We start from the raw sequence: 56622 nt of genomic DNA on the forward strand, positions 1-56622 counted from the left end.
CTGGTCGGCGACGCGCACCTGGTCTTCGCGATGGCGCGTGAGCACCGTCGCGCGGTCGTCGAGTTCGAGCCGAGAGCAGCGCGCCGCACATTCACCATCCGTGAATTCGCCCGGATCGCCGCCGAGATCACCGATGAGGATCTGGCTGATGTGGCTGCTCTGCCCGCGTCGGACGTTGCAGGGCGATTGTCCGCGGCGGTAGCGGTCGTCGCCTCGATGCGCGGGATGGTCGACCGCCCGGCTATGCCGGACGACGATGACGTCGTTGACCCGTATAGACGGCCCACCGAGGTGTACGAACGCTCGGCAGCTGAGCTGGTCCCCGCTGTCGATGGCGTGGTGAGGTTCTTCCGCCGAGTGACGTGATAGTAGATAGTGATCACCCGGCGGCCCGTCCAAACATGGTCTTCAGGGCGAGGCTATGTGTGTTGGATAGTGGCGTTCTTGGCACCGGTATGCTGGCCCGCATGGGGATTCGTATGGCACTGCTCAATTCACTCGGAGCGTCACATTTGACGCACTTTCGCGTCCGCACACTACTGCTCAAGGCGGCTGGGGTGAAAGCCGACCTGCGAGGCAAAGTCAGCCCCGGCGTAATAATCCGAACGAACAAGCTCACAATTGGGCGACGCTCCACGATCAATTACAAGACCGTCGTAGACAACCGCGCTCACGTCACCATCGGTGCGAACGTTGGTGTCGCCATTGGTGTGCGCCTAATTACCAGTTCCCACGATATGAGCGACCCAGCCGTTCGCGCCGGTGCATCGGTGCTTGAACCCATCACGATCGGTGACGGCGCATGGATCGGCTCTGGTGCGACTATCCTCCCCGGCGTGACCATCGGCCCCGGAGCGGTAGTAGCAGCCGGGGCGGTAGTCAATCGGGATGTTCCAGCAAACGAGCTGCACGGCGGCATACCCGCCCGCCTGATACGCTCCCTGGTCCCTCCGGTGTGAAGTTCGTACCCGCATAACGGTCTTTCCAGACGCCTGCCCCGAGTGGAAGCAGATTTGTTGGATAGTGGCGCATACAAGTAGGGTCGCGTGATGCCTTCGACTTTGGTCACAGCGCCCGCGGCTAACGCTGCCTCTGGTGGCGGCGGTTGCGCGGACTGCGGCCACGGGGAGAGTGGCATCGAGTTTGCGCGATGGGTGAACAAGAAGCGCGCGATGGTGGGCCAGCCGCCGATGTACGCAATCTGCGCGGTGCTGCTACACGATTAGGGGTTCGGGGACGCCGAGGAATGTTCCTGCGGCAACCCGACCCACTATCGCACCAGCCAAAGAACTAGGAGCCCCGCGCGGGCTTGCGCCAGCTGGTAGTAGCCCGCACCCGTTCGGGTGAACCCTGTCACTAGCGACGAACGTGACGGCCGAAGCGGTAGCCAGCCCTCCGAGCGTGCCTCATGTCCAGTACCGGCACCTCCTACTGCTCGGATAGTGGCGTTGTCATCCACGCCGAACAGGGCGTGTCCCCATATGGCGGGAACGCGCCTGTATGGGCCGCAGCCACTAGCATGGGGGCATGGGCGAGCGAACAGGGCGCAAGAGCCGTCGGTATTGCACTATCGGTTGCCTCGCAGGAATTGGCCTCTACGTCTGGGGAGGCCAAGCGTTCGACGAGGGTGGCGGGCTTACGATAGACAACTCGCTAGGTATTTTCACCAGCCTGCTGTACTTGGCTGGGGTCGTCCTACTGGCTTGGAACCTACTCCCACTTCTCCGGAATCCTAACTGATGCCGGACAACTTGCTCATCGTCGCAGTCGGCATCGTTTTCGTCTTTCTTGCAATTATCGTGTGCGTTCAGATGACCCCCCTGCAACGACTCTCGGTTGCTTCGTTCCTTGCGGTGCCGCAGTTTTTCTTCCCTGGTATCCCGATTTCCCTGGCCGATGCCTGGATCGTTCTCATGTTTGGAACGGCGTGCGCTGACAGCAGGGTTCGGCTGCGTCAGAAGAAATTCTTGTATCCGGTGTTTGTGCTGGCGGGGATCTACGTAATCGCGCAGCTCTGGTCAGAAGAGCCGTTCTCGCAGACAAGTACGTTGGTGGTCTTCCGCCTACTGTGCTTCGCTCTCCTGGCCGTCTACGCGCTTTCTGTCGCCGAAGAAGGCACCAGCGCTCTGCTGAAATGCTTTCGGTGGGCGGTGCCGTGGGTTCTCCTGCAGGCTGCTCTCGTGATCGCTTTCAAGCTCAGCCCCGCGCTGGAAATGCGATTCTTGACGTCAGGGTTCGCGGATGTTCTCGTCGGGCCTTCCGCCGCCGGGCTCTTCACCGGCTTCGCCAATAACGTTCTTGACCCGGCGAAGGCCGGAGGGCTTTTCGTCAATGGGAACGTTGCCTCGATGTTCTTGGGTGTCACGTTCTTCCTGCTGTTGGCGGCCATTCGGGCGAGCGCGTCGCGTTGGTACTACCTGTTTGCCCTTATTGTTTGGGCCGCAGTATGGGCCACAGGCTCCAAGACGGGCGTTGCACTTGCGATGGTACTTCCCGTGGCGGCTTTCCTGATTCCGCGCCTCGCTCGGGGAAAGTCCCGACTTCTTCTCTTATCCGTCGCGCTCGTGATGGGCCCTGTTGCGGTGGCCCTCCCCGCCCTCATCGAGACAGTCGCGCCGCAATACGCAGATAATTCCGCGGTGTCGCTCGGTTCCCGCGGTGTTCTTTGGGAGGCCGCCGCGTTTTTGTTCTCACGGGACCCTTGGCTTGGTCTGGGCTTCGACGGATGGAGCGCAAACATCGGCGCCGTGGTGGGATACAGCAACCTCCCCCCGCACAACATGGTCATTGCTGCGTGGGCAAACGCAGGGATACTCGCCGCTGGCGCCATTATCGCTTTCATTATGGTCGTGGGAATGTCGTTCCTGACACGAATATTCAACGAGGGAACCCTGCGAACTCGTCAGACCCTCACATGCGCTCTGCTTGCACTCGCGTGGGTATTCATTCACGGGATGGGCGATAACACGACCTTCTACGGAGAGTTCCGGTCGGCGTCGTTCGTTGCGCTGGCGTTAGGGTTCTATCTGGCTGCAGCCGCCGGAACTCAAGAAGAGATTCCGACCCCGGTACCGGCTAAAGAACCGTTGCGACAACTTCATCCACCCACGCCGAGCCATCTAGATCCACGTTCACGAACGTGAGGCGCAGAAAGCTGCCCCTACCGGCACCATGTACTGCGCCTGATAAGGGGTCCACTCTTGTATTGCATTGCAACGCCTGACGCGCACCCCGATGGTGTCGTTTTGTGGTGAGTCCCGGCGGCCCGGTAGCCTTCACCGCATGAAGGTTCTTGTAGCGACTCGCGCCATCCCTATGCATCCCACGTCGGGCGGGATGGAGCGAGCCGCGTGGGATCTCGCCGTCTCCATGGCTCGAACAGACGATGTCACGGTCCTCACTACAACTGTGCCAGGGGAAGACTCATCATTCAGCCACGAGGGCGTGCGCGTGCGAACCGTCGCCGGGACTCGGCCCGGACGCTACTCCCTGCGATGGTGGCGCTCCACAGCGCGAATGCCCGTAACCGAGTTCGACGCCGTTCTATCGGTGAGCGCCGGGGCCACCGCAATGATTTGGCTGCGCCGAGGTCCGATGTACGTGTTCCAGGCGCACGGAACGGCAAGCAAAGAGTTCGTGACCGTGCTGAAATCGCGGCCGCGCCTGTGGCCGCTCAAGGCGCTGCGATTCGCGTACTGGACCGTCCTCGACAAGGGTACATATCGACGCGCAGACGCAGTGGTTCCCATCGGCCCGGCCGTCACAGAGACGCTGCGCGGTCGGCTCTATGAAGGCTCATTCAGGCGCAATCAGCTGCACCAGATCGCTAACGGCATCAACGTGAAACGGCTCGCACCGATGGGCGACCAGCAGTCCGCCGCACGCTCGCGTTTCGGATACACCGGGGCCGGAATTCTCGCCGTCGCCGTTGCTCGCCTCGCCGCCCAGAAGGGCATTGACATCGCTATCGACGCGGTGGCACTTACCGACGCGAGCCTGTTGGTCGTAGGGGTGGGTGATGCCGAATCTGCTCTGCGACGCCATGCGGAGAAAGCCGGAGTCGCGGATCGCGTTCAGTTCGTGGGCGAACTAGACCGGGACGGAGTGCGTGATGCGCTGCACGCCGCAGACGTGTTCCTGTTTACGCCTCGAAACTTGGGACGCGAGGGCCTGCCTCTCTCGGTCCTCGAATCTCTCGCCGCGAGGCTCCCGGTAATTGCCCCAGACGGCCCTCTATGGCCAGAGAACATCCGCTCTCAGCTCACCATCGTTGATTCTAGAAATGCGAGAGAGATAGCCGACGCAATTGCTCGCGCTCACCAACTACCCCTCCCACATCTCGCTGACGAATACTCCATCGATGCTGTTGCTCAGCAATACCGTGACTTGATGGGGGATATCAGCAAGGCCCGACTCTGACCAACGCCGGGACCGGTAACCGAAGCGTTGTAGAGACTCTTCCACTCGCTCCCGTTCGAGAAGACAGGTCCGGCGCCCACGACAGCCCTGCGTTCGTGGTGAACGCCCGCGTCGGCGGGTGAAGGTTTCAGCCGCGACACACCGGCCTCGGTCGTCAGAGTCGGGCTGCGAACCACCTCATTGCCGCGACCGCAAGCCTGTTCACACAGTACCCGCGGATCGCGTCGGGGTCATTCGCCCGATCAAGCGGGCGCTCAGGCTGAGTCTGCAGGCGACAACCGACACATGCCTCCAACCCGAGAGTTCCCCACCACCCGCAGCGTGCCGAAATTCGTCAATGGAGAGCGTCGGGGTGGAACAGAACATCGAAACCATACAGAGGTTCGCCGGAAACGTTACCGACACACGGGGGCAATAGGTTTCGGGAGTGCCCACCTCCGGAGACACATTCCTTCGCAGAAACAGGACGCATGTCAGTCGACCCTCGTTCCACTCAGCCCCCTCGTGCCCACAGCGCGCGACCATCTCGCTCAGGCCCCGCTCTTCGTCGAGCCGCCGCCGCCGTTGCCGCTGGCGCGCTCGTCGCCGGCGTTCTCCTCCCAGTGTCGAGCGCCACCGCTGTCACCAGCACGACGGCCGCCAACGGAGCGGTCTGGCAGATCCACGACGCCGCACCTCCCGGCCTCGACACCGGAAGCATCCGCACGGTCAGCCAGTCGCGCGCCGACGGCTTCGGCAATATCTTCGTGCAGGTCACCGGCGCCGAAGACCCGCGCTTCAACGGAGAGATGATGCGAGGCTTCGGTCTCACCGCGACGCCCGACGCGACGGAGTACGCCACTACGCAGGCGGTCGAACTCGGCGGCATCGAGATCACGCGCGACATCGCGATCGGCAGCACCGACGGCACCGCCCGCTTCTTCGACACGTTCACCAACACAACGGATGCCGCCGTCACGGTCGACGTCTCGTTCGGTGGTTCGCTCGGATACGGAACCACCACCAACCAGGGTCTCGTCCGCGCCACTTCCGATGGTGACACCGCAATCACCCCGGCGGATGCGTGGGCCCTCGTCGCCACCACCCAGGCCACCCAGCGGCCGGTCGGTGTCGTGCTCGGCAGCCCGGCTCCCTTCGCCGGCGCGATGTCGAAGACCGGAAACCAGCAGCGCAGCCCGTTCGTCAACCCGATGGCGACGACCGGAAACGAGGCGAACTTCTACGGTTTCATCAACACCGTCACCGTGAAGCCCGGTGAGACCCGGTCGTTGGCCCGCTTCGCCCACGTTGGTGCTGCCGGACCCGATGCCGCGGCATCCCAGGCTCAGGCCGCAACCCTGCTCAACACGCTCGCCGTCACGCCCAACTTCGCCGGACTCACGATCGACGAGCTGTGCACCGTGAGCAACTGGGACCTCAGCACACTCTCGGGCTTCGACGCCACCGCGTGCGCGCCAACGACCCGGCTGACCATTCCGGCCTCTCCGGACGCCGTTGACCCGGTCACCACCTCCCGCTATGACGTCGTCAACAAGACGATCGTCGAGATGCAGGCTGACATGACCGCCGGGCGGACGACCTCGGCCGCCATTGTTCAGGCGTACCTCGACCGGATCAACGTCTACGACGGCGGACAGTTCGGATTCAATGCCTACCTTCACGTGGCATCCGACGCCCTCGACCAGGCGAAGGCAGCTGACGCCGCTCGCGCCGCCGGGGCGACGGGCGACCTGCTGGGCGTGCCGATCGCACTGAAAGACCTCTTCGACACCAAAGACCAACCGACTACCGGCGGAACTCGTGCGCTCGAGGGCTGGCAGCCCGACAGCGACGCCTTCCAGGTAGAGAAGTTGCGCGCCGCCGGGGCTGTGCTCATCGGCAAGACTAATCTGTCGGAGTTCGCTAACTCGGGCAGCAACAGCGAGTCTGGTTGGGGCCAGGTCTGGAACGGGCTCCATGGCTCGAAGACCTCGTATGGCTCGAGTGGTGGATCAGCCGTCGCGGTCGCCACGAGCATGGCAGCCGGTGCGATGGGCACGCAGACCGGAGTGTCGCTGTATGCACCGACCACCGGTGCGAGCCTCACGACGTTCCGCGGAACCGACGGAATGGCATCCACCCGGGGTGTCATGCCGCTGACCTGGGGCCAGGACTACGCAGGCCCCATCGCTCGCACGGTCAGTGACCTCGCGGTGCTCCTCAACGCGACGACCGGCACCGACCCGCTCGACATGCTCACGGCCGAGGCCGATGCCCACAAGCCGGCCGACTGGAAGACCTCGCTGGACGCGTCGTCACTGCAGGGCAAGCGGATCGGGTACCTGCCGTCATCGTTCGTCTCCACATTCGCCGACGACGGCACCGGCGAAGCCGCTCTCGCGCACCTCGCCGATCTTCGTGCGGCTGGCGCGACCGTGGTCGAGATGACCGCTGCACCCAGCGGTGGTCGTAACCCGGCGCAGAATGTATCGCAGGAAGGGTGGGCCCGTTACATCGACGAGCAGACCGGATTCCCGTACGCCGACGGAAACGCGCTGCTCGCCTCACCCAAGGTGCTGCCGTACAACCAGCGCGCCACCCCGTCGACGGCCCCGCGAATGACGCAGCAGAACATTGACGAGTACATCGCCTACCGCACCAACTACAAGGTGACGATTGATGCGTGGATGGCGGCGGCTGGCGTCGACGCGGTGGTTTACCCCGGATTCATCAGCGACATGTTCAACAACGACGCGTCGAGCTCTCAGCTGAGCTCGGACCGTGCAACGGGAGTGCTGACCTCAACGGTCGGCCTGCCCACGGTCGTCGTTCCGGTCGGCGTGAACCCGCACGGGTACTCGATGTCGATGCAGTTGGTCGGCCCGTCGTGGAGCGATGCGTCAGTGCTCGGCATGGGCTTTGCGCTCGAGCAGCAGACGAAGGCTCAGGTGCTTTCGACCCTCGCTCCGGCGCTGGCCGTCGACCCGAGTGCGCCGGCCCTGCCGGGTGAACCGACCCTCCCCGGCGCCCCCGTTGAGCCCGGCACCCCGGTCGACCCGGGTACTCCGGTTGAGCCCGGAACCCCGGCCGACCCGGGTACTCCTGCTGTTCCCGCGCCGGTAGAGTCCGCGGCGCCAGTTGCGGACAGCCCGTCAGGGAACGTCAGCGCGAAACCGCGGGGTTCCCTCTCGGAGACCGGTGGTGAGTTGAGTCCCTGGCTCGCGCTCGCCGGTGCGCTGATGCTCGGGGGAGCGTCACTGACGTTCGTCCGGCGGCGACGTCGGACTGCTACCGAATAGGTCGCAGCTCGCAGAAGACGGCGAGACGGGACGGGTTCGTTGCGACCCGCCCCGTCTTCCGTTTGTTTGGCCTGCGTTGGCGGATTAGCCGCTGGCGCTTGATGCGCCCGAGATCGTCACGTCAGCTCTGGACCGGGACGGCTCGATCAACGCAGCGTTCGACCCGTCGACCGTCCTCGCCCAGGCTTCTGCAGCCTCGGGGGAGCGACCATGGCGTTCGTGCCGGTCGATCAGCCGCCGCAGTCGTTCCTGTTCGGGTGTCTCGCAGAACCACGCTTCGGCAAGAAGGCCGCGAATGTCTGCCCAGGGCGCCTGATCGATCAACAGGTAGTTGCCCTCGGCGACCACGATGCGAGCCGACGGAGGAATCGCGATCTCACCGGCGATGCCCTCGTCGACATTCCTGTCGAAGCTCGGCGCGTACACGGTGTGGTCGGTCTCGTCGAGAAGCCTGCGCAGCAGGGCGACGAACCCCCAGCCGTCGAACGTGTCGATGGCGCCCTTCCTGTCGCGGAGGCCAAGACGATCGAGCGTCGAGTTCGCCAGGTGGTACCCGTCCATCGGCAGGTATACGGCAACAGGCTCGTGCTCGCCGCCCGGGTCGAGCAGCCCATTGATCCGGGCCACGAGCTCGCGTGCGATGGTGGTCTTGCCCGCGCCCGGGCTGCCCGTGATCCCGAGGATCACACGCTGGTCCTGCTGCATCAGCGCGATCGCGCGTCGGGCAAGCTCATCGCCTGCTGTCATCACGGGGCCCACGGCATCCACTCTATGTGTCGATGTGGTTCGCGTCGCTGGGGTGCTGCGGAGTCGAGCGAGGATCTAATGAACGGATGCTCCGGCATCCGTTGGCCGCGACTCACGGGGGAGCGGGATGCCGGTTCCGGCGGTGCGCTGCCGTCTCGCGGTGACCCGGTGGATGCCGAGCAGCAGCAGCGCCCCGAGGGCGGCGCCCACAACCGTGCCCGCTGTGTTGGCGAGCACGTCGTTCAGCATGGCGAACCGCGCGCTCAGGAACAGGTGCTGGCCGAGTTCGATCACACAGGAAAGAGCGGCCCCGATCACGAGCGTGAGCCACCAGCGCTTCGCCCCGAGAACCAGGACCAGCAGAAAACCGACGGGCACGAACAATGCGACGTTCCCCATCGACTCGATGAAGGGGTAGGTCACCACCTCGGCACCGTGCGACTGCGACCAGTCGACCGCCCGATGAATCGGCTTCTCGACCGGCCGGTCGACGGGCGTCGGCCAGAACGCAATGAGCGCCAACGCTGTGGCGTAGAGAGCGGATGCCGCGAGAGCGAGGCTGCGAAGTCGGGGTGGGGTGCGCATTTGATCTCCTGTCGAGTCGGGGAGATCGGCAATGACCGTGCTCGAAAGTGTAACCCCGCCACCTGAGCGCGTATAGAGGGCGGGGCGCCCGCGGGCAGTGACCGACCGTTTGCCAAAATTGGCTCGCTACTCGGGTATCTGACTCCGAGTGGGCCCCCTTTTTGGTAAATCGAGCCGCCCGCTCATCGAGAATGGCTGTCGGAGAGAACTCGCCGGGGGAATGTTGGCGCACCGGCTGGCCGCGGCGCAACCCCTGCTTCGACGACGAGGCCGACGCGTATGGTGGGCAGACCAGCGACGACGCTGCCCGACTCGAAAGGACACACCATGTCGAACACCGAACCAATGAGCTTCGAGCCGAACCCCGAGCCGACCGTGATGAACCCGACCGACGTCGACTATGTCGGCGAGGAAGAGCCCGAGGTCGACGAGCGCGAGGTCGACTCACGCGACGCCGACGTCATCGAGTAGGACTCGTCGTAGCCGTTGCGGCCCCCAGCGCTCAGGCGCCGGGGGCCGCTCCTTTTGTGGAGGATCGACAGCCCTTGCCGTGAACCGTGCGGGAACTGTCTAGTCTGGCTGGGTGAATCTTCTCTGGCGCACCATCCTGCACTTCTGGCTGTCGAAGCGCGCGCACCGGCGCGACACCGACGGCCTCCACCCCTACGACGTGTTCTCCACCTCGTATCGGGTGCTCCCGACGGACATCGACATCCTCGGCCACCTCAACAATGGGCGCTACCTCTCGATCGCCGACCTCGGCCGGTTCGACATGCTCGTCCGCAGCGGCCTGTGGGCTGAAATGCAACGGCTGGGCTGGTACCCGGTGGTGCAGAGCCTCACCATCAGCTACCGGAAGTCACTCCTGCCGTGGAAGAAGTTCGACGTCGAGACACGGTTCATCGGCTTCGACGAGCGCGCGGTCTACGTGGAACAGCGCTTCGTCTATGAGGGCGAGATCTACGCCCGCCTCCACATGAAGGGTCGCTTCCTCAAGCGTGCCGGCGGCCATGTCTCGGTGGAGGAGATCCGCCAGCTCGCCGGTGACCCCCAGAACGACTCCGAAATCGAGGGCTGGATTCACTCCTGGGCCTCCGATGTGGCATTGCCATCCGTGAAAAGCCCCGCACCCAGCATCTGGGACAACAGCGACCGTCCCGTGCACCGGCGCTGATCCCCAACGCACCCGGCGCGACCAGCGCTGTGTCGTGCGTCGCGGCATCCGGTGGATGAGGTGAGGGCCGCCGTACTTGCCCGGGCAGTGGGCAAGCGCGGCGACCCTGTGTGCTGGCACCCCCGCACCAGCACTGGCGGCTCGGACGCCGACTCCCTGTGAGCAGGGCCCCCGTCGGTATCCGAGCGCGCCGCTTAGGCGAACGTATGAACGTCCGAGTACAGTGGCGATTCGCCGACGGCGCGAACCTCCCAGGTTGTCACCGGGGGCCGTGAAACGACCGCCGAGTGTGAAGCGAGCAGGGCGACGCGGCGGCGAAGATCGCCGACCACAGAGTCGCTCACGACATCGCGAACGAGGGTCGGTTCGCTCTCAAAGAGCATCCCGGCGCTGGGCACCAACAGGAGTTCGACCCGCCCGGCTGAGCCGTCGCGGCGGGAGATGGGTACCTCGACCACGTCGGACATGTTCGTCTCGACGAGGGCATGAGCGTAAGCGATGAGCGCGCGAGCGATGGCATCACCGGTGACGAACGTTGCGCCCGCGTAGTGAATTCTTTTCATGGTCGATGTCCTCCCAGATCAGCCCATCGGTGTGGGCATCATCCCGGGGTCCGGGGGACAATCAACGCATCGGGTGCGCTCTCGCTCACCGTACGCTGCAAACCGGCATAACGGAAGAGCCAGCCGGAAATAGGAACTCTGCGGGAGGTCAGATGACGAGAGTGCGGTCCACAACCTGCTGAGCGACCGACGAAAGAAGCATGCCCTTGCTTCTCGCATAGGACCTCAGCTTCAGGAAGGCCTCGTCGGTTGACGAGTCGTTAAGGAAAGCCAGCACGCCCTTCGCCTGCTCGATCAGCACACGAGAATTCAACGCGGCCTGCAACTGTGACCTCACCGCGTCGCTCTCGCTCAGCATCCGTTCGTGAAGGATGCCGATGGTCGCGACATCCGCCAGCGCCTGCGCGGCGCGAACTTCTCGTTCGTCGAGGGCGCCCTCGTCGCTACGCAGCAGGTTGAGCGCGCCGATACGGTTCTCCCGGAGGCGCATCGGCAGGGCGACGACGCCCTTGAAGCCCTGTTCGGCGGCGCTGTCGATGAACCGCCGCCACTTCTCCGGTCCCTCGCTGATCTTGGTGAGCGACATCACTTCGCCCGTCCTGAACGCGTCAATGCACGGGCCTGCGTTGGCCGAGAGCTGCATCAGTTCAACGATGCTCGTCGCTTCACTCGTTGATGCAACGAGTTCAAGGTTCTCGGCGGTATCCCCGAGCAGGATGCCTGCGGCCGTGACGTCGAAGGAGGTCTGGCAGCTCTCCACGAGCGTTTGCATCAGCCCGATGGCGTCGTAGTCGCTGACGAGTGTGTCTGCGAGGCTCGCGAAAGCTTCAACGAACTCGTCCCCGCGTAGTGTCTTAGTCATGAGGTCTCCCCGGGCTGTGTTGATGTGGAAAGGTCCAGCGTGCGGGCGAGGATGTCTTCGGCAACCTCCTGGACCGGGCGTCCCGCGGCGAAGGCGTGAGCCTGGATAACCAGTCGGGCGTCATCGGGAGAGAGGTTGAGTTGGGCGAGCACCATTCCAGTGGCCTGGTGGAGAGTGCGCCGAAAGAAGGGGTTGTGCGGCTCCTGCGTGTCTGGCTGGTCGAACTTGTCCAGGGCCTGGCGGAGGACGAGGCGGCTCACCACGGCGGCAAGGGCCACCGATCGACGCGCATCGGCGGCGCTGAGTGCTCCCGGTGAGGCGCGGTAAAGGTCGATCGCTCCGAGGCGCAGCGATCCGACGAGCATCGGAAAGGCGAAAATCGCCCCGACATCTTCCCGGCGGAGTGCCTCTGAAAACGCCGGCCAGGACCTCACAGGGTTATTGCGCACGTCGGGCTCCAGCACCGGGCGTGCCGATGAGAGTGCATCCCAGCACGGACCTTCGCCGAGATCGAACTGCAGTTCGTCGAGCCTCGCGGCGTGGTGGCTGGTCGCCGAGACGGTCTCGGTGCCGAGCAACGAGCCGAGCGTGGAGACCGCAGCGCTCTCGACGGGCAGGCTGTCGACAAACGGCTGCGCCAGGTCGGCGTTGTGGCCGTTGTCGCGGGTGAGCGATTCCATCGCAAGGGCGAAGACGTCACGCATGACAAACACCGCCGCTGGGGTACTCACGCCATGTGGCGGGGGCGTCCGATCGAATTCTCATAGTCGAACCACGTTACCCGTCTTCCGGTCGGTTGAGTAGTGCGCACTCCGAGGGCAGCGGCATCCGTCAGCGTCTTTCAGCGGCGACGATCCTGCCGCGCCGTCAAGCCCTTTCGAGAGACCGCGCCGCACCGTAGGGTTGGGAAACCAACCGAGAGGAGACAACCATGTCTGACAACACTGGTGACCTGGGGCCTGACTCGACAATCCCGGACCACAAGACCGGCCTCGCAGCTGGATACACCGGCGAACCATCGAGCTTCGAGCCCGAAGAAGACCCGGAACACCACTCCGACGACGCCGACACGGATGCCGACCCTGACGCTGGCGCAGATCCTGCGGCTGGCATCCAGACCGGTGACAAGCGGATCGAGAGCTGAGTCATGACGTACACCTTCTCCGGCTGGCTTGCCAAGCAGAGCGACCGCGATGACGTGGTCGGCGAACTCGCCCGCAGCGTACAGAACGACGGGCTCTTTCCCAAGCACGGTGACAAGGCCATCTTCGACGGGTATTTCAGCGCCGACAACACGGTGGCCGAAACACGTCAGGCGTTCGAACGCGCCTGGGACGAGTTCGAAGGGCTCCCCGGGTAGATGCGCGTCGTCGTTGTAGGGGCTACGGGCAATATCGGCAGCGCCGTTCTGACCCGTTTGCGTGAAGAACCGTCCGTCACCGAGATCGTCGGGGTCGCACGGCGCTCGCCGACGGCATCCGTCGCCCCCTACAGCGGGGTCTACTGGCACCAGCTCGATATCGGTGAGTCGACGGCGCCTGCACAGCTTGCCGGGATCTTTGCCGGTGCGGATGCCGTGATCCACCTGGCCTGGGCGCTCCAGCCGAATCACGACGAAGAGCTGCTCTGGCGCACGAACGTGACCGGCACGAAGAACGTGCTCGCGGCCGCCGCCGCGGCACGGGTCGGGCAGGTTGCGTACCCGTCGTCTGTTGCCGCGTACAGCCCCGGCCCCAAGACGCGTCGCGTGGATGAGAGCTGGCCGACCGGGGGAGTGCCGTCGTCGCACTACTCGCGCCACAAGGCGATCAACGAGCGCGCGCTCGACCGGTTCGAGGAAGAGAACCCGGCCATCGTGGTGACGCGGCTGCGACCGGGATTCGTGTTCAGCCGTGACGCGGCCACCGAGATCGCCGGCCTGTTCGTCGGCAAAGTGGTTCCGCTCGGCTGGCTCAAGTTCGTGCCTGTGCCGTTCGTGCCGCTGCCGCCGCAATTCGTTGCGCAGATCGTGCACTCGAGCGACGTCGCCGACGCGTTCTGGCGTGCCATCGACCGCCGGGCGGCCGGCGCCTTCAACCTGGCTGCCGAGCCGGTGATCAACGGTGAGGTCGTCGCATCCGTTCTCGACGCCAAGTGGGTGCGGATCCGGCTGCGTGTCGCCCGGGCTGTTGCCTCGCTGACCTGGAAGTTGCGGCTGCAAAACTCTGACCCGGGCTGGATCGACCTGGGCGCTCTCGTGCCCGTGATGTCGACCGAGCGGGCACGGCGCGAGCTGGACTGGCAGCCCACCGTGTCGTCGACGGAGGCGCTCGCCGAGATCCTCGAGGGTGTTGCCGAACACTCACGGGTGGAGGCATCACCGCAGCTGCGCGGCGTGTAAACCCGGCCTGCGCTGGATGTGGGCCCGCGCCGGATGTGACCTGGCCGCTGCTAACCGACGAGGTTGGCGGCGGCCTCATCCATGTGCTCGATGATTGTGGTGCGCGCCGTCGCGGCGTCGCCGGTCTCGATGGCGTCGACGATGTCGCTGTGCCGGTCGACCTGCATGTTCGAGATCGCGCGGTCGGCCCCGGCGAACATGATCGACATCCGGACGGTGCCCTCGAGCGCCTGCCACGACCGCATCAGCGTCTCGTTGTCGGTGAGTCGGCACAGTGTGCGGTGGAAGTTGAGGTCGGACTCGATCCGGTCTTCGAGGCCGTCTTTGGCCGCTCGCGCCATGCCCTCGATGGCGTCGCGGAGTTCGGCAATGACGGCGGAGCGATCGGGCAGTCCGCTCAGGGTTCTGGCCGCGAGGGACTCAAGCACCGCACGCACGGCGAAGACGTCGCGGATCTCCTTGTCGCTCAGGCTGCGCACGCTGAGCCGCCCCCTGGCGCCGGCGGAGACGAGGCCTTCCTGCTGCAGTTCGCGCAGGGCCTCGCGCAGTGTGCCCCGGCTGATCTTCAGCGTCTCAGACAGTTCGGTCTCGACCAGGTGTGTTCCGGGTGGCAGTTCGCCGGTGGAGATGGCGCGCCGCAGGGCATCGAGCGCCTGCTGCCTGAGGCTCGTGCGCTCAAGCCCGAGGAGGGATGCCGGTGCCACCATGAGGTGTTCCTTTGGTCAGTTGTCGACATTAAGAAGTTGACATTGATGCTAGCAAAGCGTGTGGCGCTCAAGCGGTGTAAAACCGTTCGAGCGCCACACGTCCCCCTTTGGCCGCATTCAATCGAGTTCGGAGAGGACTGTTGCGACGATTTTGTCGACCGACAGTCCGTAACGGTCGTGCAGTGTGGGCAGCGCGCCAGCGGCGAGGAACTCGTCGGGAAGCCCGATCGGCACCACCCGCTTGCCGAGTCCCGCCCGCACCGTTGCGCTCGCGACGGTCTCGAACAGCCCGCCAATCACCGAGTGGTTCTCGAGCGTCACGGCCAGGCGGTTGGTGTTGATCGCCCTGAGCACCGTCTCGCTGTCGAACGGCTTGATCGTCGGGGTGTGCACGACCGCAACGTCCACTTTGTGTTTCGCGAGAGCATCCGCCGCCTGAAGCGCACGCATCGTCATCAGCCCGCTGGAGATGAAGACGACGTCGGTGCCGCCACGCAGTTCCTTGGCCTTGCCGAGTTCGAACGTGTAGTCGTACTCGTCGAGCACCGTCGGCACCTTGCCGCGCAACAGGCGCAGGTAGGTGGGGCCGTCACTCGCCGCGAGCTGCGGCACCGCCTGCTCGATGTCGACCGAGTCGCACGGGTCGACGATGGTGAGATTCGGCATGCCGCGGAAGATCGCCATGTCCTCGGTGGCCTGGTGGCTCGGCCCGTAGCCGGTGGTGAGGCCGGGCAAACCGCCGACCACGTTGACATTGAGGTTCGGCTCGGCGATGTCGAGGCAGAGGAAGTCGTACGCCCGCCTCGCGGCGAACACCGAGTAGGTGGAGGCGAACGGCACGAGTCCGGTCTCGGCGAACCCCGCGGCGGCGCCGAACAGCAACTGCTCGGCCATGCCCATCTGGAAGAACCGCTCCGGGAACGCCTGGGCGAAGATGTGCATGTCGGTGTACTTGCCGAGGTCGGCGGTGAGGCCGACGATCCTGTCGTTCTCCTCGGCCGCCTTCACCAGCGCGTGCCCGAACGGGGTCGGTGCTGTCTTCTGGCCGGGGTCGGCGAACGAAGCGATCATCGCCGAGGTCTTGAGTTTCGGCGTTGAGGTTGTCGTGCTCATGAGCGAGCCGTCCCTTCGTGTGCTGCGGCTTCGAAGCCCGCTGTCAGCTGGTCGCGGCAGATCTGCCACTCGCTCTCGTCGATGCGCATGAAGTGCGCCTTCTCCCGGTTCTCGAGCAGCGGCACTCCACGGCCGACGAGCGTGTCGCAGAGGATCATCGACGGGCGACCGGTGGCGGATGCCTGCTCGCTCGCGTTCGAGAACGCCCGGACGAGCTGCTCAGGGTTATTGCCGTCCACCCGCTGCGTGAACCAGCCGAACGCTTCCCACTTCTCGGTGAGCGGTTCCGTGCGGAGTACGGTGTCGGTCTTGCCGTCGGCCTGAAGCGCGTTGACGTCGACCATGGCGGTGAGGTTGCCGAGCTGGTGGTGGGACGCGGCCATCGCGGCTTCCCAGGTGGAGCCCTCATCGACCTCACCGTCGGAGAGGAAGTTGAACACCCGGGCGTCGGAACCCTGGAAGCGGAGGCCGAGCGCGATGCCGACGGCGACGCCGAGTCCGTGGCCGAGTGACCCGCCCGAGATCTCCATCCCTGGCGTGTAAGTGGCCATGCCCGACATCGGCAGTCGCGAGTCGTCGGACCCGTAGGTCTCGAGCTCCTCGACCGGGATGATGCCCGCTTCGGCCAGCGCCGCGTAGTGGCCGATGGCGTAGTGCCCGGTCGACAGCAGGAACCGGTCCCTTCCCTCCCACTCGGGCTCGTCCGGCCGGAACCGCAACTGGTCGGCGTAGACCGCGGCCATGATGTCGGCGGAGCCGAGCGCCTGGCCGACGTACCCCTGGCCCTGCACCTCTCCCATGTTCAGTGCGTAGTGGCGCATCCGGTATGCGGCTGTGGCGACCCGGTCGACGCGATCCTCGAGCGAGGTGGTGGCGGCCGATGGCTGCTCGTGTGTGAGCTGGCTCATGTCAGGACACTCCTTCGTGGCTGGTGGGGGTGACGCGTGTGGCATCCGTTTTCTCCGACGAATCCGCCCGGCGAGCGGCGTGCGAGTGCCGTGCGGCGCTCGACCCCTCGGTGGACACTGCCCGGTGCGCGACGTCGGCGGTCGTGGCCTCGTCGGCCAGTCGGCGTTCGCGCTTGCCCCAGGTCTCCCGGGTGGCGAGTGCGGCCCAGAGGCCGATCGCCGCGTAGAAGCTGAACAGCAGTGCCGGTCCGACCCAGCCCATCCCGATGAAAAGGAGGGTGGTGACGAACGGGGTGAAGCCCGCGACCATGGCCGAGATCTGGTAGGCGAGCGATGCGCCCGACGACCGCGTGTTCGCGTTGAACAGCTCGGGGAACCAGGCGCCCTGTGCGCCGGCGAGCGAGTTCTGGCAGATCGCGTACGAGATCACCATCGTGGCGATGATGAGCGGGAAGAGGCCGGTGTTGACCATCAGGAACATCGGGATGCCGTAGAGCAGGGCGAACAGGCACGACCAGATGTAGACCGGCCGGCGGCCGACGCGGTCGGTGAGCCTGCCCCAGGCCATGGTGGCGAAGATGCCGATTCCGGATGCCACGACGAGGCCGATGAGAGTCTCCGACTTGTCTGCGAGCTCTGTGGTGTGCAGGTAGGAGATCATGTACGTGATCGACACCGCGTAGCCCGCGGTCTCGGCGATCCGCAGGCCGATGCCGCGGACGATGTTGCGCCAGTCGGTCTTGATGACCTCGATGATCGGGTTCTTGACGATCTGGCCGTGTTCCTTGACGTCTTCGAAGACGGGGGACTCGGGGACCTTCGCCCTAATGATGAGTCCGACGGCGACCAGCACAATGCTCGCGAGGAACGGGACCCGCCAGGCCCAGTCGCCACCGAGCGATCCGCTGGCGAGGAAGACGAGGTTGGCGAGCAGGAGTCCGACCGGGAAACCGGCCTGGACGATGCTCGTGTACTTGCCCTTCTGCTTCCACGGCGCGTGCTCGTAGCTCATCAGGATCGCGCCGCCCCACTCGGCACCGAACGCGAGGCCCTGGATGATGCGCACGAGCACCAGCAGGATCGGGGCGATGATGCCCGCCGTCTGGTAGGTCGGCAGGAGCCCGATCGCGAACGTCGCGAGGCCCATCAGGATGAGGGATGCCACAAGCACCGGCTTGCGGCCCAGCTTGTCGCCGAGGTGACCGCCGATGATGCCGCCGATCGGGCGGGCCGCGAAGCCGACACCCAGCGTGGCGAACGCCGCGAGGGTGCCGGTGACCGGGTCCCCGCCGGGGAAGAAGGCGGTGCCGAAGTAGAGGGCAGCCGCCGTGCCGAAGCCGATGAAGTCGTAGGTCTCGATGACTGCGCCCACCCCGGAGCCGATGGCCACTTTTCGGGCATCTTTCGTTCCCGAGACTGGTCCGCGCATTGTCAGAGCGTCGTTGCTCATTGAAATACCTTTCAATCGCTGTGACTGTCGACCACCGACAGCATCACGTTCAGGACAGTCTGAGCTTCTTGATCGAGCTTGTCAACAGGCAACATAAAACTGCTAGCCGTTGACTGTTGACAGTGAAATCCGTAGTCTCGATTTACCGCGGTTGTCACGCACCGCAGACACTCAGAGGATCACAATGACGTTTCACCCTCGCCTCGGCTGCTCGACGATCAGCTTCCGGCACCAGCACCTGGCCGACGCCCTCAGCACCATTCGTGCGGCAGGTTTCGAGGAGATCGACCTCGGCGCGTTGCCCGGCGTCTGCGACCACGTCCCCTTTGTTCTCGATGCGGATGCCGTCGGCGCGGTCGCCGAGACGGTCCTCGCGTCAGGGCTGCGCGTGCGTTCGGTCAACGGCGACATCGGCGATCTGAACCGGGTGCTCTCAGCCGATGAGCGGTCGACTCGGCTGGAGCACCTCGAGATGTTGCTCACGCTGACCCGGGCCATCGGTGCCCGGGCGCTCGTGCTGCCGTGCGGTGCGCTCGACCACGAACCTCTCCGCAGCCTCGACGAGGACCTCGACGCGGTCGCCGCCGAGTTGATCGCCGCATCGGAGCGGGCCAGTGCCGTCGGGGTTGAGCTCTGGACCGAGTCGCTCCACTACTTCCGCCTGTGCTGGAACATCGACCGCGCGGCCCAGCTCACCGACCGGCTCGCGGGTACCGACGTGGGCATCGTCATGGATTTCAGCCACATCACGGCATCCGGCGGCTCGCCGATCGACTTCGTCGACCGTTTCGGGCCGGCCATCAGGCACGTCCACCTGCGTGACGCCGTGCCGGGCAACATCCGTCTCAGCATCGGCAACGGTGTCGCGGACTTCGCGGGTGGGCTGCGGGCGCTCGCCGAGTCGGGTTATCGCGGCCACTTCTCACTCGAGTTAGAGACCGGGGACGTGACGGATGCCGAGCGGCCGGCGGCGGCCGTCGCGGCGGCATCCGTTATCTCGCCCCTTCTCGCTGGCGCCGATCCAGCCCTTCACTCTCTACTTTCCTGACTGCCCAACCGATCTCAAGGAGACATCATGACCGACACCATCCAGCGCACCGCGGTTCTCACGGGTGCTACCTCCGAACGCGGAATCGGTGTGACCACCGCCAGGCGTTATGCCCGCGAGGGGTGGGCGATCGTCATTCTCGATCTCGACGGGGAGAAGTCTGCGGCGGTCGCGGCGGAGATCGGCGCGGAGTTCGGGGTGCCGGCGTTCGGGCATCAGGTCGATGTGGCTGACGAGGCGTCGGTGCTCGCGGCGCAGGAAGCCGTGGCCGGGGAGGTGTCGGCCGGGCGGCTGCCCGCGGTCGGAGCGCTCGCGAACATCGCGGGCATCACGTCGCCGGTGCCGTTCCTGGAGACCACGCTCGAGCTGTGGAACAAGGTGATGGCGGTCAACGCGACGGGCACCTATCTCGTGACGAAGGCGTTCCTGCCGGCGATGATCGAGAACCAGTGGGGGCGCATCGTCAACATGTCGTCGGTGTCGGCGCAGCGTGGTGGCGGCGTGTTCGGCAAGGTGCCGTACTCGGCGGCGAAGGCGGCGATCCTCGGGTTCACGAAGGCGCTCGCGCGGGAGGTCGGCGACAACGGGGTGACCGTGAACGCTGTGACGCCCGGTGCGGTTGACACGAACATCCGCGTGGGCAGCACGCCGGAGCAGGAGGAGGCGATTGCGGCGGGGATTCCGCTCGGGCGTACGGCGACTGCCGAGGAGGTGGCGGCCGTGATCACGTTCCTGTCGTCGCAGGACGCGGGGTACGTCACCGGGACGACGGTCGACATCAACGGGGGGAGCCACATCCACTAGGGGGCGCGGGTCCTCCCCGTCGCGCCATCTACTCGAGCGCTGCACTTCCATGCTCGGGCTGCAGATACTTCTGCAGCGTGGACATGGATGTGCCGCGCTCGGAGCGCACGCGTGGTGGGTGCGGGCCGCGCGCACCCACATTAACTGTCACTTTGTCTGCGGGTGCCGCCCGCCGGCATCCGTTCGGGTGACAGTTGTGGTGGGTGCCGGAATTCGAGTGACACCTGTGGTGGGTGCGGGCCGCGCGCACCCACGTTAACTGTCGCTTTGTGTGCGGATGCCGCCCGCCGGCATCCGTTCGGGTGACGGTTGTGGTGGGTGTGCGGTGACGGCACCCACCGAAAGTGTCACTTGATCGAAAGTGTTGCCAGGACTCGCGACCGCCCCGACCGCCCGCCGACTCGCCCCCCCCGCTCTGACCTGCCCCATGGTTCGAGTGACACCTGCGGTGGGTGCGGGGCGCGCACACCCACGTTAACTGTCACTTTGTCTGCGGATGCCGGTCGGCGGCTTCGGTTCAAGTGACACCTGTGGTGGGTGTGGGCCACGCGCACCCACGTTAACTGTCACTTTGTCTGCGGGTGCCGCCCGCCGGCATCCGTTCGGGTGACGGTTGTGGTGGGTGTGCGGTGCGAGAACCCGCCGAAAGTGTCGCTCGAGTCGAAAGTGTCAGCAGGGCACGCGACCGCTCGACACCCCGCCGACTCGACCCCCCGCTATGGCCCGTCCCGCGGTTCGAGTGACACTTGTGGTGGGTGTGGGGCGCGCGCAACCACGTTAACTGTCACTTTGTCTGCGGATGCCGCCCGCCGGCATCCGTTCGGGTGACGGTTGTGGTGGGTGTGCGGCGTGAAAACCCGCCGAAAGTGTCACTTAAGCCGAAGAGTCAGCGGGGTCGCCGCCCAGCCCGGCGGCCCGCCGATCCGACACCCGCTATGACCCGTCCCGCGGCTCGAGTGATACCTGTGGTGGATGTGGCACGCGCGCACCCACATTAACTGTCACCTTGCCTGCGTTTGCCCGACCGGCGGCATCCATTCAGGTGACAGTTGTGGTGGTGGCGGAATTCGAGTGACACCTGCGGTGTGTGCGGGGCGCGCACACCCACGCTAACTGTCACTTTGAACGCGGATGCCGTCGGCGGCGTCCCATGGGGAGCCCCGGCCGGCTGCGACGAACGGTCACCCCCGGTTCGTGGCCCGTTCACGCGGAGTTTGCCCGCGCCCGCTTGGGTGGGAGCGTCCGCCACTCGACGGACGCGAGACTCTCACAGGGGAACAACCAACAATGCATGCACCTGACACCGTGCGCCGGCGCCGAATCGTGACGTCCGTGGCATCCGCGATGCTGATCGCGGGGATCAGCATCGCCTCTCCGCTCGCCGCCTTCGCGGCGCCCGACGACAATGGCGGCGCAGCGCGCAACGACTCGGACCAGACCGAGGCGCTCCGCAAATCGATCCTCGACAGCGATGCGAAGAACGTCATCCTGCTCATCGGCGATGGGATGGGCGACAGCGAGATCACCGTCGCGCGCAACTATGCCGAGGGGGCCGGGGGTGAGTTCGCCGGAATCGACGCGCTTCCGCTGACCGGCCAGTACACGACCTACGCGCTGAACAAGGACGGCACCCCCAACTACGCGTCCGAGTCGGCGTCGACGGCATCCGGCTGGTCGACGGGCACCAAGACCTACAACGGGGCGCTCTCGGTCGACATCGCGGGCGAGGCCCAGTCGACGCTGCTCGAACTCGCCAAGGCGAACGGCCTGAAGACGGGCAACGTGTCGACGGCGGAGATTCAGGATGCCACGCCTGGCGCGGAGATCGCGCATGTGTCCGCGCGGTCCTGCTACGGGCCGACGGCCACCACGAAGACCTGCCCCGAGGCGGCGCTGGAGAACGGCGGGCTCGGCTCGATCTCGGAGCAGCTGCTCAATGTGCGCCCCGACGTGACGCTCGGTGGTGGCTCCAAGACCTTCACCGAAACGGCGGTTGCCGGGCCGTGGCAGGGAAAGACGCTGTTCGAGCAGGCCGAGGACCGCGGCTACCAGCTCGTGAACGACGCCGCTTCGCTCGCCGCGGTGTCGGCGGCCGACGCGACGGCACCGGTGCTCGGCCTCTTCACCGAGGGCAACTTCCCGACGCGCTGGATCGGTCCGGAAGCCACGGTGGGCGGCGGAGACCTGCCCGCCGTCAGCTGCACCGAGAACCCGGCGCGGCTCGACACCGGACTCTCCCTCGGATCGTTGACCAGCAAGGCCATCGACCTGCTGGCATCCGACGACCAGGGCTTCTTCCTCCAGGTCGAGGGCGCGAGCATCGACAAGCGTGACCACGCAGCGGATGCCTGCGGCCAGATCGGTGAGACCGTCGACCTGGATGAGGCGGTACAGGAAGCGCTCGAGTTCGCGAAGGCCGACGGAGACACCCTCGTCGTCGTGACTGCTGACCACGCGCACACAAGCCAGATCGTCGGATCGACGCCTCCCGGCCTCAGCGCGCACCTGATCACCGAGGAGGGCCAGCCGATGATCGTTGGCTACGGCACGGCTGAGGCCGGCGGGTCGCAGCAGCACACGGGTTCGCAGGTGCGCATCGCCGGGTACGGACCGGGCGCGGCCAATGTCGTTGGGCTCACCGACCAGACCGACCTGTTCTTCACCTCGGCGAACTCGCTGTCGTTGAACCGCGACCTGGCCTCACTGAGTGCGGATGCGACGCTGTCGCTGTCCGCGTCGGCCGTGAAGCCCGGTGAGGAGTTCACGGCCACGGTCACGGGTCTTGACGCCGACTGGCAGGTGGGTGGCGTGCTCGAATCCGACCCGGTCGACCTCGGCCAGGTCGACGTTCTGCGGGGTGACGCATCGTTCACGGTGACGGCGCCCGCCGAGTTGGGGGAGCACACAGTGACCCTCACCGGGGTGCAGACGGGGACGGTGCTGACGGCATCCGTCGTTGTCACTGCAGACCCGGCGTCGGTGCCTGTGCCTGTGCCGTCGGCGTCGGCTGATCCTGCGGCGGGGGCTGGTTCGGCTGCCGGGGGTGGTTCGGGCCTGGGTGGTTCGGGCGTGCTCGGCTCGACGGGTGCGGTGGTCGGTCCGCTGGCGGCGCTCGCCGCGCTGCTGATGGCGGCCGGTACGGTGCTGGCGCTGCGCTACCGGCGGAGGCACGGGCTGCTCGCGTAGTTCTGCGCTTGCAGTTGCAGTTGCAGGGGCCGGCGGTCACTTCGGTGGCTGTCGGCCCCTTTTTGTCGTTCTCCCTATTCGAGCGCTGCACGTCCATGTTCGCGCTGCAGATACTTCTGCAGCGCGAACAAGGATCTGCCGCGCTCGGCGGGCAACCTGCGCTGGGCGCTCACCCGCGCTGGGCGCTCGCCCGCGCTCGGCACCCACGCTCAGCGCACGCCCGCGCGACCGCCGGCATCCGTTGTGCGGGGATGCGGTCACGACATCGACTCGGGCGCTGCACTTCCATGTTGGGGCTGCAGATACTTCTGCAGCGCGAACAAGGATCTGCCGCGCTGGGCGCTCACCCGCGCTGGGCGCTCACCCGCGCTGGGCTCACCCGCGCTGGGCGCTCACCCGCGCTGGGCACCCACGCTCAGTGCGCACCCGCGCGACCGCCGGCATCCGTTTTGCGGGGATGCGAGCACGTCGTCGGCTCGAGCGCTGCACTTCCATGTTGGGGCTGCAGATACTTCTGCAGCGCGAACAAGGATCTGCCGCGCTCGGCGCGCCGTTCAGAGCGAGCCCTGGATCTCGTTGCCGGCCGGGAGCGGCTCGAGGCGGGTGACCTCGACGGGGCGCGCGAGCTTGCCCTCGAGCGACGCGTTGAGTGCGGCGACGGCTTCGCCCGCGCCATGGGCGTCGAGAAGCTCGGCGGATTCCCACTTCTCGATCATCATGATCGTGTTCTCGGGCGTCCGGTGGATCGCGTACAGAATGCACCCGGGTTCCTCGTGCACGGCAGCGATGGCCGGGAGGAGCGCCTCGTGGACAGCATCGAACTGGCCGTCGACGGGAACGAAATGGGCGGTGACAACAATCGGCTGGGTCATGTTGCCCGATGTTACCGGTCGTGGCTGGTCGACTGGGTTCCACGCCTGGGAGGGCGTGCTCGGTCAAGGGGCGTCGGCCGCGATTCAGGCGACAGTTATTGTGCGTGTGCGCCGGTGGCACCCACAAGAAGTGTCACTTGAACGTCAGGGCGTGGTGTCGGGGTCCGGCACTGGCGTGGGAGGTGAGGCGTGGGGCGTCGATGTCAGGTTCAGGTGACAGTTACTGTGCGTGCGCGCCGGTGGCACCCGCAACAAGTGTCACTTGAACGTCAGGGCGTGGGGCACCGGGGTGAGTGGTGTGGGAAGTGGGGTCAGGGGCGTGCGGCGCTGCACCAGGGGCGCTACCCAACGGGGTGCGGGCCGCCCACCAGCACATAGCCGGCCGCATCGAGGGCCGCACCGACGGCATCCGGGTCGAGGTCCGTCGCGCTGGTCACCGTGACGCGCGAGATCCCGCCGCTGTTGAGGTCGACGTCGACTGAGTCGACGCCCGTGATCCGTTCCAGCCCGTTCATGACCGTGGCGATGCAGCGGCCGCGGGTCATGCCGCCGACGTCGAGCACTGACCTGACGCGGGGGCGAGATCCTGACACCCTCGGCGCGCCGATTACGGAGTCGGAGCGAACGGTCGGCGCGGGCGCCGCGGACTGGCAGGCGCACCCACCGGCGCTTCCGCAACCGCCGGAGCTGGCGGCGTTAGTGCTGCTGCCTCCGCCGCAGATGCCGCCGCAACCGCCGTCCCCGCATGCACCCGAGGCGCAGCCACCAGCACCGCCGCCATCGCCGCACGCACCCGAATCGCAGCCACCAGCACCGCACCCACCCGCGCCGTCACCGCCACCGCAGCATCCGTCGTCGGATGGAGCGCCGCTGCGCTTCTCGGTCAACCCGAGGTCGTGAAGGGGCCCTGTGGCCATGGGATGCTCCTGTGTCGGGACGTGAAGTTCGGTGGCGGGTGAGGAGCGCGCGAACCTGCCGGTCCGCGCGTGCCCTGGGCGGGAGTGGGTAGCTTAGTCCGCGGCGAGCGGCGCGCTCACCAGCGCGTAGCCGGCCTCTTCGATGGCCGCGGCGACGTGGGCCTTGTCGAGCGGAGCCTCGCTCATCACGACGACGGACGAAACGCCCTCCGGGTTGAGCGTGATGTCGACACCGTTCACGCCATAAATCTCAGCAAGCTCCTCCGTGACGCTCTTCACGCAGTGCTCGCAGGTCATGCCCGACACGGAGAGTTCGGTGACGACACTGCCCGCCGGTACGGATGCCGTGCCCCGGCTGACATTGACGCCGTGACCAGCACCGCGGCCGGCTCCTGCGCCGTGGCCTCCGCACATGCATCCGCCGCCGCCGTGGCCGCATCCGCAACCGCCGCCCGTGCCGCCGCTCCCGTGAACGTCGGTCAGGCCGAGGTCACGAATGGGGCGCGAGTCGCCGCGCGCGGTCAGGCCGAGGTCGGTGTGGTCGGTCATGAAGTCTCCTTGGGGATGGAAAAAGTGGTGGTCAGGATCGAACGAGGCGGGCAATCGCGGCCGACGCCTCGCGGATCTTCTCTTCGGCGACAAGGCCACCCTCGCGGGTCGCCTCCGCGACGCAGTGGTTGAGGTGATCGTCGAGCAACTGGAGCGCAACGGTCTCGAGCGCCTTCGTCGCGGCGGACACCTGCGTGAGGATATCGATGCAATAGACATCGTCTTCGACCATACGCTGGATGCCGCGAACCTGGCCCTCCGCCCGGCGAAGCCGCTTCACGAGATCGGCCTTGTTGTCGACATACCCATGCATGATGACCTCCGTTTGCTCCCTCCAATATACCCGGCAGGGGTATTGAGGACAATCGAACGGATGCTGCTCGCGGAGGACTAAGCCTCTTGTCTTAATACCCCTAGGGGGTATATCTTGCCCGGTATGAAACACCATGAAACTCCGGATGCCGGTGCGTCGCGGTCGGATCGCCAATTACCGGTTTCCCGCAGCGAGGAGTCGCCACACGAGGCGGGTACCGCGAGCCAGGTGGCGGGGCACGCCGGGACAGAGAACGCTGTCACCGGGCACGCTGAGACTCGGCGCGCCGGGACCGGGCACGCCGCGGTGGGGCACGGCGATGCGGGGCAGGGTGAAGAGCGGCGCGCAGGTGAGGCTTGGACGAGTCGCGCGCGCCACCCGGGGATAAATGATGCTGACCACGCCACTCACCCCGGGATGGATCACGACGCCATGAGTCACGGTGTCGGGCAGGGTGTTGCCGGCGAGCAGGGCGGCCACACGGGTGGCGGGCACGCGAACCACGGTGGCGGGCACGAGAACCACACGGGGATGAGCGATGCTGACCACGCCACTCACCCCGGGATGGATCACGACGCCATGAGTCACGGTGTCGGGCAGGGTGTTGCCGGCGAGCAGGGTAGCCACACGGGTGCCGGGCACGCGAACCACGGTGGCGGGCACGAGAACCACACCGGGATGGACCACGCGGCCACGGGCCACGGTGGGATGGATCACTCGGCCATGGGTCACGGTGGGATGGATCACTCGGCCATGGGTCACGGTGGGATGGATCACTCGGCCATGGGTCACGGTGGGATGGATCACTCGGCCATGGGCCACGCCGGAATGGATCACTCGGCCATGGGCCACGGCGGAATGGACCACAGCGGCCATGGCGACCACAGCGGAATGGACCACAGCGGCCATGGCGACCACGTCGCCCAGTTCCGCCACCTGTTTTGGGTGATGCTCGTGATCGCGATCCCCGTCGTGGCCTTCAGCAGCATGTTCGCGTCTATCCTCGGGTACTCGCTCCCCGACATCCGCTGGCTCAGCTGGATCTCACCGGTCCTCGGCACCGTGATGTTCGTCTGGGGTGGCAGGCCGTTCCTCACCGGGGCGGTCGCCGAGATCAAGGCCCGCCAGCCGGGCATGATGCTGCTCATCGGCCTTGCCATTTCGGTGGCGTTTGTCGCATCCTGGGGCGCGAGCCTCGGCATCCTCGACCATCAACTGGACTTCTGGTGGGAACTCGCCCTCCTCATCGTGATCATGCTGCTCGGGCACTGGATCGAGATGCGGTCGCTCGCGCAGACGTCGTCGGCGCTCGACTCGCTCGCGGCCCTCATTCCGGACGAAGCCGAGCGCGTCGACGGCACCAGCATCACCGTCGTGCCGCCGGCCGAACTTCGGGTGGGCGACCTCGTCATCGTGCGGCCGGGAGGCCGGGTCCCCGCCGACGGACGCGTGGACGACGGCACCGCCGACGTCGACGAGTCGATGATCACCGGTGAGTCGATGCCGGTCCGGCGGGGGCCGGGCGACCCCGTCGTCGCCGGAACCGTGGCCACCGATTCGGCGCTGAGGGTGCGCGTGACGGCGGTCGGTGAGGATACGGCGCTTGCCGGCATCCGTCGACTGGTGAGCGACGCGCAGAACTCGACCTCCCGGGCGCAACGCCTGGCGGACAAGGCCGCGGGCTGGCTGTTCTGGTACGCGCTCGGTGCTGCCGCGATCACCGCTGTGGCGTGGACTCTCCTCGGCACGCCGGATGAGGCGATCATCCGCACGATCACCGTTCTGGTGATTGCCTGCCCGCATGCGCTCGGCCTGGCGATTCCGCTCGTTGTCTCGATCTCGACCGAACGGGCCGCGCGCGCCGGCGTACTCGTCAAGGATCGGCTCGCGCTCGAGAGCATGCGCACCGTCGATACCGTGTTGTTCGACAAAACCGGGACCCTCACCCGCGGCGAACCTGCCCTGGCTGGCGTCACTCCGGCCGACGGCTGGACCGCAGATGAGGTGCTCTCCCTCGCGGCAGCCGCCGAAGCCGACAGCGAGCATCCGCTGGCGCGCGCCCTCGTCGCGGCGGCGGCGGGTCGCGGGGTGGCGCTCGCGGCGGCATCCGATTTTCGGTCATCGCCCGCGGTGGGCGTTGAGGCGATGGTGGACGGTCGCCGGGTGGAAGTGGGCGGCCCCGGCCTGCTCGAGCGTACGGGCGTTCCGCCGTTGCCCGCCACTTCCGAGTGGAGCGGCCAGGGTGCGACGGTGCTGCACGCTCTGGTCGACGGGCGGGTCGCCGGGGCGTTTGCGTTGCGCGATGAGATCCGGCCTGAATCTCGGGATGCCGTCAGCGCGCTTCACGCCCGCCAGGTCCAGGTGGTGATGATTACCGGTGACGCCGAGGCTGTCGCGCGGTCGGTGGCGGGTGAGCTGGGCATCGATCGTGTCTTCGCCGGCGTTCGCCCGGGGGACAAGGCGGCGAAGGTCGCCGAGTTGCAGGCCGAGGGGCGCAGGGTCGCGATGGTCGGCGACGGCGTGAACGACGCCCCCGCCCTCGCGCAGGCGCATGTGGGGCTCGCGATCGGGGCCGGGACCGACGTCGCCATCGCCTCCGCCGGCGTCATTCTGGCCAGCGATGACCCGCGCGCCGTGCTCTCGGTGATCGAGCTGTCGCGCGCGAGCTACCGCAAGATGCAGCAGAACCTCTGGTGGGCGGCCGGCTACAACCTCGTCTCGGTGCCGCTCGCCGCCGGGGTGCTCGCGCCGGTCGGTTTCGTGCTGCCGATGGCGGTCGGCGCCGTGCTCATGAGCCTGTCGACGGTCATCGTGGCGCTCAACGCCCAGTTGCTGCGGCGGCTCGATCTGCGGCCAGCTGCCGTGGTGTCGTCGGTGCGGGCGGATGCCGTCGCCGCGAGATAAGGCCGGGTTACGGCTGTGGCGGCTTGCCGGGCGACGTGGGCCCGAGTGGGCGCATCGGCGAGAACGGATGCCGTCGCCCGAGATAAGGACATCGGCGCGAGACAAGGATGCCCGGGCCGGTTTTGTCCTTGCCTGGGCGCTTTGTCCTTGTGTCGCGGCGGCCCGGCAGCCTGCCGACCCGCACCGCGGCATCCGCTCGCCCGATGTGCAGGAGATCGCACGTTTATCAGGATCGAATCGCTGGGATCGTCCTGATAAGCGTGCGATCACCTGTTAAACCGTCGCTGCTGTGCTGCCGAGGCGGTGCAGGCCCGCGATAGCGCCCGGTGGCGGATGCTGTTGGCCCGAGATAAGGACATCGGCGCGAGACAAGGATGCCCGGGCCGGTTTTGTCCTTGCCTGGGCGCTTTGTCCTTGTGTCGCGGCGGCCCGGCAGCCTGCCGACCCGTGCCGCGGCATCCGCTGGCCTGATGTGCAGGAGATCGCACGCTTATCAGGATCAAATCGCCGGGATCGTCCTGATAAGCGTGCGATCACCTGTTAATCCGTCGCTGCTGTGCCGCCGCGCCAGACCCGTCGCGCGACAACCACCGCGAGTTGCTGACTTTGCACCGGTTACGGCACCGCAGACCCGTGCAAACCCAGCAACTCGCGACGCGCGCTACGGCGCCTTAAACCCGATCGCCTTGTGTGTCCCGTCGCAGAACGGCTTGATCGCCGACACCCCGCACCGGCACAGCGCGACGGTCTTGCGGGTGCGCTCGATCGGCTGCCCGTCGGGCGTGGTGAGATCCATCTCGCCGCGCACGAGCAGCGGCCCGTTCGGGCAGGCGATGATCTGGGTGGGCTCGGGCTTTCCAGCCATGCTCGTCACGCTGCGGTCCCGGATGTCGTTGCTCGCGGCATCCGCAATGCTGATGCGTCCGCGGTCCATGCGTCGAGCATGACCTGGCCGGCCCAGCCGTCGACGACGAGGCACGCGGCCGCACCGAAGAGGATGTCGGGGAGCAGTGCAGGTTCGTCTTCGGCGAGTGCGCCCGCGAGGTCGCGGCCCGCGATCTGCTCGTGGACGGCATCCGCTTCAACATGCTCGTCGAAGTACCAGCACACGTCGTCGTCGAAACCGTTGCGGCGGAATCCGCGCGCGTACAGCCCGTTCGGGATCGATGAGGTCATCTCAAACGCGGCGAGGTGCCCGGCGATCGCACCGCGAAGGCGCCGGTTGAGCCCGAACATCGACATCATGTTCTGCGACGCCAGTGTCACAGCCGGCACGAAGTTGAGGTACGCGCCGTAGGTGGCGTCGAGGCCGAGCCCGCGCATGGTGCCGGCGAAAATGGCGGCGTGCATGCGGTCGGGGCGACCTCCGCCGTACTCGTCCGCCTGGATCTCCACGAGGGCAGCCTTGGGCCGGCCGGAGAGGCGGGGGATCGCCCAGGAGTGCGGGTCCGCTTCCTTGAGCGTGTAAATGGAGCGGTGGATGAGGAACTCCTCGAGCTGCTCCCGGTTGGCCTTCGACGCGATGAAGCGCGACAGGCTCGGCCCGCCACTCTCGGCACCGGTCAGGGTGAAGAGCGCGTCGGCGACGGCAGCCATGGTGGGCTCGGGCGCGTCCGGCACCGGAATGTCGCGCCGCAGCTGCGCCTCGAACGCGGCCTCGATCACGCGTCGGGCGGCGATGAGGTGCGGATGCCATTCCCATCCGTCGTGCGCACCGGCGAGCGACCCGTAGTGCAGGCCATAAAGAAGGAAGAGCGCGAGTTGGACGTCCTCGTCGTTCACGAGGTCGACGGACGCGGCGACAGCGGCTGCGGCATCCGCGGCGAGGTCGGCGGTGCCGTCGAGGGAGTCGTCACCCGTCGGCGTGGTCAGGACCAGCGCCAGGATGCGACCGCTGAGCGGGCCCCTCGCGATGAGGGTCGGCTGTGCGGGGCTCGCGGTGGCGCTCGTCGCGTTGGTCGCGTTGGTCGGGTCGTTGGGCGTGCTCGAGTCGCTCGGGTAAGAGTTGCTCGATGCCGAGTCCGCGGTGACGTCGTCGGTGCCGGTCTGGGGGTAATCATGGGGGTGCGTCAATGACATAACTCAACTCTGATCAAGCGCGGCCGCACTCGCAACCCACACTGCCCGATGCGCAAACTTAGCGATTTGCTGCTATGTGCGCTGTGCGGTGCTGTGCGGTGCGGCCCGGCGGGCTGGTGTGCTGTGTGGCCCGGTGGGGTGGGTGGTGTGCGGTGCGGCCCGGTGCGGTGACGTGCTGTGCGGCCCGGTGCGGCGACGGTGACTCGACCGGTTTGCAGGAGATCGCAGGTTTAGCAGGCCCGGGTTGGCGATCTCGTCCTGTAAATCGTGCGATCTCCTGCGCATCGCGGCGAGCGGATGCCCGCGACCGGCAGCATCCGTCCCGCGGAATATGACGGCGTGAGACACGCAACCGGACACGCGGGAGGAGGTCGTTCTAGGGTGAAAGCAGATCCCGACGATGACAAGGACGTGCACCATGACAGGCATCCCCACTGTGGAGCTCGGCGACGGTCTCGCCACCTCGGCGCAGGGCCTCGGGGGCATGGCCCTTACCGACGTTTATGGTGCCGCCGACCCCGAGGCATCCGTTGCCACGATCAACCACGCGATCGACATCGGCGTGACCTTTCTCGATACCGCGAACGTGTACGGGCAGGGCGCCAACGAGGAGCTCTTCGCCCGCGTGCTCAGGCACCGCCGCGCGGAGGTCGTGCTCGCGACCAAGTTCGGCATCCTGCCGACGCCGGACGACGGCGGGTTCCGGGCGAGGGGCGACGCTGCCTACGTGCACGAGTCGATCGACGCGAGCCTGAAACGGCTCGGCACCGACAGCGTTGACCTCTACTACTACCACCGCGTCGACTCACGGGTGCCCATCGAGGAGACTGTTGGCGCGCTCGCCGAGCTGGTCACCGCGGGCAAGGTGCGGCATATCGGCCTCTCGGAGGTCACCGCCCTCGAACTCGAGCGCGCCCACGCGGTGCACCCGATCGCCGCTGTGCAGAGTGAGTGGTCGCTCTGGAGCCGCGACGTCGAGGACTACGTCATCCCCACGGCGGCACGGCTCGGCATCGGGTTCGTCGCCTACTCTCCGCTCGGTCGCGGATTCCTCACCGGCGGGGTGACGGATGCCACGGCGCTGGGTGAGAAGGACGCCCGCCGCAACTTCCCCCGCTTCAACGACGAGAACTTCGCTGCCAACGTCGCAGCGGTCGAGGTTGTGCGGCAGGTGGCGGCGGCCGAGGAGTTGACTCCAGCGCAGGTCGCGCTCGCCTGGGTCTACGCCTCGGGCCGGCGGCTCGGCGTCCCCGTGGTGCCGATCCCTGGCACCCGCAAAGCGCACCGGGTCGACGAGAACGCTGCGGCTGTCGACGCGACGCTCAGCGACGAAAGCCTCGCCCGTCTCGACGGCATCTACGCCGGCATCGAGGGCGAACGGGCCAGCGATCCGCTCTACATCTCGCGCGGCAGAGAGCAACGGGAGCATGAGCACGAGCACGAGCACGAGCACGAGCACGAGCACGAGCACGACCAGACGAACGGGCACCCGCACGCGGCGGGCCACGAACCCGACCACAGCGCACCGGAAAAAGAAGGACCCCGATGACCGAGCCCAAGAAACTCATCGTCAACCTCTTCGAGATGAACTGTGTCAGCCACATCTCGCACGGATTGTGGGTGCTGCCGGGCAACAACCGGCACCGGTTCAACGACATCGACTACTGGACCGAACTCGCCCAGCTCCTCGAGGCCGGTGGCTTCGACGGCATCTTCCTCGCCGATGTGGTCGGTGCGTACGACGTGTTCCGCGACGGTCCGGAGACGGCGTTGCGCGAGGGCGTGCAGATCCCGAACAACGATCCGCTGCTGGTGATCCCGGCGATGGCCGCCGTCACCAAACACCTGGGCTTCGGCGTCACGTTCTCGACCACTTACGAGCCACCGTTCGCCTTCGCGCGCCGGATGAGCACGCTCGACCACCTCACCAAGGGCCGCATCGGCTGGAACGTCGTCACCTCGTACCTGCCCAACGCCGCGCGCAACTTCGGCCTGGACGGTGAGATGCCCAAAGCGACCCGGTACGAGCGCGCCGACGAGTACCTCGATGTGCTCTACAAACTGTGGGAGGGCTCCTGGGATGACGACGCGGTGCTCAACGACCGCGACAACCGGGTCTACACCGACCCGGACAAGGTCCGCTACATCAACCACGAGGGTGAGCACTTCAAGGTCGCCGGGCCGCACCTGAGCGAGCCGTCGCTGCAGCGCACCCCGGTCATCTACCAGGCCACCGGCTCGCCCGAGGGCATCGAGTTCGCCGGGCGTCACGCCGAGGTGGTGTTCACCGGCGGTCGCACCGTCGAGGACTTCCAGAAGAACGCGAACGAGATGCGGGATGCCGCGGTCCGGCAGGGGCGCGACGGTGACGACATCCGTTTCATCGTCCAGGCGGGCGTTGTGGTCGGTCGCACCGACGAGGAGGTCGCGGCGAAACTGCAGAGCTACCGCGAGAATACGAGCGTCGACGGCATCCTCGCGCATGGCAGCTTGCCGTTCGACCTGACAGCGTACCCGTCAGACGCGACCATCGCCACGGTGATCGACGACGTCGGACCGCACCCGATGCTCTCGAGCATGGGCGCAGAGACCACCGTCGAGGACGCCCTCGCGCGCATCACCGCGGGCAGGGAGGGGCGCTTCTTCGTGGCGGGGACGCCGCTCGAGGTCGCCGACCAGATTGAGAGCTGGCTCGACGATGACGGCATCGACGGCATCAACCTGCGCCAGTACCACTCGTTCGAGACGGCGCGTGATTTCATCGAGCTCGTCGTTCCCGAGCTGCGCAAGCGCGGGCGGATGCGCGAGAGTTACCCCGAGGGTGAGACCCTCCGCGAGCGGCTGTTCGGCGAGGGCAACGCCCGCCTGCCCGAGCGCCACGTCGCGGCGCGGTACCGCGGGGGAGCGAACCTCGATGTGCCGGTGGAGCCGATCCGCTACCACTGACGCGAGGGCATCCGGATGCCGCGGCGTCGGCACAAGGACAAAGCGCCGAGATAAGGATGGGATAGGGCGAGCCGTCCTTGCCTCCGCGCTATTTCCTTATCTCGGCTCGCTCGAGTTGTTTACCGCGCTCGAGCGGGACGCGAGCGGGCAGAGCGCCTGGCGCAGCGGCATCCGCCCGCCGGGTTTGCAGGTGATCGCACGCTTATCACGACACAATCGCTGGGATCGTCCTGATAAGCGTGCGATGTCCTGTTTTGCGGGCGGCGCGAGAGCGGCGGAGTGCAACGGCGAGCGGCGGCGGGCGACGCGAGACTCGCGGCCGGCGACGCTGGAGCGGCGGCGGGCAACGGCGAACCAGCGAACGGATGCCGTGGCGTCGGCACAAGGAGAAAGCGCCGAGATAAGGATGGGATGAGGCCATCCGTCCTTGCCTCGGCGTTATTTCCTTAGCTCGGCGCCACCGCAGCCTCGCGCAGTTCCTTCCACGCGGCGTTGGGCGCCCGATCGTTGAGGAAGAACTCGCCGACCGTGCGCTTCTTGTAGATCACCGGGTTGTGTGACGACACCGTGCGGGCGTTCCGCCAGTGCCGGTCGAGCCTGCGCTCCGACGACGCAGCGGATGCCCCACCCACCTCAAAAAGTCGGGTGGCGGCAGCGAGCACAACGTCCACGATCGCGACCTGGGCCGAGTACACGGCGATCTCGGCCGCCGTGACCGCGGCGTCGTCGAGCGTGCCGTCCGTGTTCGTGCGGTACGCGGCATCCACCGCAGCGGCGGCACGAGCCACGAGCGCATCGGCCGTGAACGACGCAGCCGCCACCTCACCGACGACACTCTGCACGAGCGGATCCTCGCGCGGCAACGGGTTACTCGCCGTGATGAACGTGCGCGTGCGCGGGCGGACGTACTCCACGGTGTCAGCGAGGACCGCCTTGCCGATACCCGCGAGGGTAGCAACGAGCACCAGCTGGAAGAACGCCGTCACGTGGTTGATCCGGCCGTCGGTGTAGCGGGTGATGTCCTCGGCGGCGACCTCCGCGTGGTCGAAGATCGTAGTGCCACTCCCGGTCAGCCGCTGGCCGAAACCGTCCCAGTCATCCAGGCGCTCGACGCCGGGGTCGTCGGTCCGCACCACGTACGAGACCCGCCCGCCGGCGGCATCCCGCGCGCTCCCACTCACCCAGTCGGCGAAGATCGTGCCTGTGCTGTAGTACTTGCGCCCCGTGACGAAGAACCTGCCGTTCTCCTCCGAGACCACCGTGCTGACCTCGGCGAGCGACGCACCGGTCAGCTCGCTCGAGGCGTTGCCGACGAGGTCACCCGCGGCGACCCGCCGCAGCCACTTCTCCCGCACCTCGGCATCCGGGTGAACGAGTCGCGTCTCGACGAACGCGAAGTGCCCACGCAGCAGCTGCGGGAGGTTCGAGTCAGCGGAGCCAAGCTCGCTCAACAGGCGCGCGAGCTGGCCGACCGTCGCGCCGAAACCGCCGTACTCCCGCGGCACCCGCACCGCACCGAAGCGCTCGGCCTTGAGCCAGGCGACCGCCTCAAACGGAAGCGCCCGCTCGGCCTCCCGCTCGACGGCTCCCTCCCGAATGCGCTCGAAGACCGGCGCGAACAGGCCGCTGAGCTCGTCATCGCTGAGTGCCGGGGTCGTGGTGTCCAGAAGGGCGGTCATCGTCATCTGCTTTCGTTGCGGTTCAGTAAGTGGGGGTGCGGATGCCGTCAGCCGCGTGCGGAATCAAAGTGGGGCAAGGCATCGAGCAGGCCCCTGGTGTACCCGTGTGCCGGCCGGCTGAAGACATCGTCGACGGCGCCCGCCTCGACGATGCGCCCGTCTTTCATGACGAGGACCTCATCACTGACGTGGAAGATCACCCCGAGGTCGTGTGAAATGAAGAGATAGGTCAGGTCGAGTTCGTCCTGCAGGTCGGCGAGCAGGTCGAGGACCTGCGCCTGCACGGACACGTCGAGCGCTGAGACCGGCTCGTCGAGGACGAGCAGTGCTGGGTTCGCGGCCAGAGCCCGTGCGATCGCCACCCGCTGGCGTTGGCCGCCGGAGAGTTCGATCGGCCGCCGGTCGAGGTGCGCCGCCCCGAGCCTGACGAGCCCGAGCAGTTCGGTCACCCGCGCCGACCGCTCGACGCGTGACGTCCGTCCGCTGGCCGACACCGCCTCGCCGATGATGCGCGACACCGTGTACCGCGGGTCGAACGAACTCAGCGGGTCCTGGTAGACCACCTGGACCTGCCGACGCAGCCGCGTGCGCTCCGCCGGCGTCGCCGATGCCCACGACACTGAGTCGATCGACACCGAACCCGAGTCCGGGGTCTCGAGGTTCGCGAGGATCCGCGCCGTCGTGGTCTTGCCCGACCCCGATTCGCCGACGATCCCCAGTGTGGTTCCCCGACGGATGCTGAATGACACGTCTTCGACGACGGTCCGGCGTGTGCGATCGTGGCCGGGGAAGCTTTTCGTGACGCGCTCCACGACGACGAGAGGGACGGCGTCACGGTCCCGTTTCGGCCTGGTGTGGGTGGCTGTGGGGTGCGGGCCGGTCGCGACGGTACCAGGCTTTGCGCTCGCCGAGCTGGCCGCGCCCGTCGCGCCCGGGTTCGCGCCCTCCGCGCCAGCTGCTCCTGTGCCGCCCGCGACCGGCGCCGACAGCCGCCTGCGCCGCGAACTCGGGGAGGGTACTGCCGCGATGAGGGTCTTCGTGTAGCTGTGTTGCGGGTCGAAGAGCACGGCATCCGTTGTGCCCTCTTCCACAATCTCGCCGTGCTGCATGACGGCGATGCGGTCGGCGATCCGCGCGACGACGGACAGGTCGTGGCTGACCACGAGCATGCCCGTTGACGAGCCCTTGAGCGTCTCGAGCAGTCGGATGATCTGCGCCGCGATCGAGGCGTCGAGTGCGGTTGTCGGTTCGTCAGCGATGAGGAACTCAGGGTCGGCAGCGATCGCCGACGCGATGAGGGCGCGCTGGCGGAGGCCTCCCGACAGCTGGGACGGCAACTGGGTGTACCGCAGTTCCGGTTCGGGCACGCCGACGCGACCGAGAAGATCGAGCACCTTCGCGGTGCGCTCACGGCGTGACAGTGAGGTGTGCAGTTTGAGTGGCTCAGCGATTTCAGCGCCGACCGTGCGGAGGACATCGAGCGAGGAGAGGGCATCCTGAAGCACGAAACCGATCCGGTCGCCGCGGGTGGAGCGCCACTGCCGGTCAGGCCAGCTGCGTGTGTCTGCGCCGTCGAAGCTGAGCCGGTCGGCGCGAACCGTCGAGCCCAGCCCGGCGAGGCCGACCAGGCTGCGGGCGGTGACCGACTTGCCCGACCCGGACTCGCCGACGAGTGCGAGGCACTGGCCCCTGTCGATGCGGAACGACACGTCGCGCACCACCGTCGTGGCGTCATGGCCCGCGCCGAAGCCAACCGTGAGGCCCTGGACATCCACGAGTGCGCGGGCAGCGGCATCCACGGCGGAGTCGACGGGGGAGGCACCGGCGGAGGCCACGGCGGAGTCGACCCGAGCCTCGGCACGGGTGTCGCGCGCGCTCACCGGGCTACCCGCCCTTCGGAACGGCGGCGGAGGTCACGGCCCACCGCAGTGATCGCGAGCACCGTCGCGACGAGTAATGCCGACGGCACGAGGATCAGCCAGGGCGCATTGGAGATGAAGTTGCGTCCGACCGAGAGCATCGCGCCCCACTCGGGAGCGGGCGGCGGCGTGCCGAGGCCGAGGAAGCTCAGCGATGCGCCGGCACCGATCGCCCCGCCGACACCGATCGTGGCGAGCACGAGAACCGGCTTGATGGCGTTCGGCAGCACGTGGGTGAGAATCACCCGCAGCCGCGAGAAACCGAGGGTGGTGGCCGCCTCGACGTACGCGGATTGCCGCACGATGTGCGTTTGCGCGCGCACGAGCCTCGCGTAGTAGGCGATGCCAGCCGCGCCTATCGCGAGAATGGCGTTGAGGGTTCCACCGCCGATGAGCGCGATCACGACGAGCGCGAGGAGGAGCTCGGGAACCGCGAGCGTCACGTCGAGGAACCTCATGACGGCGCTCTCCACGAACCGGTTGCTCAGCCCGGCAAACAGTCCGATGATCGTGCCGAACACCACGCCGATCGCCGTTGCCGCGAGCCCGATGAGAAGCGACGTGCCCGCTCCGTGAACGACGCGGCTGTAGACATCCGCCCCCGACTCGTCGGTTCCGAAGATGTGGCCGGGTCCAGGGGGAGTGAAGCTGTCCGCCGGAGACACCTCGAGGGGGTCGACGGATGTCAGCAGTTGCGGAGCGAGGGCGGCGACCGTCACCCAGGCGAGAAAGAGCACGGCGAGTGTGAGGCCCGGGCGGAATCGCCGCCGCCGTCGTGCGCCACGAACCGGACTGACCGGTGCCGGTGCGATCGTGGGGACGACGAGCCCGTCGTCGATGGTGGTGCGGGATGCCTGGTGCGAAATGTCAACGGTCACGATGTGACTACTCTCGGATCGACGAGCGTGTACAGGATGTCGACGACGAGGTTGACGACGACGTAGACGGCGGCTGAGATCAGGACGATCCCCATGACCACCGGAAGGTCCTTGTTGTAGACCGAGCTGAGCATGAGCCCGCCGACTCCCTGCCTTGAGAACAGCGTCTCCACGATCACCGACCCGCCGAGGAGGGTCGCGACGACGAAACCGGACATGGTGATCGTCGGGAGAGCGGCGTGCCGGAGGGCGTGGATGATCCGCACCGGGGTGTCCCGCATCCCGCGGGCACGGGCCGTGAGGATGAACGGCTGTTCGAGCACGTCCTCCAGTTCGTTGCGCAGCACCTGGGAGAGCGAACCGACGAGCGACAGCGCGAGGGTGAACGCGGGCAGGATGAGCGGAACCAGTCCGTCCCCGCCACCGGCCGGGACGAGCCGCAGCGTGAACGAGAACACGATGAGCAGCCCGAAGCCGATGATGAAGCTCGGAGTCGCGGCGAGCACGACCTCGATGCCCGAGATGATCGACCGCAACCACGGTGTGCGCTGGGCGGTGAGCACCGCGATCGCGACGGTCAGGACGAGGGCGAGGACGGCGGCGGTTCCGGCGAGGACAGCGGTTGGGCCGACCTGTTGGCCGATGGCATCCGTTACCGGCATTCTCAGCCGGTATGACTCACCGAGGTCGCCCTGTAGGAGTTGGGTGAAGTAGTGCAGGTACTGCACCAGGAACGGCTGGTCGAGGAGATAGTCGGCGCGAACCTGGGCGAGAGCCTCGGCGGAGGGACGAGCGTCCGCTCCGCCGAGGATGATCAGGGCCGTGTCGCCCGGGGTGACGTACAGCGCGAGGAACGTGAGCGTCGCAGCTCCCCAGAGCACGAAGACGCCGAGGAGAAGGCGCGTCGAGATGCGGCGGAGGATGGTCATTGCTCGAGCCAGGCTTTCGTGAAGACGGGCACCGGGTGTGAGGTGTCTGTCGTGATGCCCTTCAGCCCGTTCTTCGAGTACGCCCACTGGCTGTGGTTCTCGTAGAGCGGCAGGCCGGGCACCAGCTTGAGCAGGCGGTGCTGCACGAGCGAGTAGGCCTCGCGCGCCTCATCGCCGTCGGGAGCCTGGCGGGTAGTGGTGAGCAGCTCATCGAGCTCAGGGTCGGACAGGTATGACGCGTTCTGGCCGATACGCTCGCCGGTGATCTCGCTGGAGTCGTAACGGATGAACAGGACGTCCGGCGTGTTCGTGTGCCACACCCCGGCGAAGCCGTCGTAGTCGCCGGCGTACCGGATCTCGGTGAGCTGCGCCTGCGGGTACTGGTCGATCTGTAGCTCAATGCCCACCTTCTTGACCTCGCCCTGAAGCTGCACCAGGAGGGCACTCGGTGTCGCACTCTCCACGGTGGGCACCACCACGGTCAGCCGTGTGCCGTCCTTCGTGCGGTAGCCGTCGCTGTCGCGCGTCGCCCAGCCGGCCTCGTCGAGCAGGTCGTTGGCCCGGTCCGGGTCGTAGGTGAGCACGCCCTCGGTCGACTTGTCGTAGTACGGCGTCTCGGAGGAGAGGTAATTGTCCTTGACCTTGAAGGTGTTGAAGCCGACGCTGTCGGTGACGGCTTCGCGGTCCACAGCGGCGACGAAAGCCTCACGGACGCGGATGTCGTCGAACGGCGCCCGCGAGAGGTTGAAGTGCAGCACGTTGGGGCTGCCGGCCCGCACGAGGTTCTCGTACACGAACGAGTCGTTGGCCTGGATGGCCTCCGCGTTCTGGGGCGGGAGGTTCTCGGTGATGTCGTACTGGCCGGAGACGAGCGTCTCGTAGCGGATGACAGCCTCGGGCACCACGGTGATCTCGATGCCGTCGAGGTGCGCCTCGCCGTCGTAGTCGAGCCACTCCGGTCCCCAGTTGTAGCCCTCTCGCTTGACGTAGCTGATGCTCTGTCCCACCTTGTAGTCCTCGACCACGAACGGTCCTGAGCCGATGGGGTTCTGGCACAGCGTCTCGGGGGACTCGGTGATCGCCTTGCCCGAGGTCATGGCCAGCCAGGACTGGGCCAGCCCGTAGAGGAACGGGGTGTACGCGTAAGCGAGGTGCGCCTCGAAGGTGTACTCGTCGACGACGGTGCCGTCGACGTACGGCGCGATGTACGCGGCGGCGAGCGGCGACTTCGTGGCTGGGTCCCTCATGTGCTCGAGGTTCTGCCCGAGCACCTCGGCGTTCCACGGTGAGCCGTCGCTGAACGTCACGCCCTCCTGGAGGTGGAAGGTGTACGTCTTTCCGTCATCCGAGATCTCCCAGCTCTCCGCGAGGTACGGCGCGATGTTGCCGTCGGCGTCGAGCGTGACGAGGTTGTCGTAGATGATTCGCCCGAGCAGCTGGTGCTGCGTCGCTGAGATCGAGTGGGCGTCGAGGCAGCCGGGTTCGGCCGAGATGGACAGTGCGAGGGTGCCGCCCTCGACCGGTTCACCGGTGCTCGGGGTGTCGCCGGCTCCGGAGCCCGATGCGCAGCCCGTGAGCAGCAGCGTTGCGCCCATGACGACTGCGAGGCCTGAAACGAGGGCGGACCGTGCGCGTCGTGAAGTCATGGGTTCTTCTCCAGGGTCGGCGCCCCAGCGGAAAGCTCAGGCGAGTACCCCAAGAATGACGAGGTTCCCTCACCCGTCCAACTCACGGTTACGACATGTTGGCTCCCGTTACGTACTGTTGTGCAGCGTTACGATTTCGCGCCGTTCTTCCCACTCCGGGTCGTCATATTTCACACACCGGCCCCGATCTAGGGCATACTCGCCCGGCATCCGTTCGCCCGCTGTGCAGGAGATCGCACGCTTATCAGGACCAAAACGCCGACTCTGTCCTGATAAACGCACTCTGTCCTGTCGCCGGTGGCGGTGGCGGTGGCGGTGGCGGTGGCGGTGGCGGTGATGTGCGGATGCCGTCGGCCCGGGACAAGGACAAAGGCCCGGGACAAGGACGCAATCACCGCAATGGTCCTTGCGCCAGCACTATGTCCTTGTGTCAGGGCGATGTGGTGGGCGGATGCCGCAGCGCCGGCCACGGGACCGGACGGACAGCAGATGCACACGAGAGCCGGGCACACGAGTGCTGCACTGTCAAATCGGTCCGCGGTGCCGTTCGATGTGGTTATGGTGTGGCTATGGCGCTCCGCTCTTGTCCCACCCTCGCCCACGGCACTCGTGCCCCTCGTACCGTCGCTCGCCGGGCGCTCGCCGCCGGCGCACTCGCGCTCGCGCTCGGCCTGACCGGGTGCGCGTCAAGTTTCCCGGCCGACCCGAACGGCACCCTCGACCGGGTGACCGGCGGCACGCTGCGCGTCGGGGTCTCCCCGAACGGCGACTGGGCCGACATCTCCGACGGTGGCGAGCCATCCGGAGTCGAGGTCGCCCTCGTCGAGAAGTTCGCCGACGAACTCGACGCCGAGATCGCGTGGACGGAGGGTGGTGAGGAGAAGCTCATCGCTGACCTCGACGCGGGGCGGCTCGACCTCGTGATCGGCGGACTCACGGATGCCACACCGTGGGCCGACAAGGTTGCGGTGACCAGGCCATTCGACGAGGTCAGTATCGGCGGCGGCAAGACGGCCAAACACGTGATGGCCGCGCCGATGGGCGAGAACGCGTTTCTCCTCGAACTCGAGAGATTCCTCGCCGAGGAGGCTGCACTGTGACCCTCAACTTTGGAGTGACCGAGCTCCCCGAGAAGCAGACAGAGACCCTCAAGAAGGCCATCAGGCTCGAGTGGATCACCATAGGCTTCCTCGCGGTCACCGTCTTCCTCGTCTTCCTGGTGCTCGGCAACTCTCAGGCGATGAAAGCCGCGTGGATCGAGGACCTCCTCTCGTTCATCCCGCCGCTCGTCTTTCTCATCGCCATCCGCGTCGCGCGTCTCACCCCGAACCGGAAGCATCCGTACGGGTATCACCGCTCCGTCGGAGTCGGACACCTCGTCGCCGCGGTTGCCCTTGTCACGATGGGTACCTTCCTCATCATCGACTCCGCCTCATCGCTGCTGGCATCCGAGCATCCGAGCATCGGCTCGGTCACACTCTTCGGACACGTGTTCTGGCTGGGCTGGTTGATGATGGCAGTGATGGCAGCTATCGCGCTGCCGCCGGTCTTCATCGGGCGCGCGAAGATGAAACTCGCGCGCGAGCTGCACGACAAAGTGCTCTATGCCGACGCAGACATGAACAAGGCCGACTGGATGACCGCCGTCGGTTCCATCGTCGGCGTCGGCGGCATCGGGCTGGGTCTGTGGTGGGCGGACTCCGCCGCCGCGCTGTTCATCGCCGGCAGCATCCTCTGGGACGGTGTCAAGAACATTCGCGCCGCCGTTGAAGACCTCATGGACACCCGTGCGATGACCTTCGATGACGCGAAACCGCACCCGGTTGTTGACCGCGTCGATTCCTACCTGCGGTCTCTGGACTGGGTCGCGGATGCCGGTTCACGGGCACGCGACCAGGGGCACGTCCTCCACATCGAGGCCTTCGTGGTTCCGCGCGACCCGGGCAAAGTCAGCGTCGAGCAACTCGACGAGGCCCGCAAAGCGTGCATCGACCTGGACTGGAAGGTGCAGGACCTCGTGATCGCCCCGGTGGCGTCGCTGCCCGATGTGGTGCGCGACGAGCGGGCATCCGCCCACCGCAGCCGGGGGACCGAGTAAGCGCAGCAGTTGAGTATGCGGTCCGGGTTATACGGGCTCGGGTTTGGCCGCGGTTGCCGGTGGCTCAGGAACGATCTCGAGCCCCGACACGGAGTTCGACGACCGGACGAGTGCCTGCACCCACGCCGGGTTGATGATCGGGCTCTTGCCGCCGTAGTACTGGAAGGTCAGTGAAATCGCCGAGTGGATCCAGATCGTGGTGCGCCCGAGGCCGTTGGCCTTCTCGCTCCAGGTGAACGCAAAGGCTTCACCGCGGCGCAGCTTGGCGAGCATGACGATCTGCAGGTGGGAGAGGATGCGATCATCGATCGATGCTGTCACTTTTGAGTCGTAAGTGAGCGTTCCCACCGGGCGGACCTCCGTATTGGCTTTGTCGCCTCTCGGGGTCTCCGACAGGGCTTCTTGATTCTAGGGCTGCGCACCGTCGATACCGGAATCGGCCACACGCTCGGACAGGTGATTGACAGCGATCCTGCCGCTCACACGGTGACGACGGTGACCCGGTCTTTGCCCGCGTTCTTCGATTGGTACATCGCGGCATCCGCAAGTTTCAGGATGCCGTCGGTCGTGACCTGCGATTCGGCGTCCGGCGCGAGGAGTGCGACACCGATCGACGCCGACACCGGGAACTCGTCGGGAACATCGATGAGCGGTTCTTTTACCGCGGCGCGGATCCTGTCGGTGACGTGGCTGACGGCATCCGCGTCGGTGTCTTCGCAGACGATGACGAACTCGTCGCCGCCGTACCGGGCGATGGTGTCGTTGCTTCGAACCGAGGTCTTGAGGCGGTCGCCGATCTGACGCAGCACCTCGTCACCGATGGCGTGACCGCAACTGTCGTTGACGACTTTGAACCCGTCGAGATCGAGGAACACGACAGCGAGGGGTCGCCCGCTTCGGTTCGCTGTCGCGAGAGCCTGGGTCAGCCTGACCTGCAGTACCTTCCGGTTTCCCAGCCCGGTGAGCTGGTCGCACAGCGCCATCCTCGCCAGTTGCGCCTGCAGACGGATGCGCGACAGCACGTGCGCCGCCTGCCTGGCCAGTGTTGTGAAGAGTTCGACGGCCTCGTCGTCGATGTCCCGGCGGCGCCCGAAGAAGCAGACGACGGCGCCGATCGGCCGGCCTGCCTCCATGAGCGGAACGGCGCTGACCGTTTCAAGACGGGCGGAGCGAAGAACGGATGCCGTATCCGTCGACCGAAGGTCGTCCTCCTCGGTCGTCGACACGGTGACGACCCTGCCGAGGTCCATCGCCCTGTGCTCGGGCATGCCGGGGACATGCATCAGGTGCCGGAGCGGGTGGGTGCCAGCGGCAACGGAGAGGGTCCCGGTCTGGTCGGCGAAGAGGACGGCCGTGTGGGTCGCGGTGAATGCCTCGCGCGCGCTCTCGGCGAGGGCTTCGGCGAGAGCCTCCTCGGTTTCAGCGATTGTGAACGCGCTGGACGCGGACTGGAGCACGCGGATCCACGCCTCGGAGGATTCGGCGGCACGCCGGGCGGTAAGGAGTTCGCGCTCATAGTCGCGCCGCTCCGTCGAATCGAACACGGCGACCCGGACCTCAGCGGACTCGTCGGCCTGGACTCCGTTGACGAGGGTGGGCAGCGTCGACCCGTCTGCGCACATCAGCGAGAGGGCGATCTCATTGACGCGCCCGCGCAACCGCAGCACGGGGAGGTACCGCGTCTCGTGGAAGAGCCGGCTGCCGACGGTGAGAAGCGACTGGAAGGAGCGTCCGGTGACGTCCTCACGGGAGAGTCCGACCATGCGGAGGAAGGTGGTGTTGACCGCCGTGATCGTTCCGTCGGCGTCGGTGACCAGATACCCGCACGGCGCGTGTTCGAAGAGCTCCTCGAAATCGTGCCGGCTGGCGGTCAACGCCCCGTCGGATGCATCATCGCCGGTGATTGTCACCGCAGGTATGCCTTGATCTCGCTGGTCAGCTCGTCAGGGGCGGAGAGGTTGGGGCAGTGCCCTGTGGCCTCGAGAACGACGAGCGTGCTCCCGGGGATCGACCTGTGCACGTACTGTCCGACCGCGAGCGGAGCGATGATGTCCTCCTGGCACTGCAGCACCAGCGTGGGCGTCGTGACGTGGGGCAGGTCGTGCCGGTTGTCGGAGAGGAACGTCACCCGGGCGAAGTGCCCCGCGATCGTCGGATCCGTGCGGCAGAAGCTCTCGGTGAGCGATTCTCCCAGCTCGGGACGTGAACTGTGGCCCATGATGAGCGGCGCCATCGTGGCCGACCAGCCCAGGTAGTTCGCATCGAGCGCGTCGAGCAGGGAGTCGATGTCTTCCTGCTCAAACCCGCCCGTGTAGTTTTCGGTGTTGACGTAGCGGGGTGACGGACCGACGAGGACGAGAGCTCCGAAGCGCCCCGCATCGCGCGTCGCCGCGAGAACACCGATCATCGCGCTCACCGAGTGACCGACGAAGACGACATCCGTGAGGTCGAGGTCCTCGAGGATTTCGAGGACATCATCGGCGTATCCGTACAGCGAGTCGTACTTCCCCGCGTCGTACGCCGAGAGGTCGCTCGCCCCCGCGCCGACATGGTCGAACCGGATGACGAGGTAGTCGTCCTCGAACTGCGGTGCGACCTGGCTCCACATTTCGGAGCTGCACCCGAACCCGTGTGCAAAAACAATCGGTCGACCGGCGGGGTTGCCCGTCACCGAAACGTTGTTCCGTTTGCGGATCGCTGTGGTTGCGTCTGTAATCATTGCGGCTCCTGCTGTGTGCACTGCTGAAATCCCGAGAACCGCTCATCGGTGCCGCCGTTTCGGTGGCTCAAAAATTTTAGTGGAGCACGTTGGCGGTGAGCAACGCGATGCACCTTTCCGACAGTGAACCGGCCTCTCAGATGCCCTGTGGCGGATTATACGCACAAGGCGCCGAAAACCGCGAGCGTAGATTTCCCGTGACAGGCGTTGCACCATGAGCTATGCGATTTTGCCAGCGAACTCTTGAGGCCGCTCTCCGAATTACCGGAGCGGCGAAGCTTGGCAGGCCGCAATGACGCTCGAAGACGACCTCTGGGGTGCCGTCTCGAGACACGAGATCGAGGCATATTTCCAGCCACAGATCGACGTTGCCACCGGTGAGATCACGGCGGTCGAGGCGCTCGCGCGCTGGCGGCATCCGACGCAGGGACTCATCCCGCCGGTCGAGTTCATTCCCATCGCGGAAAGCACAGGCATCATTCACGAGATCGGCGCCTTCATGCTGGAGGAGGGATGCCGCCACGCTGCCAGGTGGCGGGGTGACGGTCTTGCAATCCACGTGTCGGTGAACGTTTCCGCTGTTCAGCTCGCGACACCGGAGGTTTTCGAGCAGCTTCACGACCTCCTCGGTGAGCACCAACTACCCGACGGCACACTCACGATCGAGATCACCGAATCGCAGCTCATCATGGATCTCGCCGATGTTGCCACCCGGCTCGAACGGTTGCGAGCCATCGGCCTCGGCGTCTCGCTCGACGACTTCGGCACCGGGCACTCATCGCTCGCCCAGCTCAGGGACCTGCCGATCACTGAGCTCAAGATCGACAAGTCGCTGATCCAGGGGAATACGAGCAACGGTGCGCTGATCGCGGTCGCGGTGTCGCTGCTCCAGGAGCGCGGCGTTCGCGTGGTCGCCGAGGGTGTCGAGACAACGGAACACCTCGACCTGGTGCAGCGCATTCACTGCGACCGGGCGCAGGGCTACCTTTTCGGTCGCCCGCAGCCGGTCGAGGAGCTGGACCCGGTACTGGCCGGTGCGCGATGAGCGCGTTGCCGTCCGGGTGCCTCAGAAGGTCAGAGTCCGCTGAAGGAGTCGTCTTCGATCGGCACCGAGTTCTCGTTGCCGGAATCGGATCCATTGTCGCCGCCGACCTCGATCTGGCTCCACACAACGGGCATGCCGGGGGAGAACAGAATGTCCAGGCCGGGCCCACCGCGTAGCGGTGGGATGGTGACGTATCCGCCGCCGGCCTGAATGGCCTTGAGGATCTGTGACCGCAGTTCGGTTACCGGGTCCGGGAGGAAGTAGTCACGTCCGTCGACGGTCAGCCTGTGAACAATCACTTGGTATTTCCTGTCTCTGCCGGCGAGGACTCATCCATCGCATCTTCACCAACGTTAGTGGTTTCCGCGGTCAAGCCGCGTCCGCAGCGAGGGGCTTGCGCTTTCCGCGTGCGGTGGTAGTGCGGGTCGCTAGCTCGTGATGAGCTCGGGTTGCGGGGGCGGCGGAGCGCCCGGGATGAGCCCGAGGGAGGCGAGGAGGAGGTCAGGTTCGTCGCGAACCTCGGCGTAGCAATACCAGGCCGGTCCCTCTGGGCCGATCATCTCGAACCGCGCGGTCGAGCCTGTCGCGAACGGGGCGTCGCGCTGGACCACCAGGCTGCAGCTCACGTCGGCGGTGTGCGTTGCCGTCGAGATGGTGACGAGGATGCCGGGCAGGATCAGAGCGATTACGCCAATGATGACAAGGAAACGCATGGGGCGGAGCATTCGCTGTGATGGCAGTGGCCTGCCGTCACTCGGTTCGTAGCCGTCGAGCTCCGGGTAATTGGTCACTCAGTCATTTTGTCATCGATGGCTGGGAACTGTTCACTCTGCGGTTCGCGGTGAGCGGACGCCGGGAACGCTCGTCGGCGCCGGGTCAGGCGACCGGTTCGCCCAGGCCGGCGAGGCGCCGGGACCGCGTTGCCGCCGACCTCACGGCGCCCACGCTGGCGAGGATGACGAGACCGATCGCGACCCAGCCGAGGATGCTGAGGTGCTGGTGCAGCACGACCACCCCAACGACGGCCGCCGTCGCTGGAGCCAGGCTCATCAGGATGGAGAAAGCTGAGGCGGCGAGACGCCGGAGGGCGAACAATTCGAGGGCGTATGGAATGGCGGAGGAGAGGACAGCAACCGCAGCCCCGAGCGCGAGGATACGAGGCTCGAAGAGTACTGCTCCGGCATGTGCGATGCCGAACGGCAGGGTCACCAGCGCGCCGATGGTCATCGCGATGGCGAGTCCGTCGAGCTTCGGGAACCGCGCGCCCGTCCGCGCCGAGAGCAGGATGTACGCCATCCAGCACGAACCTGCGCCAGCCGCAAAGAGCACACCGACCGGATCGAGTTCGTCGACCCCGCCCCAGCCGAGCAGTCCGACTCCGGCGACGGCGAGTACCGCCCAGAGCCAGCTCGATGCCCGGCGACTCACGATCACCGACAGGAGCAGCGGGCCGAGCACCTCGATGGTCACCGCCGGGCCGAGCGGGAGCCTCTCGAGCGCCAGGTAGAACAGAACATTCATCGCGGCGAGGATGAGGCCGAAGCCGCCGACGGTGACCCAGTCGGCCCGCGAGTGTCCGCCGAGCGCCGGGCGGGCAACGATCACCAGAAGCAGGGCGGCGAAGACGAGTCGCAGGGCCACCATGCCCACCGGTTCGACGACAGGAAAGAGGAGCACAGCGAACGACGCACCGATTTCCTGGCAGAGCAGGCCGCCGAGAACGAGAGCGACACCGAGAGTCGCGCCCTGCGATGCGGGGTGCGGCGCTGTCGCGGTCATGGTGTCGAGCGTAGGGCCGCACGGCTCGCTTCATGAAATGCGCGCGTCCTGCGGAGTGGCCCTGTTGCGCTCGCAGCGACCGCGATGGGGGATGGGTCGTCCGCCGTCACGCCGGTGCCCTAGACGGCATCCCGGCGTGGGGAATAGGGTCGCAGTCACCGCAGGCTTTCTGAACGGACAGAACGGGGTGCGCCATGGGAGGCAGTCTCCTTACCGACACCGAGTTACGCGAAATCGAGCGAGCGAACGAGTCCGGGCGCCCACCCATCGTGTTTGTGCACGGGCTCTGGCTGCTGTCATCGAGCTGGGACCGGTGGCGCGCGCTCTTCGAGGATGCCGGGTTTGCCACACTCGCACCGATCTGGCCCGACGACCCCGCGACTGTCGAGGCCGCACGGCAAGACCCGGCCGTGTTCGCGCACAAGATGGTCAGGGAGGTCACCGAGCACTTTCTGGATGCCATCGGTCATCTGGCGGACAAGCCAGCGATCATCGGTCACTCGTTCGGTGGCCTGATCGCCCAGAGCCTCGCGGGCACCGGTGAGGCAACCGTGACCGTCGCGGTTTCGCCCGCTCCATTCCGAGGGGTGCTGCCGTTGCCGCTGTCATCGCTCAAGGCGGCGGCGCCGGTGCTCAGCAACCCGGTGAACGCCACGCGTGCGGTCTCGCTCACCTACGAGCAGTTCGCCTACGGCTGGACGAACGCCCTCGACGACGAGGAGGGGCGGGCGCTGTATGACGAATTCCACGTCGCTGCGGCCGGCATCCCGCTGTTTGAAGCGGCGACGGCGAACATCAACCCGTTCAGCCATATCGTCGTGGATACCCGGAATCCTGACCGCGGGCCGCTGCTGATCATCTCGGGGGAGATGGACCACATGATCCCGTGGGCCATCGCGCAGGCCGGGTTCAAGCAGCAGGAGCACAACCCCGGGCACACCGAGATCATCGAGATTCCGCGCCGGGGTCACTCGCTCACGATCGACCACGGGTGGCGGGACGTCGCCGAGGTTGCGCTGTCGTTCGTCAGGGAGCACGGGTAGTCCGTACGGCGCCGGTGCGGGGCTGCTCGTCGGGTGCGCCGAGTGCGGCCGGTAGGCTCGAGGGGAGAGAAACTGGAGTCGCCACATGGGGCAACGCTCGACGCCCCGGGCGTCCACCCTGGCCGGAGCGCTCGTCGCCCTCGCCGCTGCCATCGCCCTCGCGGTGTCGATGTTCAGCCCGCAGGATGCTGCCCAGCAGCCCGGGACCCGGCCATCCACGTCGCAGGCCCCGAGCCCGGCCGAGACGGGCGACACCGATAACGGCGCGGCACCCGGGACCGGCAGCACCGGCCCTATGGCATCCGCCCCGATCGTGGGAACAGCGAGCGAGACACTGGCCGCGCTCCCGACGAAGGGCCGCGCGCCCAAGACCGGTTACGACCGCACCGGCTCGTTCGGGAGGGCCTGGATCGACGTCGACGGTAACGGCTGCGACACCCGCAACGACATCCTCGCCCGTGATCTCACCGACATTTTCCTCGAGGGCGACTGCCGGGTGATGTCCGGGTCGCTCGACAACATCTACGGCGGCATCGACGTCGAGTTCACCCGCGGGCAAGAGACCTCCACCGCTGTGCAGGTCGACCACGTCGTTGCGCTGATGAACGCGTGGGAGACCGGCGCCCAGCAGCTCAGCCAGGCTGAGCGCGAGGCGCTCGCCAACGATCCGCTGAACCTTCAGGCGACGGATGCCTCCTCCAACGGGCAAAAGCAGGCGGGCGACGCGGCAACCTGGCTCCCACCCGCGAAGAGCTACCGCTGTGAATACGTAGCGCGGCAAATCTCGGTGAAGGCCGTCTACCGGCTGTGGGTGACCGCCGCCGAACGCTCGGCGATGGAGGGCGTGCTCGCCACCTGCCCCGGCCAGCCGGCCTACGGATCGATGCTCGCGGCCGGATAGGGCCTCGTGTGCCCGCCCGCCGCCCGCTCGCGCCGCTCCTGCCGCGCGGTCCGCGCCCTGGTTGCCGTGAGGGCCAGTGCGAGCAGGCTCGCGCCGATGAGCCCACCGAGCGTGTTGCCGAGCAGGTCTGTGATATCGCCGAGGCGCCCTGACCTGAAAAGCAGCTGTCCGGTCTCGATGACGAGCGAGAGCGCAAAGCACACGACGGGTGACAGCCACCGGCGCCCGGGAGGCAGCAGCACGGCGAGCACGAAGCCCAGCGGGACAAACATGGCGATGTTCGCCGCGAATTCCACGACGCCGTAACGGAGGAGAGCAGGGCCCCCGGCGCTCTGTTGCGCGGCAAGCCAGCCTCGGAGCGTGTCGGCGAAGCCGGCATCGATCGGGGTCGGCCAGAAGGTGATGCTGAAAACGGCGAGGGCACCGATCGCGAGAAGCGCCACGGCAATGCGGCAATGGCGCTGAGTGACCATGACGCTCCTTTCCGCTGTGACCGCTGTGACCGCTGTGACCCCTGTTTGGGCGCGATGCGCTCCTCTGACCTGAAGCCTATGCTCAAAGTGAGCTTTCGTCATGTTGGTTCACCGCTGCGGGAACTGTTCCGCCTCATCGTCGGGAAGTCATGTCCGCACAGCGAGCCCACCGCGCCCCGATCCGCACCGTAGTGCTTGTGGCGATCCTGGTGTTCGGTCTCGCTGCTCTCGCTGCCGCCCTGTGGGTGGGGCTTCGCGGCACCGCGGCCGCGGAGGAGCTCAGTGCGGCCAGGTCTGTGGCCTCGGTCGTCCGGGATGACGTCGTCGCCGGCGACACTGATGCCGCAACGGCGTCGCTGGCGAAGCTCATCGTTCACACGAATCGAGCCGTCGCGCTCACGAGCGACCCGATCTGGGCGGTGGCGGAACGCATACCGTTTGCGGGCGCCAACCTGATCGCCGTCCGGCAGGGTGCCGCCGTTGTGGATGACCTGGCCTCCGATGTCGCCCGGCCGCTCATCCCCGCGGTCGGCAGTCTCACCATCGCGCCGGTCGCGGGGGCCTCGATCGACCTGGCACCCCTCGCGGCTGCCGCGCCCACCGTGTCTGCGGCGCGAGCTGCGGTCGAACCGATCAGGGCCGCGTCGCGAAAGATCGAGACTGACCCAACACTCCCGTTTATTCGTGATGCCGTTGGCGAGCTCACGGCGCTGGTCGAGTCCACCGCTGACACCATTGCGTCCCTCGATCGCGCGACCGCCCTGTTGCCGGGCATGCTCGGCGGCACCGAGACACGCAACTATCTGCTGCTCGTCCAGAACAATGCAGAACTGCGTTCCTCAGGGGGTCTTGTCGGTGCGACGGCGGTGCTGACGGCATCCGGTGGTTCCCTCACCGTGTCGCAGCAGAAGTCGACCAATGACTATCCGGTGCTCGCCGAGCCGGTTCTGCCGGTGACGACCGCGGAGGCCAACCTCTACGGGGAGGTTCTCGGTCGCTACATCATGAACGTCAACCTCACGCCCGACTTTGCACGGGTCGCCGAACTTGCCATCGCTATGGCCGAGCCTGTCTACGGGATGACATTCAACGGCGCGGTGGCCATCGATCCGTTCGTTCTGCAGCGGGTTCTCGGGGCAACCGGCCCCGTGTCGGTGGCCGGCGGCGTGTCGTTGGACGGCACAAACGCGGCCCGGGTCCTGCTCAGCGATGTGTACCGCGACATCCCGGATGCACGCGCGCAGGACGCGTTCTTCGCGAACGCGACGGATGCCGTCTTCGATGCTCTGACGTCGGAGGGCGTCGATCAGCGGGCGCTTCTCTCCGCGGTCGCAGACGGTGCCGCGGAGGGACGCATCCTGCTGTTCAGTACCGACCCATCCGAGCAGGCGGTGCTCGCGGAGACGAGCCTCGCTGGTTCGTTACCGCAGCCTTCGGAGGAGACTGTCGGTATTTACCTCAACGACGCGACCGGCGCGAAGATGGGCCTTTACCTTGAGGCGGTTGCCGAGGTGGGCTGCTCCCGGGTGAGCGGGAGCGCAAATCACCGGGCGACGGTGACCCTGACGAGTGCTGCTCCGACGGATGCCGCGACCAGCCTGTCGGCGCTCGTCACCGGGAATGGGATCTTCGGTGTCGTGGCCGGCGACATCCGCACGCAGGTACTCGTCGTGCTCCCCGCTGGCGCTTCGGTGCACGCGGCGACCCGCGGGGATGACAAGGTTGCGACGGTCGCACGGGATGACGGAGGCCGAACCGTGGTGTCCCTGTTCGTGCAGGTGTCACCGGGGGAGGCGGTCACCGTGACGGTGGATTTCATGGCTGTTGAGATCGAATCCGTCGTAGGCACTCCCGGTGTCGCAATAGCTCACCCCGAACGGGGGCGTACCGGATGCCCCGCCGACCGCTAACGTGAGGATCACTCAGGTTTGGAGGGGTGCGTCGAAATCAACGTGCCCCTCCGGTCTGCCCCGACCCTAAGGAGTGTGTGAGGTGGTCCCTCGATCAATTGCGGTAGCCGTGTTGGCCATAGCCGCGACCCTGTCCCTGCCCACCGAGGCGGGAGCGGCGAGTTACCCGCCCGACGACGCGGCGGCGGTCGACGCCGCGGCGTGCCAGGGCCGGTACGTTGCCGAGCCGGGCTATTTCGAGCCGGGCGAGACAGTGACGATCACGATCACCGGCGGAGATGAAGACGCAATCTCGATCGCTCCCGCGGCCTTCAGGGCGAAGACCTTTCCAACGGTCACCGCCGAGGACGATGGCAGCCTCGTTCTCACCATCATGAACGAGGCGCGCACCAATGGGACTTTCGAGCTCACGACGACAGGCACCGTCAGCCCCGCCCGCGGGCCGCTGCTGTTCAGCCTGACGGCATCCTGCACGCCCGCCGCCGACGGCGCGCTTCCGCACACCGGCGCGGACCTCACTCCGGTCTGGCTCGGCGGCGGGATGCTTCTCGTCGGGGCGCTCGCCCTCACCGGAGCCTACGTCGTGCGTCGCCAGCGCCGCGGGTAACGCTCGCGGTGACGGTCGCGTCACGGCCGCGTCATCGGGGCCGTGAAATATCGGCTATCCTTAGTGAGGCCCTTGGGCCATCGGGGTGTGGCGCAGCTTGGTAGCGCGCTTCGTTCGGGACGAAGAGGTCGTGGGTTCGAATCCCGCCACCCCGACAGATAAGCCGTTCGGTTCTTACAGAACCGGGCGGCTTTTTTGTTGCTCGGGTTGTGTGTCGGCAGCGCCGACATAAGGAAATAGCGCCGAGGCAAGGATGCCGGTGGCCGGCTTGTCCTTATCTCGGCGCTATTTCCTTCTCGGGGCTGCGTTCGCCTAGTCGCGGGCGACGAGGGTGAGCAGGGTCGCCTCTGGCGGGCAGGCAAACCGCACCGGCGCGTAAATCGACGTGCCGAGGCCAGCGCTCACGTGCAGGAAGGCCGACCGGAAGGCATGACGCCACAGGCTCAGGCCCTTGACCTGCTCGCGTGGAATGTCGCAGTTGGTGACGAGCGCACCGAACCGCGGCAGGCAGACCTGGCCGCCGTGCGTGTGGCCGGCGAGGATGAGGTCGGCACCGTGGTTCACAAACGAGTTAAGCACGCGCTGGTACGGCGCGTGGGCAACTCCGATGTGCACGACGTTGTCAGGGTTGGTCCCCGTGCCGCCGAAGCTCTCGTCATCGTTCTGCGCGTCGAGGAGGCCAGTCAGGAGGTCGAGACGGTCGGCGCCGATGTGCGGGTCGTCGACGCCGAAGACGTTGAACGTGGTGCCCTTGAGCGTGACGGTGCCAACCGCGTTGTTCAGGGACTGCCAGCCCAGGGCATCCGTGAAGAAGGATTCGAGGCGCGCGGTGTCGAGGTTGCGCTGGCGCTTGTGTGGCGCAGATCCGTTCGATGACGGCCCCTGGAAGTACTTGAGCCAGCTCTTGCGCATCGGGCCGTAGTAGTCGTTGGATCCGTTGACGTACAGTCCCGGCACGCCACCGAAGTCGGCAAAGGCACGCTCGATACCCGGGATGCCGTCTTCGTGCCCGAGGTTGTCGCCGGTATCGACGATGAGGTCAGGGTTGAGCTTCGCGAGTTCGCGTACCCAGGCCTGCTTATCGCGCTGCCACGGGGCCATGTGCAGGTCGGAGAGGTGGAGAATCGTGACGGATGCTGCGCCCTTGGGCAGCACAGGAACAGTCTCCTCACGCAGCGTGAACCGCTTGCGTTCGACGAGTGAGCCCCACGCGAAAGTGGCGGCACCAATCAGGGCCAGGGCGCCGAAGGCTGCCCCGACCCTGCTGGTCGCGCGCTGAGCTGACCGGCTCAATCGCAGTTCTGTCGTGTCACGGTGATGGTCACGGTCTGACCAGCAGCCAGGGTGGAATCAGCCGCTGGGGTCTGCTTCGAGACCACGCCCTTGCCCGGTGGGGCCTTCGGATCCGCCGCACACTCCGCGGCGACCTCGTACCCGACGTCCTCAAGGGTCTCCTTGGCCGCTTCCGGGTCGGCCTGAACGACGTTCGGGACCTTGAGCGGAGCGACGCCCGTGCTCGGGTGCAGGGTGATCGTCGAACCCGTGGCGACGTCGGAGCCAGCGGCGGGATCGGTGGACGCGACGAGGCCTGCGCCCACGCTCGAGTCGACCGGGCTGCCGACCTGGACGGCGAAGCCGGACTTCTCGAGGATCGCCGATGCGGCTTCAACCGACTGGCCAGCGACCTCGGGGACCGCGACGCGCTTGGCCTTGATCAGCGAGTCTGACGGGTTCGGGAATTCCTCTCCGCCGTACTTCGCGATCGACGACTTGAGGATGCCAGCGAAGACACCGAATTTCGCGCTGAAGCCAGACTGGCCCTTATTCACGCGAACGTTGTACATGTTGGACGTTCCGGACACGTTGCCGATCCAGAGGGAGGTGATGGCCTCGCTGGTGCCACCGGTGACCCAGGAGTGCCTGGCCTCATCGGCGGTACCCGTCTTGCCCATCAGAGGAGCGCCGGGTACCGCTGCCCGAGCTGCGGTGCCACCGGCCTTGAACACTGTCTCCATCGCAAACGTCGCAGCGTTGGCAACCTCGGGGGTCACCGCCTGCGTGCACGTGCTCTTGGGTGCCGGAATCTCGGCGCCGTCCGGGCCGAAGACCTTGTCGATGGCGATCGGCGAGCAGGTGAGACCTGATGCGGCGATGCCGGCGATTCCGGTTGCCACGGAAAGCGGGGCCACTTCGTTGGCGCCGAGCAGGGTGCCGGGGTAGGCCTCAAGCGGCTTGCCGTCTGCGCGGTGCACACCCATGGCCTCTGCGCCCTGGAAGATGGAGCACATGTCGAGCTTCTGAGCCATGGCGACGAACGCCGTGTTCACCGAGCGGCGCGTGGCGTCGATGGGTGTAATGGAGCCAGAGCTCGAGCCGTCGTAGTTCTTGGGGTTGTACGCCTTCGTGTAGTTTCCGGTGCAGCTGTCCTTCCACTTGGTGAAGGTTCGCCTCTGTCCGTTCACCGACTCGTTGAGTGAGTGGCCCTCTTTCAGCCAGTCGAGGAGAATGAAGGACTTGAAGGTCGATCCCATCTGGAACCCGGAAGAGCCGCCGTATGCCTTATCGGTGTTGTAGTTCACCGAGGTGTACGCGTTGCTCGTGGCGGTCAGTGCCTTGTCGTTGCTGAACGTCTTGTTCTGGGCCATGGCCAGCACTCGACCGGTTCCCGGCTGCACGGTCGATGCCGCGGCGCCGATGTTGGTGCGGGCCATCGTGTGAGGGATCGCTGCATCGATCGATGCCTGGCTTGCGGCCTGGATGTCGAGGTCGAGCGTCGTGTAGATCTGGAGTCCACCGCGGCGAAGAGCTGCGGCACGTTCCTCCGGCGTTGCGCCGAATGCTGCGTCCTGCTTGACGATCCAGGTCACGTAGTCACAGAAGTAGGCAGCGTTGCCTGCCGTCTGGCATCCGGTACTTGGCTGCGTGATGGCTGGTGTGATGACGGCCGCGATGGCCGCAGCGTGCTGCTCTGCGGTGATCTTGCCGTGCTCGAGCATGTCGTTGAGCACGTAGTCGCGACGGATTTTGGTCTTCGAGTAACCATCGGCTGCGCCGTTGACTTCGTTGGCCGGCTTGTCGATCCGAAGGTTGTTCGGGTTGTTGACCATGGCGATGAGGGTCGCTGCCTGCTCGACGTTGAGGTCGATGGCGTTGACGCTGAAGTAGTACTTAGCGGCAGCCTGGATGCCGTAG

53 protein-coding genes and 1 tRNA gene (2 of these 54 running past the window's edge) are annotated in these 56622 nt (G+C 66.6%); 24 read left to right on the forward strand and 30 right to left on the reverse strand.

Annotation, left to right across the window (positions count from 1 at the left end; translation table 11 throughout):
- The 5 genes from AC1X6S_RS09015 to AC1X6S_RS09035 form a co-directional block, all read left to right on the forward strand.
- Positions 1-366, forward strand: the 3' portion of a protein-coding gene (locus AC1X6S_RS09015) for an arsenate reductase/protein-tyrosine-phosphatase family protein (RefSeq protein WP_483405414.1). Its footprint begins 228 nt before the window's first position; only the last 366 of its 594 coding nucleotides appear in the window; its start codon lies beyond the left edge, outside the window; its stop codon occupies positions 364-366.
- A 113-nt stretch (positions 367-479) separates the two neighbouring features.
- Positions 480-959 (forward strand): acyltransferase, encoded by a 480-nt coding sequence (locus tag AC1X6S_RS09020; protein WP_483405415.1) that lies wholly within the window; start codon positions 480-482, stop codon positions 957-959.
- Positions 960-1739: 780 nt separating this feature from the next.
- Positions 1740-3143, forward strand: a complete 1404-nt coding sequence (locus AC1X6S_RS09025) for an O-antigen ligase family protein (RefSeq protein ID WP_483405416.1) — start codon at positions 1740-1742, stop codon at positions 3141-3143.
- 172 nt (positions 3144-3315) lie between these two features.
- Complete coding sequence (locus AC1X6S_RS09030; RefSeq protein ID WP_483405890.1) at positions 3316-4419, forward strand: glycosyltransferase family 4 protein; 1104 nt, start codon at positions 3316-3318, stop codon at positions 4417-4419.
- A gap of 470 nt (positions 4420-4889) precedes the next feature.
- Entirely contained in the window at positions 4890-7697 is a 2808-nt protein-coding gene (locus tag AC1X6S_RS09035; RefSeq protein ID WP_483405417.1) for an amidase, read from the forward strand.
- An 84-nt stretch (positions 7698-7781) separates the two neighbouring features.
- Here the strand turns inward: AC1X6S_RS09035 and AC1X6S_RS09040 are convergent, their stop codons facing one another.
- Both AC1X6S_RS09040 and AC1X6S_RS09045 read right to left on the reverse strand, forming a co-directional pair.
- The gene (locus AC1X6S_RS09040) at positions 7782-8456 is read right to left on the reverse strand and encodes a nucleoside/nucleotide kinase family protein (protein WP_483405418.1); all 675 of its coding nucleotides are present in this window, start codon (positions 8454-8456) and stop codon (positions 7782-7784) included.
- Between the two features lie 63 nt (positions 8457-8519).
- On the reverse strand, positions 8520-9029 hold the full coding sequence (locus AC1X6S_RS09045; protein WP_483405419.1) for a VanZ family protein: 510 nt from the start codon (positions 9027-9029) through the stop codon (positions 8520-8522).
- A 327-nt stretch (positions 9030-9356) separates the two neighbouring features.
- Between AC1X6S_RS09045 and AC1X6S_RS09050 the strand changes: the two genes are divergently transcribed.
- Positions 9357-9500, forward strand: a complete 144-nt coding sequence (locus AC1X6S_RS09050) for a hypothetical protein (protein WP_483405420.1) — start codon at positions 9357-9359, stop codon at positions 9498-9500.
- Positions 9501-9612: 112 nt separating this feature from the next.
- The gene (locus AC1X6S_RS09055) at positions 9613-10203 is read left to right on the forward strand and encodes an acyl-CoA thioesterase (RefSeq protein WP_483405421.1); all 591 of its coding nucleotides are present in this window, start codon (positions 9613-9615) and stop codon (positions 10201-10203) included.
- A 194-nt stretch (positions 10204-10397) separates the two neighbouring features.
- On the opposite strand, the gene AC1X6S_RS09060 is transcribed toward AC1X6S_RS09055, so the two are convergent.
- From AC1X6S_RS09060 to AC1X6S_RS09070, 3 genes are all read right to left on the reverse strand, one after another.
- Positions 10398-10766 carry a hypothetical protein gene (locus AC1X6S_RS09060; protein WP_483405422.1) on the reverse strand — a complete coding sequence of 123 codons (369 nt, stop codon included), beginning with the start codon at positions 10764-10766 and terminating at the stop codon, positions 10398-10400.
- Between the two features lie 148 nt (positions 10767-10914).
- A complete protein-coding gene (locus AC1X6S_RS09065) occupies positions 10915-11628 on the reverse strand; it encodes a GAF and ANTAR domain-containing protein (RefSeq protein WP_483405423.1) in 714 nt (237 codons plus the stop codon).
- Complete coding sequence (locus AC1X6S_RS09070) at positions 11625-12359, reverse strand: GAF and ANTAR domain-containing protein (RefSeq protein WP_483405424.1); 735 nt, start codon at positions 12357-12359, stop codon at positions 11625-11627. Before AC1X6S_RS09070 ends, AC1X6S_RS09065 begins: the two co-directional genes overlap by 4 nt.
- 200 nt (positions 12360-12559) lie before the next feature.
- Here AC1X6S_RS09070 and AC1X6S_RS09075 point away from each other — a divergent pair, with 200 nt between their 5' ends.
- Genes AC1X6S_RS09075 through AC1X6S_RS09085 form a run of 3 tightly spaced genes read left to right on the forward strand, consistent with a single transcriptional unit; the run spans position 12560 to position 14008 of the window.
- Entirely contained in the window at positions 12560-12772 is a 213-nt protein-coding gene (locus AC1X6S_RS09075) for a hypothetical protein (RefSeq protein WP_483405425.1), read from the forward strand.
- Positions 12773-12775: 3 nt separating this feature from the next.
- Positions 12776-12988, forward strand: coding sequence for a YozE family protein (locus tag AC1X6S_RS09080; protein ID WP_108390270.1), 213 nt, complete (start codon positions 12776-12778; stop codon positions 12986-12988).
- Complete coding sequence (locus AC1X6S_RS09085) at positions 12989-14008, forward strand: NAD-dependent epimerase/dehydratase family protein (protein WP_483405426.1); 1020 nt, start codon at positions 12989-12991, stop codon at positions 14006-14008.
- A gap of 50 nt (positions 14009-14058) precedes the next feature.
- Here the strand turns inward: AC1X6S_RS09085 and AC1X6S_RS09090 are convergent, their stop codons facing one another.
- From AC1X6S_RS09090 to AC1X6S_RS09105, 4 genes are all read right to left on the reverse strand, one after another.
- Positions 14059-14715 carry a GntR family transcriptional regulator gene (locus AC1X6S_RS09090; RefSeq protein ID WP_483405427.1) on the reverse strand — a complete coding sequence of 219 codons (657 nt, stop codon included), beginning with the start codon at positions 14713-14715 and terminating at the stop codon, positions 14059-14061.
- A 117-nt stretch (positions 14716-14832) separates the two neighbouring features.
- A complete protein-coding gene (locus tag AC1X6S_RS09095; protein ID WP_483405428.1) occupies positions 14833-15828 on the reverse strand; it encodes a transketolase family protein in 996 nt (331 codons plus the stop codon).
- Positions 15825-16736 carry a transketolase gene (locus AC1X6S_RS09100; protein WP_483405429.1) on the reverse strand — a complete coding sequence of 304 codons (912 nt, stop codon included), beginning with the start codon at positions 16734-16736 and terminating at the stop codon, positions 15825-15827. Before AC1X6S_RS09100 ends, AC1X6S_RS09095 begins: the two co-directional genes overlap by 4 nt.
- Before the next feature lies 1 nt (position 16737).
- A complete protein-coding gene (locus tag AC1X6S_RS09105; RefSeq protein WP_483405430.1) occupies positions 16738-18186 on the reverse strand; it encodes an MFS transporter in 1449 nt (482 codons plus the stop codon).
- Between the two features lie 184 nt (positions 18187-18370).
- On the opposite strand from AC1X6S_RS09105, the gene AC1X6S_RS09110 reads away from it, so the two are divergent.
- The 3 genes from AC1X6S_RS09110 to phoA all read left to right on the forward strand — a co-directional run bounded on the left by AC1X6S_RS09110 (position 18371) and on the right by phoA (position 23224).
- Positions 18371-19234, forward strand: coding sequence for a sugar phosphate isomerase/epimerase family protein (locus tag AC1X6S_RS09110; RefSeq protein WP_483405431.1), 864 nt, complete (start codon positions 18371-18373; stop codon positions 19232-19234).
- A 27-nt stretch (positions 19235-19261) separates the two neighbouring features.
- On the forward strand, positions 19262-20038 hold the full coding sequence (locus tag AC1X6S_RS09115) for an SDR family NAD(P)-dependent oxidoreductase (protein ID WP_483405432.1): 777 nt from the start codon (positions 19262-19264) through the stop codon (positions 20036-20038).
- A gap of 1287 nt (positions 20039-21325) precedes the next feature.
- Complete coding sequence (gene phoA, locus AC1X6S_RS09120; RefSeq protein WP_483405433.1) at positions 21326-23224, forward strand: alkaline phosphatase; 1899 nt, start codon at positions 21326-21328, stop codon at positions 23222-23224.
- A 554-nt stretch (positions 23225-23778) separates the two neighbouring features.
- On the opposite strand, the gene AC1X6S_RS09125 is transcribed toward phoA, so the two are convergent.
- The 5 genes from AC1X6S_RS09125 to AC1X6S_RS09145 all read right to left on the reverse strand — a co-directional run bounded on the left by AC1X6S_RS09125 (position 23779) and on the right by AC1X6S_RS09145 (position 26517).
- Complete coding sequence (locus AC1X6S_RS09125; RefSeq protein ID WP_483405434.1) at positions 23779-24096, reverse strand: putative quinol monooxygenase; 318 nt, start codon at positions 24094-24096, stop codon at positions 23779-23781.
- A gap of 341 nt (positions 24097-24437) precedes the next feature.
- Positions 24438-24689 (reverse strand): heavy-metal-associated domain-containing protein, encoded by a 252-nt coding sequence (locus tag AC1X6S_RS09130; RefSeq protein ID WP_483405435.1) that lies wholly within the window; start codon positions 24687-24689, stop codon positions 24438-24440.
- A gap of 417 nt (positions 24690-25106) precedes the next feature.
- Positions 25107-25562, reverse strand: a complete 456-nt coding sequence (locus AC1X6S_RS09135) for a heavy-metal-associated domain-containing protein (RefSeq protein WP_483405436.1) — start codon at positions 25560-25562, stop codon at positions 25107-25109.
- Between the two features lie 31 nt (positions 25563-25593).
- Positions 25594-25875: a metal-sensitive transcriptional regulator gene (locus AC1X6S_RS09140; protein ID WP_483405437.1), complete on the reverse strand. Its 282-nt coding sequence runs from the start codon at positions 25873-25875 to the stop codon at positions 25594-25596.
- A gap of 174 nt (positions 25876-26049) precedes the next feature.
- The gene (locus AC1X6S_RS09145; protein WP_483405438.1) at positions 26050-26517 is read right to left on the reverse strand and encodes a hypothetical protein; all 468 of its coding nucleotides are present in this window, start codon (positions 26515-26517) and stop codon (positions 26050-26052) included.
- A gap of 36 nt (positions 26518-26553) precedes the next feature.
- On the opposite strand from AC1X6S_RS09145, the gene AC1X6S_RS09150 reads away from it, so the two are divergent.
- Positions 26554-28779 (forward strand): heavy metal translocating P-type ATPase, encoded by a 2226-nt coding sequence (locus AC1X6S_RS09150; RefSeq protein WP_483405439.1) that lies wholly within the window; start codon positions 26554-26556, stop codon positions 28777-28779.
- Between the two features lie 661 nt (positions 28780-29440).
- Here AC1X6S_RS09150 and AC1X6S_RS09155 read toward each other — a convergent pair.
- Positions 29441-29713, reverse strand: a complete 273-nt coding sequence (locus AC1X6S_RS09155) for a CDGSH iron-sulfur domain-containing protein (RefSeq protein ID WP_483405440.1) — start codon at positions 29711-29713, stop codon at positions 29441-29443.
- Positions 29650-30858 (reverse strand): iron-containing redox enzyme family protein, encoded by a 1209-nt coding sequence (locus AC1X6S_RS09160; protein WP_483405441.1) that lies wholly within the window; start codon positions 30856-30858, stop codon positions 29650-29652. Before AC1X6S_RS09160 ends, AC1X6S_RS09155 begins: the two co-directional genes overlap by 64 nt.
- Positions 30859-31276: 418 nt before the next feature.
- On the opposite strand from AC1X6S_RS09160, the gene AC1X6S_RS09165 reads away from it, so the two are divergent.
- Positions 31277-32407 carry an aldo/keto reductase gene (locus tag AC1X6S_RS09165; protein WP_483405442.1) on the forward strand — a complete coding sequence of 377 codons (1131 nt, stop codon included), beginning with the start codon at positions 31277-31279 and terminating at the stop codon, positions 32405-32407.
- Positions 32404-33804: an LLM class flavin-dependent oxidoreductase gene (locus tag AC1X6S_RS09170; RefSeq protein WP_483405443.1), complete on the forward strand. Its 1401-nt coding sequence runs from the start codon at positions 32404-32406 to the stop codon at positions 33802-33804. The genes AC1X6S_RS09165 and AC1X6S_RS09170 overlap by 4 nt, the downstream gene beginning before the upstream one ends.
- 446 nt (positions 33805-34250) lie before the next feature.
- On the opposite strand, the gene AC1X6S_RS09175 is transcribed toward AC1X6S_RS09170, so the two are convergent.
- Genes AC1X6S_RS09175 through AC1X6S_RS09195 form a run of 5 tightly spaced genes read right to left on the reverse strand, consistent with a single transcriptional unit; the run spans position 34251 to position 40855 of the window.
- Positions 34251-35483: an acyl-CoA dehydrogenase family protein gene (locus AC1X6S_RS09175; RefSeq protein WP_483405444.1), complete on the reverse strand. Its 1233-nt coding sequence runs from the start codon at positions 35481-35483 to the stop codon at positions 34251-34253.
- A 47-nt stretch (positions 35484-35530) separates the two neighbouring features.
- Positions 35531-37363 carry a dipeptide ABC transporter ATP-binding protein gene (locus tag AC1X6S_RS09180; RefSeq protein ID WP_483405445.1) on the reverse strand — a complete coding sequence of 611 codons (1833 nt, stop codon included), beginning with the start codon at positions 37361-37363 and terminating at the stop codon, positions 35531-35533.
- On the reverse strand, positions 37360-38280 hold the full coding sequence (locus AC1X6S_RS09185) for an ABC transporter permease (RefSeq protein ID WP_483405446.1): 921 nt from the start codon (positions 38278-38280) through the stop codon (positions 37360-37362). The genes AC1X6S_RS09180 and AC1X6S_RS09185 overlap by 4 nt, the downstream gene beginning before the upstream one ends.
- Positions 38277-39209: an ABC transporter permease gene (locus AC1X6S_RS09190; RefSeq protein WP_483405447.1), complete on the reverse strand. Its 933-nt coding sequence runs from the start codon at positions 39207-39209 to the stop codon at positions 38277-38279. Before AC1X6S_RS09190 ends, AC1X6S_RS09185 begins: the two co-directional genes overlap by 4 nt.
- Positions 39206-40855, reverse strand: coding sequence for an ABC transporter substrate-binding protein (locus AC1X6S_RS09195; protein WP_483405448.1), 1650 nt, complete (start codon positions 40853-40855; stop codon positions 39206-39208). Before AC1X6S_RS09195 ends, AC1X6S_RS09190 begins: the two co-directional genes overlap by 4 nt.
- Before the next feature lie 569 nt (positions 40856-41424).
- On the opposite strand from AC1X6S_RS09195, the gene AC1X6S_RS09200 reads away from it, so the two are divergent.
- The gene (locus AC1X6S_RS09200; RefSeq protein ID WP_483405449.1) at positions 41425-41955 is read left to right on the forward strand and encodes a transporter substrate-binding domain-containing protein; all 531 of its coding nucleotides are present in this window, start codon (positions 41425-41427) and stop codon (positions 41953-41955) included.
- A complete protein-coding gene (locus tag AC1X6S_RS09205) occupies positions 41952-42953 on the forward strand; it encodes a cation diffusion facilitator family transporter (protein WP_483405450.1) in 1002 nt (333 codons plus the stop codon). Before AC1X6S_RS09200 ends, AC1X6S_RS09205 begins: the two co-directional genes overlap by 4 nt.
- A 27-nt stretch (positions 42954-42980) precedes the next feature.
- On the opposite strand, the gene AC1X6S_RS09210 is transcribed toward AC1X6S_RS09205, so the two are convergent.
- From AC1X6S_RS09210 to AC1X6S_RS09220, 3 genes are all read right to left on the reverse strand, one after another.
- On the reverse strand, positions 42981-43301 hold the full coding sequence (locus tag AC1X6S_RS09210; protein WP_483405451.1) for a DUF7882 family protein: 321 nt from the start codon (positions 43299-43301) through the stop codon (positions 42981-42983).
- Between the two features lie 131 nt (positions 43302-43432).
- Positions 43433-44863, reverse strand: coding sequence for a diguanylate cyclase (locus AC1X6S_RS09215; protein WP_483405452.1), 1431 nt, complete (start codon positions 44861-44863; stop codon positions 43433-43435).
- Positions 44860-45672 carry an alpha/beta fold hydrolase gene (locus AC1X6S_RS09220; protein WP_483405453.1) on the reverse strand — a complete coding sequence of 271 codons (813 nt, stop codon included), beginning with the start codon at positions 45670-45672 and terminating at the stop codon, positions 44860-44862. The genes AC1X6S_RS09215 and AC1X6S_RS09220 overlap by 4 nt, the downstream gene beginning before the upstream one ends.
- Before the next feature lie 292 nt (positions 45673-45964).
- On the opposite strand from AC1X6S_RS09220, the gene AC1X6S_RS09225 reads away from it, so the two are divergent.
- Entirely contained in the window at positions 45965-46717 is a 753-nt protein-coding gene (locus tag AC1X6S_RS09225) for an EAL domain-containing protein (RefSeq protein ID WP_483405454.1), read from the forward strand.
- Positions 46718-46746: 29 nt separating this feature from the next.
- Here AC1X6S_RS09225 and AC1X6S_RS09230 read toward each other — a convergent pair whose 3' ends face one another.
- From AC1X6S_RS09230 to AC1X6S_RS09240, 3 genes are all read right to left on the reverse strand, one after another.
- Positions 46747-47016 carry a hypothetical protein gene (locus AC1X6S_RS09230; protein WP_483405455.1) on the reverse strand — a complete coding sequence of 90 codons (270 nt, stop codon included), beginning with the start codon at positions 47014-47016 and terminating at the stop codon, positions 46747-46749.
- A 129-nt stretch (positions 47017-47145) separates the two neighbouring features.
- Positions 47146-47508 carry a hypothetical protein gene (locus AC1X6S_RS09235; RefSeq protein ID WP_483405456.1) on the reverse strand — a complete coding sequence of 121 codons (363 nt, stop codon included), beginning with the start codon at positions 47506-47508 and terminating at the stop codon, positions 47146-47148.
- Positions 47509-47593: 85 nt separating this feature from the next.
- Positions 47594-48496 carry an EamA family transporter gene (locus tag AC1X6S_RS09240; protein WP_483405457.1) on the reverse strand — a complete coding sequence of 301 codons (903 nt, stop codon included), beginning with the start codon at positions 48494-48496 and terminating at the stop codon, positions 47594-47596.
- Positions 48497-48690: 194 nt separating this feature from the next.
- On the opposite strand from AC1X6S_RS09240, the gene AC1X6S_RS09245 reads away from it, so the two are divergent.
- Together AC1X6S_RS09245 and AC1X6S_RS09250 are read left to right on the forward strand one after the other, a co-directional pair.
- Complete coding sequence (locus tag AC1X6S_RS09245; RefSeq protein ID WP_483405458.1) at positions 48691-49539, forward strand: alpha/beta hydrolase; 849 nt, start codon at positions 48691-48693, stop codon at positions 49537-49539.
- A gap of 85 nt (positions 49540-49624) precedes the next feature.
- A complete protein-coding gene (locus AC1X6S_RS09250) occupies positions 49625-50440 on the forward strand; it encodes an HNH endonuclease family protein (protein WP_483405459.1) in 816 nt (271 codons plus the stop codon).
- Here the strand turns inward: AC1X6S_RS09250 and AC1X6S_RS09255 are convergent.
- Positions 50413-50913, reverse strand: a complete 501-nt coding sequence (locus tag AC1X6S_RS09255; RefSeq protein WP_483405460.1) for a VanZ family protein — start codon at positions 50911-50913, stop codon at positions 50413-50415. The two genes, AC1X6S_RS09250 and AC1X6S_RS09255, sit on opposite strands and share 28 nt — an antisense overlap.
- Positions 50914-51062: 149 nt before the next feature.
- On the opposite strand from AC1X6S_RS09255, the gene AC1X6S_RS09260 reads away from it, so the two are divergent.
- The 3 genes from AC1X6S_RS09260 (at position 51063) to AC1X6S_RS09270 (ending at position 53585) form a co-directional block, all read left to right on the forward strand.
- Positions 51063-52823: a DUF4012 domain-containing protein gene (locus AC1X6S_RS09260; protein WP_483405461.1), complete on the forward strand. Its 1761-nt coding sequence runs from the start codon at positions 51063-51065 to the stop codon at positions 52821-52823.
- Between the two features lie 82 nt (positions 52824-52905).
- Positions 52906-53430: a hypothetical protein gene (locus tag AC1X6S_RS09265; protein ID WP_483405462.1), complete on the forward strand. Its 525-nt coding sequence runs from the start codon at positions 52906-52908 to the stop codon at positions 53428-53430.
- Positions 53431-53511: 81 nt separating this feature from the next.
- Positions 53512-53585 (forward strand) — tRNA-Pro (locus tag AC1X6S_RS09270).
- A 157-nt stretch (positions 53586-53742) separates the two neighbouring features.
- Here the strand turns inward: AC1X6S_RS09270 and AC1X6S_RS09275 are convergent.
- Positions 53743-54723, reverse strand: a complete 981-nt coding sequence (locus AC1X6S_RS09275; protein ID WP_483405463.1) for a metallophosphoesterase — start codon at positions 54721-54723, stop codon at positions 53743-53745.
- A protein-coding gene (locus AC1X6S_RS09280; protein WP_483405464.1) for a transglycosylase domain-containing protein crosses the window boundary here: on the reverse strand, positions 54720-56622 show its 3' portion. The gene runs 656 nt beyond the window's last position; only the last 1903 of its 2559 coding nucleotides appear in the window; its start codon lies beyond the right edge, outside the window; it ends in the stop codon at positions 54720-54722. The genes AC1X6S_RS09275 and AC1X6S_RS09280 overlap by 4 nt, the downstream gene beginning before the upstream one ends.

Source organism: Mycetocola sp. Y442 (genome assembly GCF_056898615.1).

Coding starts and splice junctions, on each gene's coding strand:
- AC1X6S_RS09090 (WP_483405427.1), bottom strand. CDS start 14,715: ATGGTGGCACCGGCATCCCTCCTCGGGCTTGAGCGCACGAGCCTCAGG.
- AC1X6S_RS09140 (WP_483405437.1), bottom strand. CDS start 25,875: ATGCATGGGTATGTCGACAACAAGGCCGATCTCGTGAAGCGGCTTCGC.
- AC1X6S_RS09260 (WP_483405461.1), top strand. CDS start 51,063: ATGTCCGCACAGCGAGCCCACCGCGCCCCGATCCGCACCGTAGTGCTT.
- AC1X6S_RS09165 (WP_483405442.1), top strand. CDS start 31,277: ATGACAGGCATCCCCACTGTGGAGCTCGGCGACGGTCTCGCCACCTCG.
- AC1X6S_RS09220 (WP_483405453.1), bottom strand. CDS start 45,672: ATGATTACAGACGCAACCACAGCGATCCGCAAACGGAACAACGTTTCG.
- AC1X6S_RS09035 (WP_483405417.1), top strand. CDS start 4,890: ATGTCAGTCGACCCTCGTTCCACTCAGCCCCCTCGTGCCCACAGCGCG.
- AC1X6S_RS09245 (WP_483405458.1), top strand. CDS start 48,691: ATGGGAGGCAGTCTCCTTACCGACACCGAGTTACGCGAAATCGAGCGA.
- AC1X6S_RS09255 (WP_483405460.1), bottom strand. CDS start 50,913: ATGGTCACTCAGCGCCATTGCCGCATTGCCGTGGCGCTTCTCGCGATC.
- AC1X6S_RS09115 (WP_483405432.1), top strand. CDS start 19,262: ATGACCGACACCATCCAGCGCACCGCGGTTCTCACGGGTGCTACCTCC.
- AC1X6S_RS09060 (WP_483405422.1), bottom strand. CDS start 10,766: ATGAAAAGAATTCACTACGCGGGCGCAACGTTCGTCACCGGTGATGCC.
- AC1X6S_RS09110 (WP_483405431.1), top strand. CDS start 18,371: ATGACGTTTCACCCTCGCCTCGGCTGCTCGACGATCAGCTTCCGGCAC.
- AC1X6S_RS09190 (WP_483405447.1), bottom strand. CDS start 39,209: ATGACCATCCTCCGCCGCATCTCGACGCGCCTTCTCCTCGGCGTCTTC.
- AC1X6S_RS09175 (WP_483405444.1), bottom strand. CDS start 35,483: ATGACCGCCCTTCTGGACACCACGACCCCGGCACTCAGCGATGACGAG.
- AC1X6S_RS09080 (WP_108390270.1), top strand. CDS start 12,776: ATGACGTACACCTTCTCCGGCTGGCTTGCCAAGCAGAGCGACCGCGAT.
- AC1X6S_RS09065 (WP_483405423.1), bottom strand. CDS start 11,628: ATGACTAAGACACTACGCGGGGACGAGTTCGTTGAAGCTTTCGCGAGC.
- AC1X6S_RS09025 (WP_483405416.1), top strand. CDS start 1,740: ATGCCGGACAACTTGCTCATCGTCGCAGTCGGCATCGTTTTCGTCTTT.
- AC1X6S_RS09135 (WP_483405436.1), bottom strand. CDS start 25,562: ATGACCGACCACACCGACCTCGGCCTGACCGCGCGCGGCGACTCGCGC.
- AC1X6S_RS09250 (WP_483405459.1), top strand. CDS start 49,625: ATGGGGCAACGCTCGACGCCCCGGGCGTCCACCCTGGCCGGAGCGCTC.
- AC1X6S_RS09155 (WP_483405440.1), bottom strand. CDS start 29,713: ATGGACCGCGGACGCATCAGCATTGCGGATGCCGCGAGCAACGACATC.
- AC1X6S_RS09075 (WP_483405425.1), top strand. CDS start 12,560: ATGTCTGACAACACTGGTGACCTGGGGCCTGACTCGACAATCCCGGAC.
- AC1X6S_RS09030 (WP_483405890.1), top strand. CDS start 3,316: ATGCATCCCACGTCGGGCGGGATGGAGCGAGCCGCGTGGGATCTCGCC.
- AC1X6S_RS09020 (WP_483405415.1), top strand. CDS start 480: ATGGCACTGCTCAATTCACTCGGAGCGTCACATTTGACGCACTTTCGC.
- AC1X6S_RS09050 (WP_483405420.1), top strand. CDS start 9,357: ATGTCGAACACCGAACCAATGAGCTTCGAGCCGAACCCCGAGCCGACC.
- AC1X6S_RS09105 (WP_483405430.1), bottom strand. CDS start 18,186: ATGAGCAACGACGCTCTGACAATGCGCGGACCAGTCTCGGGAACGAAA.
- AC1X6S_RS09045 (WP_483405419.1), bottom strand. CDS start 9,029: ATGCGCACCCCACCCCGACTTCGCAGCCTCGCTCTCGCGGCATCCGCT.
- AC1X6S_RS09150 (WP_483405439.1), top strand. CDS start 26,554: ATGGACCACGCGGCCACGGGCCACGGTGGGATGGATCACTCGGCCATG.
- AC1X6S_RS09160 (WP_483405441.1), bottom strand. CDS start 30,858: ATGTCATTGACGCACCCCCATGATTACCCCCAGACCGGCACCGACGAC.
- AC1X6S_RS09225 (WP_483405454.1), top strand. CDS start 45,965: ATGACGCTCGAAGACGACCTCTGGGGTGCCGTCTCGAGACACGAGATC.
- AC1X6S_RS09125 (WP_483405434.1), bottom strand. CDS start 24,096: ATGACCCAGCCGATTGTTGTCACCGCCCATTTCGTTCCCGTCGACGGC.
- AC1X6S_RS09195 (WP_483405448.1), bottom strand. CDS start 40,855: ATGACTTCACGACGCGCACGGTCCGCCCTCGTTTCAGGCCTCGCAGTC.
- phoA (WP_483405433.1), top strand. CDS start 21,326: ATGCATGCACCTGACACCGTGCGCCGGCGCCGAATCGTGACGTCCGTG.
- AC1X6S_RS09200 (WP_483405449.1), top strand. CDS start 41,425: ATGGCGCTCCGCTCTTGTCCCACCCTCGCCCACGGCACTCGTGCCCCT.
- AC1X6S_RS09085 (WP_483405426.1), top strand. CDS start 12,989: ATGCGCGTCGTCGTTGTAGGGGCTACGGGCAATATCGGCAGCGCCGTT.
- AC1X6S_RS09100 (WP_483405429.1), bottom strand. CDS start 16,736: ATGAGCCAGCTCACACACGAGCAGCCATCGGCCGCCACCACCTCGCTC.
- AC1X6S_RS09240 (WP_483405457.1), bottom strand. CDS start 48,496: ATGACCGCGACAGCGCCGCACCCCGCATCGCAGGGCGCGACTCTCGGT.
- AC1X6S_RS09095 (WP_483405428.1), bottom strand. CDS start 15,828: ATGAGCACGACAACCTCAACGCCGAAACTCAAGACCTCGGCGATGATC.
- AC1X6S_RS09170 (WP_483405443.1), top strand. CDS start 32,404: ATGACCGAGCCCAAGAAACTCATCGTCAACCTCTTCGAGATGAACTGT.